At 74.3% G+C, this 55,583-nt stretch carries 49 protein-coding genes, 1 tRNA gene and 3 pseudogenes (1 of these 53 running past the window's edge); 27 read left to right on the top strand and 26 right to left on the bottom strand.

Annotation, left to right across the window (positions count from 1 at the left end):
- Positions 1 to 80: 80 nt before the first annotated feature.
- Positions 81 to 773, bottom strand: coding sequence for a glycoside hydrolase family 11 protein (locus tag KBZ10_RS14800; RefSeq protein ID WP_210988097.1), 693 nt, complete (start codon positions 771 to 773; stop codon positions 81 to 83).
- Positions 774 to 1,767: 994 nt separating this feature from the next.
- Between KBZ10_RS14800 and KBZ10_RS14805 the strand changes: the two genes are divergently transcribed.
- The gene (locus tag KBZ10_RS14805; protein WP_307847436.1) at positions 1,768 to 3,288 is read left to right on the top strand and encodes a carboxylesterase/lipase family protein; all 1,521 of its coding nucleotides are present in this window, start codon (positions 1,768 to 1,770) and stop codon (positions 3,286 to 3,288) included.
- A gap of 272 nt (positions 3,289 to 3,560) precedes the next feature.
- On the opposite strand, the gene KBZ10_RS14810 is transcribed toward KBZ10_RS14805, so the two are convergent.
- From KBZ10_RS14810 to KBZ10_RS14820, 3 genes are all read right to left on the bottom strand, one after another.
- On the bottom strand, positions 3,561 to 4,415 hold the full coding sequence (locus tag KBZ10_RS14810; protein WP_210988099.1) for an SAM-dependent methyltransferase: 855 nt from the start codon (positions 4,413 to 4,415) through the stop codon (positions 3,561 to 3,563).
- A 289-nt stretch (positions 4,416 to 4,704) separates the two neighbouring features.
- On the bottom strand, positions 4,705 to 5,997 hold the full coding sequence (locus tag KBZ10_RS14815; RefSeq protein WP_210988100.1) for a copper amine oxidase: 1,293 nt from the start codon (positions 5,995 to 5,997) through the stop codon (positions 4,705 to 4,707).
- Between the two features lie 88 nt (positions 5,998 to 6,085).
- A complete protein-coding gene (locus KBZ10_RS14820) occupies positions 6,086 to 6,913 on the bottom strand; it encodes a Tat pathway signal sequence domain protein (RefSeq protein ID WP_210988101.1) in 828 nt (275 codons plus the stop codon).
- A 332-nt stretch (positions 6,914 to 7,245) separates the two neighbouring features.
- Between KBZ10_RS14820 and KBZ10_RS14825 the strand changes: the two genes are divergently transcribed.
- On the top strand, positions 7,246 to 7,716 hold the full coding sequence (locus KBZ10_RS14825) for a hypothetical protein (RefSeq protein ID WP_210988102.1): 471 nt from the start codon (positions 7,246 to 7,248) through the stop codon (positions 7,714 to 7,716).
- Positions 7,717 to 7,842: 126 nt separating this feature from the next.
- On the opposite strand, the gene KBZ10_RS14830 is transcribed toward KBZ10_RS14825, so the two are convergent.
- The gene (locus KBZ10_RS14830; protein WP_210988103.1) at positions 7,843 to 8,349 is read right to left on the bottom strand and encodes a general stress protein; all 507 of its coding nucleotides are present in this window, start codon (positions 8,347 to 8,349) and stop codon (positions 7,843 to 7,845) included.
- 257 nt (positions 8,350 to 8,606) lie between these two features.
- Between KBZ10_RS14830 and KBZ10_RS14835 the strand changes: the two genes are divergently transcribed.
- Positions 8,607 to 9,482, top strand: coding sequence for a hypothetical protein (locus tag KBZ10_RS14835; protein WP_247702402.1), 876 nt, complete (start codon positions 8,607 to 8,609; stop codon positions 9,480 to 9,482).
- 178 nt (positions 9,483 to 9,660) lie between these two features.
- On the opposite strand, the gene KBZ10_RS14840 is transcribed toward KBZ10_RS14835, so the two are convergent.
- A complete protein-coding gene (locus KBZ10_RS14840) occupies positions 9,661 to 10,581 on the bottom strand; it encodes a universal stress protein (RefSeq protein ID WP_210988104.1) in 921 nt (306 codons plus the stop codon).
- 249 nt (positions 10,582 to 10,830) lie between these two features.
- Here KBZ10_RS14840 and KBZ10_RS14845 point away from each other — a divergent pair, with 249 nt between their 5' ends.
- Both KBZ10_RS14845 and KBZ10_RS14850 read left to right on the top strand, forming a co-directional pair.
- The gene (locus tag KBZ10_RS14845) at positions 10,831 to 11,313 is read left to right on the top strand and encodes a hypothetical protein (protein WP_210988105.1); all 483 of its coding nucleotides are present in this window, start codon (positions 10,831 to 10,833) and stop codon (positions 11,311 to 11,313) included.
- A 128-nt stretch (positions 11,314 to 11,441) separates the two neighbouring features.
- A pseudogene (locus KBZ10_RS14850) lies at positions 11,442 to 11,798 on the top strand (DUF302 domain-containing protein); the annotation flags it as partial.
- Between the two features lie 57 nt (positions 11,799 to 11,855).
- Here the strand turns inward: KBZ10_RS14850 and KBZ10_RS14855 are convergent.
- The gene (locus tag KBZ10_RS14855) at positions 11,856 to 12,122 is read right to left on the bottom strand and encodes a metal-sensitive transcriptional regulator (RefSeq protein WP_210988106.1); all 267 of its coding nucleotides are present in this window, start codon (positions 12,120 to 12,122) and stop codon (positions 11,856 to 11,858) included.
- 420 nt (positions 12,123 to 12,542) lie between these two features.
- Between KBZ10_RS14855 and KBZ10_RS14860 the strand changes: the two genes are divergently transcribed.
- The 3 genes from KBZ10_RS14860 to KBZ10_RS14870 all read left to right on the top strand — a co-directional run bounded on the left by KBZ10_RS14860 (position 12,543) and on the right by KBZ10_RS14870 (position 15,370).
- A complete protein-coding gene (locus KBZ10_RS14860; RefSeq protein WP_210988107.1) occupies positions 12,543 to 13,901 on the top strand; it encodes an MBL fold metallo-hydrolase in 1,359 nt (452 codons plus the stop codon).
- 133 nt (positions 13,902 to 14,034) lie between these two features.
- Positions 14,035 to 14,397: a rhodanese-like domain-containing protein gene (locus KBZ10_RS14865; RefSeq protein ID WP_210988108.1), complete on the top strand. Its 363-nt coding sequence runs from the start codon at positions 14,035 to 14,037 to the stop codon at positions 14,395 to 14,397.
- 409 nt (positions 14,398 to 14,806) lie between these two features.
- Positions 14,807 to 15,370 carry a rhodanese-like domain-containing protein gene (locus tag KBZ10_RS14870; protein WP_210988109.1) on the top strand — a complete coding sequence of 188 codons (564 nt, stop codon included), beginning with the start codon at positions 14,807 to 14,809 and terminating at the stop codon, positions 15,368 to 15,370.
- 119 nt (positions 15,371 to 15,489) lie between these two features.
- On the opposite strand, the gene KBZ10_RS14875 is transcribed toward KBZ10_RS14870, so the two are convergent.
- The 4 genes and pseudogenes from KBZ10_RS14875 to KBZ10_RS14890 form a co-directional block, all read right to left on the bottom strand.
- On the bottom strand, positions 15,490 to 16,950 hold the full coding sequence (locus KBZ10_RS14875) for a GH1 family beta-glucosidase (RefSeq protein ID WP_210988110.1): 1,461 nt from the start codon (positions 16,948 to 16,950) through the stop codon (positions 15,490 to 15,492).
- A 112-nt stretch (positions 16,951 to 17,062) separates the two neighbouring features.
- Entirely contained in the window at positions 17,063 to 17,986 is a 924-nt protein-coding gene (locus tag KBZ10_RS14880) for a carbohydrate ABC transporter permease (RefSeq protein ID WP_210988111.1), read from the bottom strand.
- Between the two features lie 124 nt (positions 17,987 to 18,110).
- Positions 18,111 to 19,109: pseudogene (locus tag KBZ10_RS14885) on the bottom strand (carbohydrate ABC transporter permease); the annotation flags it as partial.
- Positions 19,110 to 19,198: 89 nt separating this feature from the next.
- On the bottom strand, positions 19,199 to 20,503 hold the full coding sequence (locus KBZ10_RS14890; protein WP_210988113.1) for an ABC transporter substrate-binding protein: 1,305 nt from the start codon (positions 20,501 to 20,503) through the stop codon (positions 19,199 to 19,201).
- 289 nt (positions 20,504 to 20,792) lie between these two features.
- Here KBZ10_RS14890 and KBZ10_RS14895 point away from each other — a divergent pair, with 289 nt between their 5' ends.
- The 7 genes and pseudogenes from KBZ10_RS14895 to KBZ10_RS14925 all read left to right on the top strand — a co-directional run bounded on the left by KBZ10_RS14895 (position 20,793) and on the right by KBZ10_RS14925 (position 27,990).
- Complete coding sequence (locus tag KBZ10_RS14895) at positions 20,793 to 21,809, top strand: LacI family DNA-binding transcriptional regulator (RefSeq protein ID WP_210988114.1); 1,017 nt, start codon at positions 20,793 to 20,795, stop codon at positions 21,807 to 21,809.
- Positions 21,810 to 21,901: 92 nt separating this feature from the next.
- Positions 21,902 to 22,309 (top strand): annotated as a pseudogene (locus KBZ10_RS30570) (SSI family serine proteinase inhibitor); the annotation flags it as partial.
- Positions 22,310 to 22,455: 146 nt separating this feature from the next.
- Positions 22,456 to 22,677 (top strand): hypothetical protein, encoded by a 222-nt coding sequence (locus tag KBZ10_RS14905; RefSeq protein WP_210988115.1) that lies wholly within the window; start codon positions 22,456 to 22,458, stop codon positions 22,675 to 22,677.
- A 505-nt stretch (positions 22,678 to 23,182) separates the two neighbouring features.
- Positions 23,183 to 23,986: a VOC family protein gene (locus tag KBZ10_RS14910; RefSeq protein ID WP_210988116.1), complete on the top strand. Its 804-nt coding sequence runs from the start codon at positions 23,183 to 23,185 to the stop codon at positions 23,984 to 23,986.
- A 144-nt stretch (positions 23,987 to 24,130) separates the two neighbouring features.
- A complete protein-coding gene (locus KBZ10_RS14915; RefSeq protein WP_210988117.1) occupies positions 24,131 to 25,567 on the top strand; it encodes a nodulation protein NfeD in 1,437 nt (478 codons plus the stop codon).
- A gap of 2 nt (positions 25,568 to 25,569) precedes the next feature.
- Positions 25,570 to 26,361: a slipin family protein gene (locus KBZ10_RS14920; protein WP_247702403.1), complete on the top strand. Its 792-nt coding sequence runs from the start codon at positions 25,570 to 25,572 to the stop codon at positions 26,359 to 26,361.
- A 135-nt stretch (positions 26,362 to 26,496) separates the two neighbouring features.
- Positions 26,497 to 27,990, top strand: a complete 1,494-nt coding sequence (locus tag KBZ10_RS14925) for a serine/threonine-protein kinase (protein WP_210988119.1) — start codon at positions 26,497 to 26,499, stop codon at positions 27,988 to 27,990.
- Positions 27,991 to 28,361: 371 nt separating this feature from the next.
- Here KBZ10_RS14925 and KBZ10_RS14930 read toward each other — a convergent pair whose 3' ends face one another.
- Positions 28,362 to 28,988 carry an acetoacetate decarboxylase family protein gene (locus KBZ10_RS14930; RefSeq protein ID WP_210988120.1) on the bottom strand — a complete coding sequence of 209 codons (627 nt, stop codon included), beginning with the start codon at positions 28,986 to 28,988 and terminating at the stop codon, positions 28,362 to 28,364.
- A gap of 281 nt (positions 28,989 to 29,269) precedes the next feature.
- On the opposite strand from KBZ10_RS14930, the gene KBZ10_RS14935 reads away from it, so the two are divergent.
- The gene (locus tag KBZ10_RS14935) at positions 29,270 to 29,527 is read left to right on the top strand and encodes a DUF5133 domain-containing protein (RefSeq protein ID WP_210988121.1); all 258 of its coding nucleotides are present in this window, start codon (positions 29,270 to 29,272) and stop codon (positions 29,525 to 29,527) included.
- 67 nt (positions 29,528 to 29,594) lie between these two features.
- Complete coding sequence (locus tag KBZ10_RS14940) at positions 29,595 to 30,164, top strand: DUF1360 domain-containing protein (protein ID WP_210988122.1); 570 nt, start codon at positions 29,595 to 29,597, stop codon at positions 30,162 to 30,164.
- Positions 30,165 to 30,282: 118 nt separating this feature from the next.
- Here KBZ10_RS14940 and KBZ10_RS14945 read toward each other — a convergent pair whose 3' ends face one another.
- Complete coding sequence (locus KBZ10_RS14945; protein WP_210988123.1) at positions 30,283 to 31,959, bottom strand: PP2C family protein-serine/threonine phosphatase; 1,677 nt, start codon at positions 31,957 to 31,959, stop codon at positions 30,283 to 30,285.
- A complete protein-coding gene (locus tag KBZ10_RS14950) occupies positions 31,956 to 32,528 on the bottom strand; it encodes a methanogen output domain 1-containing protein (protein WP_210988124.1) in 573 nt (190 codons plus the stop codon). The genes KBZ10_RS14945 and KBZ10_RS14950 overlap by 4 nt, the downstream gene beginning before the upstream one ends.
- A 399-nt stretch (positions 32,529 to 32,927) precedes the next feature.
- Between KBZ10_RS14950 and KBZ10_RS14955 the strand changes: the two genes are divergently transcribed.
- The 3 genes from KBZ10_RS14955 to KBZ10_RS14965 all read left to right on the top strand — a co-directional run bounded on the left by KBZ10_RS14955 (position 32,928) and on the right by KBZ10_RS14965 (position 34,619).
- Positions 32,928 to 33,860: a putative protein N(5)-glutamine methyltransferase gene (locus KBZ10_RS14955; protein WP_210988125.1), complete on the top strand. Its 933-nt coding sequence runs from the start codon at positions 32,928 to 32,930 to the stop codon at positions 33,858 to 33,860.
- A gap of 7 nt (positions 33,861 to 33,867) precedes the next feature.
- Positions 33,868 to 34,311: an SRPBCC family protein gene (locus KBZ10_RS14960; protein WP_210988126.1), complete on the top strand. Its 444-nt coding sequence runs from the start codon at positions 33,868 to 33,870 to the stop codon at positions 34,309 to 34,311.
- Positions 34,312 to 34,421: 110 nt separating this feature from the next.
- Positions 34,422 to 34,619, top strand: a complete 198-nt coding sequence (locus KBZ10_RS14965; RefSeq protein WP_210988127.1) for a DUF4236 domain-containing protein — start codon at positions 34,422 to 34,424, stop codon at positions 34,617 to 34,619.
- Between the two features lie 177 nt (positions 34,620 to 34,796).
- Here the strand turns inward: KBZ10_RS14965 and KBZ10_RS14970 are convergent, their stop codons facing one another.
- A complete protein-coding gene (locus KBZ10_RS14970; RefSeq protein WP_210988128.1) occupies positions 34,797 to 35,492 on the bottom strand; it encodes a DUF4230 domain-containing protein in 696 nt (231 codons plus the stop codon).
- Positions 35,493 to 36,099: 607 nt separating this feature from the next.
- On the opposite strand from KBZ10_RS14970, the gene KBZ10_RS14975 reads away from it, so the two are divergent.
- From KBZ10_RS14975 to KBZ10_RS14990, 4 genes are all read left to right on the top strand, one after another.
- Positions 36,100 to 37,026: a hydrolase gene (locus KBZ10_RS14975; RefSeq protein ID WP_247702405.1), complete on the top strand. Its 927-nt coding sequence runs from the start codon at positions 36,100 to 36,102 to the stop codon at positions 37,024 to 37,026.
- A 435-nt stretch (positions 37,027 to 37,461) separates the two neighbouring features.
- The gene (locus tag KBZ10_RS14980) at positions 37,462 to 38,505 is read left to right on the top strand and encodes a LacI family DNA-binding transcriptional regulator (protein ID WP_307847439.1); all 1,044 of its coding nucleotides are present in this window, start codon (positions 37,462 to 37,464) and stop codon (positions 38,503 to 38,505) included.
- Between the two features lie 335 nt (positions 38,506 to 38,840).
- Positions 38,841 to 39,119, top strand: a complete 279-nt coding sequence (locus KBZ10_RS14985; RefSeq protein ID WP_374223356.1) for a WhiB family transcriptional regulator — start codon at positions 38,841 to 38,843, stop codon at positions 39,117 to 39,119.
- Positions 39,120 to 39,222: 103 nt separating this feature from the next.
- Positions 39,223 to 39,296 (top strand) — tRNA-Met (locus KBZ10_RS14990).
- Positions 39,297 to 39,413: 117 nt separating this feature from the next.
- Here the strand turns inward: KBZ10_RS14990 and KBZ10_RS14995 are convergent.
- The gene (locus tag KBZ10_RS14995; RefSeq protein ID WP_210988130.1) at positions 39,414 to 40,385 is read right to left on the bottom strand and encodes an acyl-ACP desaturase; all 972 of its coding nucleotides are present in this window, start codon (positions 40,383 to 40,385) and stop codon (positions 39,414 to 39,416) included.
- 267 nt (positions 40,386 to 40,652) lie between these two features.
- Positions 40,653 to 42,269: an ABC-F family ATP-binding cassette domain-containing protein gene (locus KBZ10_RS15000; RefSeq protein WP_210988131.1), complete on the bottom strand. Its 1,617-nt coding sequence runs from the start codon at positions 42,267 to 42,269 to the stop codon at positions 40,653 to 40,655.
- 356 nt (positions 42,270 to 42,625) lie between these two features.
- Here KBZ10_RS15000 and KBZ10_RS15005 point away from each other — a divergent pair, with 356 nt between their 5' ends.
- Positions 42,626 to 43,387, top strand: a complete 762-nt coding sequence (locus KBZ10_RS15005) for a GPP34 family phosphoprotein (RefSeq protein ID WP_307847440.1) — start codon at positions 42,626 to 42,628, stop codon at positions 43,385 to 43,387.
- Between the two features lie 112 nt (positions 43,388 to 43,499).
- Here the strand turns inward: KBZ10_RS15005 and KBZ10_RS15010 are convergent, their stop codons facing one another.
- Positions 43,500 to 43,913: an SsgA family sporulation/cell division regulator gene (locus tag KBZ10_RS15010; RefSeq protein WP_210988132.1), complete on the bottom strand. Its 414-nt coding sequence runs from the start codon at positions 43,911 to 43,913 to the stop codon at positions 43,500 to 43,502.
- Positions 43,914 to 44,127: 214 nt separating this feature from the next.
- Between KBZ10_RS15010 and KBZ10_RS15015 the strand changes: the two genes are divergently transcribed.
- On the top strand, positions 44,128 to 45,204 hold the full coding sequence (locus KBZ10_RS15015) for an iron-containing redox enzyme family protein (protein ID WP_210988133.1): 1,077 nt from the start codon (positions 44,128 to 44,130) through the stop codon (positions 45,202 to 45,204).
- Between the two features lie 543 nt (positions 45,205 to 45,747).
- On the opposite strand, the gene KBZ10_RS15020 is transcribed toward KBZ10_RS15015, so the two are convergent.
- From KBZ10_RS15020 to KBZ10_RS15055, 8 genes are all read right to left on the bottom strand, one after another.
- Complete coding sequence (locus tag KBZ10_RS15020) at positions 45,748 to 46,392, bottom strand: response regulator transcription factor (protein WP_210988134.1); 645 nt, start codon at positions 46,390 to 46,392, stop codon at positions 45,748 to 45,750.
- Positions 46,383 to 48,218 (bottom strand): ATP-binding protein, encoded by a 1,836-nt coding sequence (locus tag KBZ10_RS15025; RefSeq protein WP_307847442.1) that lies wholly within the window; start codon positions 48,216 to 48,218, stop codon positions 46,383 to 46,385. Before KBZ10_RS15025 ends, KBZ10_RS15020 begins: the two co-directional genes overlap by 10 nt.
- A 324-nt stretch (positions 48,219 to 48,542) precedes the next feature.
- Positions 48,543 to 49,772 carry a serine hydrolase gene (locus KBZ10_RS15030; protein WP_210988135.1) on the bottom strand — a complete coding sequence of 410 codons (1,230 nt, stop codon included), beginning with the start codon at positions 49,770 to 49,772 and terminating at the stop codon, positions 48,543 to 48,545.
- Entirely contained in the window at positions 49,769 to 50,767 is a 999-nt protein-coding gene (locus tag KBZ10_RS15035; RefSeq protein ID WP_210988136.1) for an oligopeptide/dipeptide ABC transporter ATP-binding protein, read from the bottom strand. The genes KBZ10_RS15030 and KBZ10_RS15035 overlap by 4 nt, the downstream gene beginning before the upstream one ends.
- Positions 50,764 to 51,750, bottom strand: a complete 987-nt coding sequence (locus tag KBZ10_RS15040) for an ABC transporter ATP-binding protein (RefSeq protein WP_210988137.1) — start codon at positions 51,748 to 51,750, stop codon at positions 50,764 to 50,766. Before KBZ10_RS15040 ends, KBZ10_RS15035 begins: the two co-directional genes overlap by 4 nt.
- Positions 51,747 to 52,649, bottom strand: a complete 903-nt coding sequence (locus KBZ10_RS15045) for an ABC transporter permease (RefSeq protein ID WP_210988138.1) — start codon at positions 52,647 to 52,649, stop codon at positions 51,747 to 51,749. Before KBZ10_RS15045 ends, KBZ10_RS15040 begins: the two co-directional genes overlap by 4 nt.
- Positions 52,646 to 53,662 carry an ABC transporter permease gene (locus tag KBZ10_RS15050; RefSeq protein ID WP_210988139.1) on the bottom strand — a complete coding sequence of 339 codons (1,017 nt, stop codon included), beginning with the start codon at positions 53,660 to 53,662 and terminating at the stop codon, positions 52,646 to 52,648. Before KBZ10_RS15050 ends, KBZ10_RS15045 begins: the two co-directional genes overlap by 4 nt.
- Before the next feature lie 68 nt (positions 53,663 to 53,730).
- On the bottom strand, positions 53,731 to 55,329 hold the full coding sequence (locus KBZ10_RS15055) for an ABC transporter substrate-binding protein (RefSeq protein WP_210988140.1): 1,599 nt from the start codon (positions 55,327 to 55,329) through the stop codon (positions 53,731 to 53,733).
- A gap of 159 nt (positions 55,330 to 55,488) precedes the next feature.
- Between KBZ10_RS15055 and KBZ10_RS15060 the strand changes: the two genes are divergently transcribed.
- A protein-coding gene (locus tag KBZ10_RS15060) for a LysR family transcriptional regulator (RefSeq protein WP_210988141.1) crosses the window boundary here: on the top strand, positions 55,489 to 55,583 show its 5' end (the start). The gene runs 790 nt beyond the window's last position; only the first 95 of its 885 coding nucleotides appear in the window; the start codon lies at positions 55,489 to 55,491; the stop codon falls past the right edge of the window.

Below are 55,583 nucleotides of genomic sequence, written 5' to 3' on the forward strand. Positions count from 1 at the left end.
CTGGGGGGGGGGGGGGGGGGGGCCGCCGCGCCACGGGTGCGGTACGCGGGATGCTGTCCGGGGTCGGTCCGCCCCGGCGGTCAGTTCACGGTGATGTTGGAGTTGCCGCTGCTCTGGTAGCCCTCGGTCGCCATGATCATGTAGTAGCTGAAGTTGCCCAGCTGCATCCCGGCGCGGGACCAGGCGTCGAAGTGGTTGCCGGTGGTGATGGTGCCGCCGGTCTTCTTCTGCTGCCGGACGCTCCAGTACTGGTCGAAGGTCTTGGTGCCCTCCACGGAGGGGGCGTTGTACCGGGTCGTCTTGTAGATGTCGTAGGTGCCGCCGTCGCTGCTGACGGTGCCCCGGTGCTCACCGGTGGGCCGGTAGGTACCCCAGTTGTCGACGATGTAGTACTCGACGAGGGGGTTCGAGGTCCAGCCGTACAGGCACAGGTAGCCGTTGCCGGAGGGGTTGAAGCTGCCCGAGTACGACACCGTGCGGCGGCTGCCGTTGCTCCAGCCCTTGCCGCAGACGAAGTTGCCGGTGTTGCGCCACTGGACGCTGTAGTTGCCGCCGCCGCCCAGGGTCATGGAGACCGTGTTGTTGGCGTCGGTCCAGAACGAGTAGTAGTACCCGTTGTGGTTGCCGGTCTGATTGGTCGTGATGGTCTGGCTGGCGCGGGCGTGGGCGGTGCCGGGCAGCAGCAGTCCGGACCCGGCCAGCGCCAGGGCACCGGTGCCGCCGATGAAGCCCCTGCGGCTGAGCTTGCGGGCGGGGGTGTCGTCCTTGTGCATGATTCCTCCTGGTGGGGGCTGGCGGAGGCCAGGCAAGGTGATACGGCCCGGTGAGCCTGTCGGCGGCCGGGGTGGCGCCGGCCGCGCGCGCCGGGGTCGGACGGTGCGCGCGGGCGCGACCGGTCGTCCTGCGGCCGGGGACCGGAGGCGGGGGTCGCGCGGGTGAGCCGGTCGACAGGGTTGGGGTCCGTCGATGCCGATAGTGTTGGGCCGACCTGTCGGGTTGTCAACAGTTTCCGGAAGCATTGCGGAAACGCTGCTCTGGTAAGGGGCCGGCTCGGGAAGGCATCATAGCTGGTCAACGCCGTGATATCCGGGTGAACGGTGGAGTCCAGGAATCTGACTATGGGTCATCGGGCGCACCCTGGGGTCCGTTTATCGAAAATTTTCGGAAACATTCCGGACGGGGTGGGGTGCGCACGGGACGTGTCCACCGGGAGGGGCGGGGCTCACTGGTCAACGCCGGCTTCCCGGCGGGAACCCGGTGCCGCTGCACCCCGGGTCCCGGCCGGCCGCTGCTCTGCCCGTCCGGACCAACCCGTCGAGCCGCCCGGCGCGGTACGTGAAGGATCTGACGGCGCGTGATGATATTTGCGTTTAGTTCTATTGGTCCCAGTCCTCAGGGAGACCGCTGCCGTCCGGGCCCGGCCCCAGGGCGGCGAGGATTCCGGTGAGCACGCCGCGCGGCCGGTTGATCATCCGTACCCGGTCGGCGACCAGGCCCGCGCAGTGGGCGATCAGCAGCGCGGGGCCGGTCGCGCATGGGCGGGCACGTCGATCAGGACGGATGACGGACGGTCGCGGTGATGACGTCCACGGCGGACGGCACCTCGGCTGGGGCCGACCACCTTGGGAAGGGAGATTGCTCGTCATGAGACTCACCGAGAGACGCGTCGGCCCGGGGGGATGCCCTCCCGTGCGCAGTCACCGGCCCCGCCGCCCTATGGCGGTGCGGTCGGGACTCGCGGCCCTCGCGGCTCTCCTCATCACGCTTGTGCTCACGCCCACCGCGGTGGCCTGCCCGCCAACGGTGACGGTCGAGCAGGGGCGTCTCCAGGGCATCCAGCGGCACGGAGTGGCCGAGTTCCTCGGCATTCCCTACGCGGCCCCGCCGACCGGCCCGCTGCGATGGCGGCCTCCGCAGCCGGCTTCACCATGGCCGGGCACACTGCAGGCCACGGAACCCGGCCCACGGTGCCCCCAGACCCGGACACCGCTGGCCCCGCCTGATACGTCCACGGAAGACTGCCTGTTCCTCAACGTCTACAAGCCCGCCACGCACGCGGCGAATCTGCCGGTGATGGTGTGGATCCACGGTGGCTACTTCCTCCAGGGCTCGGGCGGGGACTACGACGCCGGCGCACTGGCCGGGAAGGGCAAGGCCATCGTGGTGACGATCAACTATCGGCTCGGCGCCCTGGGCTCCCTGGCGTTGCCGTCCCTGTCGGAGGAAGCGCCCGACCATGCTTCCGGTCAGTACGGCCTGATGGACCAACAGGCGGCCCTGCGCTGGGTACGCGCCAACATCACGGCCTTCGGAGGCAATCCCCGCAACGTCACCCTCTTCGGCGAGTCGACCGGCGGCATCAGTGTCTGCGACCATGTCGCGTCGCCGACCGCCGCAGGACTGTTCCACCGCGCCATCGCGCAGAGCAACTGCAACATCGACCAGCCGGACCAGGACACGGCCAAGAAGACCGGCACCAGGCTCGCTCGCATGCTCGGCTGCCACGACCCGGACACGGCAGCGGACTGCCTGCGGCGCCGGCCGGTGGCGCGGATTCTCCGCGCAACGTACGCCCTCTACTCCCCCGTCGGCTGGCACCCCGCCACCGGCGGAAAGGCCCTGCCGACGAGCGTGCTCCATGCCTTCTCCACCGGCCGGTACAACCGCGTGCCGGTCATCCACGGTACGAACCACGACGAGGGCAACTACTTCATCGCCCTGGAGAACAAGGGTGAACTGTCCCCCGAGAACTACCGGCGTCTCATCGTCAAGCACTTCGGACACGAGGTCGCCGCGCAGGTCGAAGCCCGGTACCCACTGTCCGACCACCCTCGCCCGCGGACGCTCCGGGCACTGGGCGCCGCTCTGACGGACGCGGCCTTCGCCTGTCCGGCCCATGAAGCGAACACGGCACTTGCCCGGCGGACGCCGACGTACGCCTACGAGTTCAGCGATCCCAGCCCCGTCGCCTACGACCCCGACGCCGGGCCCGGCACCGGGCACGCCGCGGAGATTCCCTACGTCTTCCGGGTGCCCGCGGACGCGTGGAAACAGGCGTCCGCAGATCAGCGAGCGCTGTCGGACACGATGATCGCCTACTGGACCCGGTTCGCCGCCACCGGTGATCCCAACACACCGGGCGCCCCGCCGTGGCCCCGATACGACCTCATGCAGGAACTCAGGCCCGGGAACATCGCGCCCATCTCAGCCACCGCCTTCGCCCGCGACCACCAATGCCGCTTCTGGCTGCCCCTGCGCCACTCCGGGCAGGTGAGGATCTTCTTCTAGCGTTCCGCAGCCGCGACCGGACGAGATCCTCGCCGCCGGCGGGCCTCCGGTACGAAGGCCGCCGGGTCCGCTCGGAACCGGCCCGGGCACCGGGGGCCCGTCGCCGTACGGAGCTGAAGGCCGGCGGGCGCGGCCGCGCCCGCCGGCGGTGAGGTCGCCGTCGTCGTGCGCCGCGACGGCAGGCGGCCGCAGGCGGCCGGTCACGCACAGGTCCGGTGGTGCGGACCCCGTCCGCACCACCGGACGACGCTCCGTCAGTCCGGCCCGAACCGCTAGCGCTTGACGGCCACTCCGGCCCAGAGGCTGACCGCGGCGTCGGTCAGCTCGCCCAGCCTGACCAGCTCCTCCGTCTCCTCGTCCGGGTGCCAGCGGTGCGGCACCTCCAGACCCGGCTCCGCCAGCTCCAGCCCGGCGAAGAACCGCTCCACCTCCGCCTTGCTGCGCACCTGGGCGTTGCCGCCGTCGGCCTTGTAGACGTTGATGGCCTGCTCCCACTCCTCCGGTGCGAAGTCCGGTGTGCACTGGGAGAAGACGAGATACGAGCCGGGGACCAGCGGCTCCAGCAGGTGCTTGATGATGCCGTGCGGGTCCTGGTCGTCCGTGATGTAGTGGAAGAGGCCGACCAGGCTCAGCGCGACCGGCTGCTCCAGGTCCAGGGTCTCGCGGAGTTCGGCCGACGCGAGGATCGACCCCGGGTCGGTGATGTCCGCCTCGACATAGGCGGTGCGGCCCTCGGGGGTGCTGGTGAGCAGGCCACGGGCGTGCGTGAGCACGATCGGGTCGTTGTCGGCGTAGACGACGCGGGACTCCGGCGCCACGGCCTGCACGACCTCGTGCAGATTGGGGCTGGTGGGTATGCCGGTGCCGATGTCGAGGAACTGACGGATGCCGCGTTCGGCGAGGTAGCGGGCCGCGCGGTGCATGAAGGAGCGGTTGGTCCGGGCCGCGGTGCGGAAGCCGGGGAACGCCTGGAGCAGCTTCTCGGCGACCTCCCGGTCCGGCGGGTAGTGGGTCTTGCCGCCCAGGAAGTAGTCGTAGATGCGTGCGCTGTGATGGCGGTCCAGTCCCAGGTCACGGCCCGTGCCCTCGGGCCGGGTCTGTCCGCCGGGTGGGATGTTGCCGCCCATGTGCGCCCCTTCAATCAGGTGATCGATCGTGTTCGGAATCGTAGCCCGTCCGGACCCGCGGCTCGTCGTTTCCGTTCACTCAACCACCTTGGCCGATAACCGGGTTGACCGGCCAGACCCGGGGAGCCGCTGTCCGGCGGGACGCGCGGGGACGTTCGAGGACGGACGGGACGAGCCGGGGCGAACGGGCGCGGGAGGGCCCCGGGCCCGCCGGAAGGGGGATTTCCGGTGGGTCCGGGGCGGCCGGTGCGGCCGGACGCCGCCGGCCGGGGCGCGGCGGCCCCGGGGGTCAGTGCGGGGCGCCGTTGTGGCCGGCGAAGTCCGGCGGGGTGAGCGGGCTCATCGCCGTCACGTCACGCGGCACGATCTGGAAGCCCTGCCAGTGGACGGGCATCGGGGCCTGGTCCTCGTCCCGCGCGTGGTGGTGGAAGCCGACGTTGACCCAGGTGATGGGGTGCTTCAGGGTCTCGCCGTTGACCCACTTGTCCACGCTCCTGCCCGGACAGGACCGGTTGTGGCTGGCGAACTGCTCGCAGGAGTCGTATTGCGTAAAGAAGACGTCCTTCTTGGTGTATGCGCGCCCGGGGTACTTGTTGCTGTGGCCGAGCACCAGCTCGTAGCTGCGCGGGTGGTTGTCCTTGTTCTTCCCGGCGGTACTGACGACGCGCCACCAGCGCTGGGACGCCGCGTTGCCCGCGCGTTCCTTCGTGACCGTGGTGCGCTTGGTCCTGGTGCGCGGGGTCTCGCCGGTCACCGGGGTCGTGGTGGAGTCGAACTGCTCCACCTTGGCCTTCGGGGAGCCGTCGAGGCCGAAGTTGAGCCGCCAGAAGACGTTGTGGCTGTGGCTCAGCGCCCGGTCGCGGTTGTTCTTGCCGAGCGGCATGCCGTAGCCGTCCGCCGCGTCGTAGTCGCCGGGGGACAGCTCGCCGGTCGCGCCGACCCGGGTGGAGATGGTGCCGTCGTCGGAGAAGCGCCACTCGGTGATGTACTCGTAGTAGGCGACCTTGTTGACGGTGTAGACGAGCAGGTCCGTGCCCTGGGCCGTGGACACGCTGCTGCCGTCGTCGGACGCCAGCCGGTAGGCGTGGCCCCGGGCGCGGGTGGTGACGCACACGCCGTTGACGGCGGGCTGGCCGGGCAGCCCGACCTTCTTCAGGGTGCCGCCCGGGCACTCCTTGGTGCCGAGATCCGCGACGCCCGCGCCGAAGGAGTAGCCGGTCAGGTCGTCGTACTCGGCCCGGCCGTCGTCGTAGGGGACGTGGATCTGGGCGAGCTTCGCCGTGGTGAGCACGGGGATCGGCCGCGGCTCGCCCTTCGGCTGGTAGGTGATCTTGTCCAGGACCAGTCCGGCCGTGGTGGTGTAGTGCCAGCACATCCGCCAGGTGGTGCCGCCCGTGAGCTTCTTCTCGACCCTGTAGGCGTCACTGCAGGGCGCCGCCCGCGGCGCGGAGGGGGCCTGCGGGGCGGTGCCGGCGGCGTTCGCCACCGGGCCGGCGGCGGCCGCGGCCCCGCCCACGAGGGCCGTCAGGGCGAGGGCCGCCCGGACGCGCTTCCGGGCAGGCCGGGTTCGTCGTGTCGACATGCGTGATGACTGCTTTCTGGTATGCCGGGGCTGGTCGGGCACCCGGCGGGTTGGGTTCGGTGCGGCGGGTGAGCCGCCGGGAGGGCGGTCAGCCGAGGCGGCTGACGGTGCCGGCGCTGAGGTCGATCACCAGATGCCGGACGTCGATCCACGGACCGCCCATGACCTTCGTGAAGAGCCGGACGCAGCGGTGTTCCCCGCAGGCGCGCACTCCGGCGGCACCCGCGTTCTCCTCGTCCACCCGGTAGATCATCGCGGTGGCGGAGAGCTGCTCCGGCTCGGTGAGCGCCCTGCCGGTGGCCGCCTTGTAGTCCTGCTTCAGCCCCGCGCCGAGCGGGTCGCCCAGCAGCAGCCTGACGGCCTCGGCCGCCTCCGCGCGGGTGGGCGGCGGCTGCTCGCCCTCACGGGTCTCCGTCTTCTCGACCTTCCCCGTCGACAGGTTGACCGTCCTCAGCACGAGCCGGTCGTCCCTGTAGTCGTAGAACGACACCTCGGCGCGGCGCGGCGGGGCCGCGTCGTCCACCTCCGACGGCCTCAGCTCGGCGAGGTCCGTGCTGAGGATCTCCGGGCCCCGGCCGCCCTCCACGTCCTCACTCCCCGAGCGGAGCCCCGGCGTGACGGCCAGGCGCTCCACTCGCTTCAGCTCATCCGGCGTCAGCCCGTCCCGGCCCACGCCCCGCGCGCCCGCGGGCGCCTCCTCCCCGGCCACGCCCGCCGGCTGCCGGCCGGCCGTGTCCCCCGCCCGGTCGCCGCTCTCCCCGCCGGGCCTCTCCTCCGCGCCGGCGGCGGTCCTCTCGCCGTCGGAGGCCCCCGCGCTGCCCGGCAGGGTCACGGCGACCGCGATCGCCGTACCGCTCACCGCGATGGCCGCACCCGCCAACAGCTTCCCCACCGGGCGGTGCATCAACGTCCCCACGCGTACTCCCCATCCCCGTCAGTCTTCGCGTCGCGCTCGGGTGCGCGATCGACGGGGAGGACGCCGTGCGCCCGACGGAGGTTCAGTTTCCTTGCCCTGACGCGTAGTTCACCGGCACCGGCACCGGCACCGGCACCGGCACCGGCACCGGCACCGGCACCGGCACCGGCAGTGGCGGCCGGAGCCCGGGCCGGGGGCCCTGAGCGGCGGGTCCGGGCGCACCACGGGTCGGGCTTCCGGAGGCGGCGCGCCCTGCCGCGCCGGGCGGGCGCGCCGACGCCGGCCGGTGACGGGGCGGTTTGCCGCCGCCCGCCGGGGACACCCGCAGCGCCATGACGAGCGGACTGCTGAGAGGCGCCCTGGCGGGCGCCGCCGGAACCACCGCCCTGAACGCCGCCACCTACGGGGACATGGCCCTGCGGGCCCGCCCCGGCAGCACCGTGCCGGAACGCGGCGTCGACGAACTCGCGAAGAGGACCGGCCGTCCGGTTCCCGGTGAGGGAGAGGATCGGGAACACCGGCTCTCCGGGCTGGGCGCCCTCTCGGGAATCGCGGTCGGCATCGGCACCGGTGCCGCGCTCGGCGCGCTGCGCCGGGCCGGGCTGCGGCCCCCGTTGTGGCTGGGCGGGGCCGTCGCCGCGGTGCTGGCGATGGCGGCCACCGACCTGCCGATGGCCCGGCTCGGTGTGACCTCTGATCCCCGCTCGTGGCCGGCGCCGGACTGGGTGAGCGATCTCATCCCGCACCTCGCCTACGGATACGTCACCACCGCGGCCCTGGAGGCGCTGGATCCCGGCCGCTGAGAGCCCCCGGGGGACGGTGTGCGTGGACCGGGGCCGCACTCCGGGGAAGGCCGCGGCGAGAGCCGTTCCCCCGCCGCCAGGAGCCGGCGGCGGGGGAACGCGAAGCGGTCGGCGGAGGGGCGGAGGTCAGCGGACGACGGTGTGTCCGGCGCCGGTCAGCCCCGCCTCCTGGAGGATGGTCCGGGCCTCGTCGGCCTTGCCGCCCCGCACGACGACGTCGTAGCGGGAGGCCACCAGCCGCTGGGTGGACGCGAAGTCGCGGCGTCCGCCCGTCGCGGCGTGCCCGACGAAACCGAAGACGGCACCCCAGGCCGCGCCGATGAGGACACCGCCCAGGATCAGCCCGAGCCACACCGGCCCGGTGGTGAAGAGCCCCACGAGCAGCCCGATGAGCAGGCCGAACCAGGCGCCGCCCGCCGCTCCCGCGGCCGCCGCGCGTCCCTTGGTGAGACGGCCGGTGACGTGCTCGACCAGGCGCAGCCCCGAGCCGACGATGTCGATGTGCTCGACGGGGAACCTCTCGTCGGAGAGCCGGTCGACCGCGGCCTGGGCCTCCTCGTAGGCGTCGTAGCTCGCCACCGTGTTCCACGCGGCGCTGATCTGGTCCAGCGGCCGCGTACCGGTCTCGGACATCACGACCCCCTTTCGGTACAGAAGTGATGACATGCTCCGGGTGCCCGGAGGACGGGGGACTACGCACCTGCCCGGCCGGTGTGCGCCGCCTCCGGTCCCGGGCCCGGGGCGTTCCGGGCCCCCGACGCCGGGCGCCCGGATGGCGGGACGGCACGCGGCGTGGGCGCCGCGGTGCGGCCGCGGGGGCCCGGCCCGGCGCGCGGGGCACCGCGGAGGTATGTTGGCCGGCACCCGCACCACAGGAGAGCCGCCCCGCCATGCCGTCCGACCGCCCGCGCCTGCTCTATGTCACCGACCCCGCCTACCCCGCGCGCGGCCGCCGCTACGGCGACGAGGACCTCGCCCTCTCCGCCCGGCTCCGCGAGGACTTCACCGTCGCCCTGTGCCACCCGCTCGACGCGGCGGATCTCATGGCTGCCTTCGACGCCGTGCTCATCCGCAACAGCGGACCCGTCACCCACTACCAGGCCGCCTTCGACGCCTTCCGCGACCGGGCCCTCGCCGGGGGCGTGCGTGTCCAGCCGCCGCTGACCGGCCGGGGCGACATGGCGGGCAAGGGATACCTGGCGGAGCTGAGCGCCGCCGGATACCCGGTGATCCCGACCGCCGCCCGCCGTGAGGACCTGGCCGCGCTGCCGGAGGCGGAGGAGTACGCCGTCAAGCCACTGCGGGGAGCCGACTCGCACGGCCTCGTCTTCCTCCCCCCGGAGCGGCTGGACGGGATCCGGTTCGGGGACGTCCTGGTGCAGCCGCGGATCCGCTTCCGCTACGAGGTGTCCTTCTATTTCGTCGACCGCGTCTTCCAGTACGCCCTGTACGCGCCCGACCCGGGGGAGCGCTGGCGGCTGGAACGCTACGAGGCGAGCCCGGAGGACCTGGAGTTCGCCCGCCGCTTCGTGGAGTGGAACCCCGCGGACCACGGCGTCCAGCGGGTCGACGCCTGCCGCACCGCGGACGGGGGACTGCTCCTCGTCGAACTGGAGGACCTCAACCCGTATCTCTCCCTGGATGTCGTCGACGAGGACACCCGGGAGCGCTTCGTCGCCGCGCTCACGAGTTCACTGCGCCGGCTGGCCGCCGAGGGCCCGGAGGAGCCGGCGCGGCCCGCCGGCCCGGGCGGGCCCGCCGCGTAGCCGCGACGCGGGCCCCTTCCCGCCGCCGGTCCGGAGCGTACGAGCCGTACGAGCCGTACGAGCCGTACGAGCCGTACGAGCCTACGAGCCGTACGAGCCGCGCCGGGGGCGTCCGGCCGTTCTCCCGCCGCCGGTGCCGGCCCGGCCGTCACGGCCCCGGCCACGCCCCGCCCGCCGGTCAGCCTCCGCCCGCGGCCCGGACCGGTACGACGGCCACCGGGCAGGCGGCGGTGTGCAGCACCTCCGCACTCACCGACCCCAGCAGGGCCCGCCGCACCCCGGTGCGGCCGTGGGAGCCGACGACGACCAGTTCCGCCCCGTGGGAGGCCTCCGTCAGCGCGGTGGCGGGCCGGCCGGCGACATGGCGCGTGGTGACCGCGACGTTGGGGTATTCGTGCCGCCATGCCGTGGCCAGGTCCTCCAGGTCCTCCGGGGCGTTCTCCGTCCGGGCGTCGGCCCCCCGGTCCGGCACGGCCGGTCCGGCGGGCTCCACGGCGGCCGGCCGCGTCCGGGAGCCCGCCGTCAGCAGGGTCAGCTCCGCCTCCCGCAGCGCGGCCTCCTCGAAGGCGAACCGCAGCGGCTCGGCCGGCAGGTCGCCGGTGTCCACGCCGACGACCACCCGGTGCGCGGGGTGGGCCGTGGTCCGGCCCGGCCGCACGACGATCACCGGGCACTCCGCGTGCGTCGCGACCTGCCAGCTCACCGATCCCAGCGGCAGCCGGGGGAAGCCACCCGTGCCCCGGTGCCCGACGACCACCAGCGACACCCGCGCGGAGCGCTCGACGAGGGCCGCGGCCGGGCGCCCGGCGTACGGCTCCGCCACCACGTTCAGCCCCGGGTGCTCCGTGTGCGCCTGCGCGGTGAACGGCGCCAGCACCGCCGCGGCCTGCGCCTGCGGGGCGGAGACCTCCCGGTAGACCTCGCTCGCGCCGGCCGGCAGCGGCCACTCCAGGGCGTGCAGGATGTGCAGGGGCAGGCCCCGGCGCACGGCCTCGGCGGCCGCGTGCCGCACCACGATCTGCTGGTCGTGCGCGTCGTCGACGCCGACGAGGACCGGGCCCGGTCCGCCGCTCCCGGGCGTCGGATCCTGCTCCACCATGGCGGCTCCTTCGCGAACGGGCGGCACGGCCGTGCGCCGCGGCCCGGCGGACGGACCCCGTACCGGTATCCCGGCCCCGGTCCCGTAAACGCCGGACCGCCCTCCCGGACCGCCCTCCCGGACCGCCCTCCCGGACCGCCCTCCCGGACCGCCCTCCCGGGCGGCGGTCCGGGAGGCTTCCGGGCCGTTCCCCGCTCCGGTGGTGCGATCATGGCCGGGCCCTGTTCCCCGTCCCGCGGGAGATGACCGATGGTCCAGCGCCCCCTGGCCGTGTTCGACCTGGACGGCACCCTCGCCGATGTCCGGCACCGGCTCCACCACGTCGAGGGCCGCCCCCGGGACTGGGACGCCTTCTTCGCCGCCGCCGGTGAGGACCGGCCGCTGCCGCAGGGCGTCGGGATGGCGCTGGCGAGTGCGGAGGAGTGCGAGGTGGTGTACGTCACCGGGCGTCCGGAGAGCTGCCGGGCCGACACCCTGGACTGGCTGGCGCGGCACGGGCTGCCGCTGGGCGAACTGCGGATGCGCGGCCCGCGCGACCGCCGCCCCGCCCGGGTCACCAAACCGGAACTGCTGCGGCGGCTGGCCGCGCGCCGCGCGGTGGCGTTCGTGGTCGACGACGACCCGCAGGTCTGCGACGCCTATGAGCGGGACGGCTTCCGGGTGGTACGGGCCCGCTGGATGGCGGCGCAGCCGGTGCTGGAGGAGGTCCAGGAGCGGGAGGGCCGCACCTGAGGTCCCCCGCCGTCGTGCGCCGGGGGCGGACCGCCGTGACGTCCGGGACGCGGGCCGGGGTATGCCCGCCCGGGTACCGGGAAGGCCTCTGACCGTCCCCCGAACATCGCACGACCGAGGAGAAGAGCATGGAGTACGCCCGCACCGTCACCCTTGACCTCCCCTACGACGAGGCCGTTCCCCGGGTGAAGGAGGCCTTCGCCGAGCAGGGGTTCGGCACGCTCACCGAGATCGACGTCCGCGCGACGCTGAAGAACAAGATCGGCGAGGACATCGAGGACTACGTCATCCTGGGCGCCTGCAATCCGCACCTCGCCCACCGGGCCCTGGGCATCGAGCGGGAGATCGGCCTGCTGCTGCCCTGCAACGTCGTGGTACGTGCCGCGGAGGACGGGAGGACCCTCGTCCAGGCCCTGGACCCGGCCGTCATGGTCACCGTGCCGGGCAAGGCGGGGATGGAGCCGGTGGCGGAGGAGGCCGGCCGGTTCCGCTGTGTGCGCGAGGCCCGTACGCCGCCCCCGTACGCCGCCCGCCGTGGCGGGTCAGGCCAGAGCGAGGAAGAGCTTCTCCAGTTCCTGCTCGCTCATCGGGGGCGCGTCCTCGTCGGCCGTCGCCATGCACTGCCGCATGCCGCTGGCCACGATCTTGAATCCGGCCCGGTCCAGCGCGCGGGACACGGCGGCGAGCTGGGTCACGACATCCTTGCAGTCACGCCCGGCCTCGATCATGGCGATCACGCCCGCCAGCTGTCCCTGGGCCCGGCGCAGACGGTTGAGCACCGCGCCGACAGCTTCCTCGTCCACCTGCATTCGGACGCCTCCTTCATACCGGTCGTTCATGGTACCCGGGCAGGTAGTGCGCCCGGGCCTGCTGTCCGGTTGCCGGACGGCGGCACCCGGGCGGGGCGGGGGAGGGGAGAGGGCCGGGCGGGCTTTCCGCCGCCGGTCCCGATGGCGTACCGTGGCCGCCCCGCATACCCCATTGGGTATGGGGAACGCGCTGTGGTGCCGGAACATTCCCCGGACCCCCGCGCGCGGTGCCGAGGGTGTGCGAGGGTCCGGGGCCCGCCCCCGGTGTCGCGGGGCGGCGGGCCGCCGCCCACCCCGGCCGGGGGCCTCCGGCGGGGTCCGTCCGCGTCCCGGGAAATACGGGCCGGGGTATAGGGTGTTGCCCAGACATACCCCCCCAGGTATGCAATGCCCCCACAGTTGAGGCAACAGGAGGAGCGCATGTACTTCGTCGAGACTCTGGCCCTGGAAGGACTGGGTAACCGCAGCTACCTGGCCGGCGGGCGGACCGCCGCGGTGGCCGTGGACCCGCCCCGCGACATCGACCAGGTTCTCGCCGCGGCCACCCGCCGCGGAGTGCGCATCACCCACGTCGTGGAGACCCACATCCACAACGACTACGTGACCGGCGGCCTGCAGCTGGCCCGGCTCACCGGAGCCCGCTACCTGGTGCCCGCCGGCGCGAACGTCTCGTTCTCCCGCGTCCCCGTCGCCGACGGCGACACCGCGGAGCTGGAGGAGGGCGTCGCCGTACGGGCGGTCGCCACCCCCGGCCACACCCCGCACCACACCTCCTACGTCCTGGAGGACGGCGGAGTGCCGGTGGCCGCGTTCACCGGCGGCTCCCTGCTGATCGGCACCGTCGGCCGCCCCGACCTCGTCGAGCCCCGGCTGACCGAGGAACTGGCCCGCGCGCAGCACGCCTCCGCGCACCGGCTGGCGGAGCTGCCCGACGAGGTGAAGGTCCTGCCCACCCACGGGTTCGGCAGCTTCTGCTCCTCCTCGCAGGCCGAGGGCGAGTCCACCACCATCGGCCGCGAGAAGACCGGCAACGACGCCCTGACCAAGGACGTCGACACCTTCGTCGCCGACATGCTCGCCGGCCTGGACGCCGTCCCCGCCTACTACACGCACATGGGCCCGGCCAACGCCGAGGGCCCCGGCCCGATCGACCTGACCGAGCCCCGCCGGGCCGACGCCGCCGAGATCGCGGCACGGCTGGCCGCCGGTGAGTGGGTCGTGGACCTGCGCAACCGCGTCGCCTTCGCCGAGGGCCACGTCGCCGGCGCGTTCAACTTCGAGCTCGAAGGCCAGCTGGCCACCTACCTGGCCTGGATGATCCCGTGGGGCAAGCCGGTGACCCTGCTCGCCGAGACGCCGGAGCAGATCACCGCCGCCCAGCGCGAGCTGGTCCGGGTCGGCATCGACCGCCCGGCGGCCGCCGCCACCGGCACCCCCGAGGAGTGGGCGGAGAGCCCGGAGGCGCTGCGCTCCTACCGCCGCTCCGACTTCGCCACGCTCGCCAAGGAGATCGGGCGCGGCACGGAACCGGTCGTCCTGGACGTCCGGCGCGACTCCGAGCGCGCGGGCGCCCGCGTCCGCGGCTCCGTGCACATCCCCATCCACGAGCTGCACGGCCGGCTCGGGGAGATCCCGGAGGGCACGGTGTGGGTGCACTGCGCCGGCGGTATGCGCGCGGGGATCGCGGCGTCGATGCTGGACGCCATGGGCCGCGAGGTCGTGGCCGTGGACGACGGCTTCGACAACGCGCGGGAAGAGGGCCTGGTCGAGAACGGCTGACCCCTCCTCCCCACCGACCGGTGGCCCGCGACCGGCCGAGGACCCGGCCGCGGGCCACCACCTCACCCCTTTGCCCCCACATGTTGTTCTGTTGTGTTGTTTCCGCCGCCCGCGTAGTCATCCGGAGATTCCCATGAGCCTTCCGCACCGCCCCCGTACCCCCGAGATCACCGTGGCCGAGGCCGACGAGCGCGCCCGCAAGAGCAGCGCCGTGCTGCTCGACGTCCGGGAGACCGCCGAGTTCGCCGCCGGGCACGCCCCCGACGCCGTCTTCCTGCCGCTGAGCGCGCTGGCGGCCGGGGCGGACCTCCCGGCCGAGGCGAAGGGCCGCCCGGTCCTGGCCCTCTGCCGCTCGGGCAACCGCTCCCGCCAGGCGACCGAAATCCTGAACGGGCGGGGCATCGCCACCGTCAACGTCGCGGGCGGCATGCGCGCCTGGGAGCAGGCGGGACTGCCGGTCCGCACCACCGGAGGAGCCCCGGGCCAGGTCGTCTGACCGGCCCTCCTGCCCGCCCCGTAAAGATCGCCCCGGCCGCCCGGCCGGGGCGATCGCGCTGCCGGGAAGCGGTGCGGGACGGCGCGGCCGTACGGCTTGGGCACGCGGGCGACGCGGCGCGCCCGTGCGGGAAACGGAGAGGAGCCGGAGGGGAGCCGGAGGGCAGGACAGGCGTACGGGACACACGATGATGCCCCTGCGGGTATGGTGTGGGCCCGCCGGTCCCTCCCCGTGCCGTCCTCCGGACGGCCGGGAGACCGCCGCGCGCCCAAGCCGTACCCTGGCCGACCGGGTACGTGCCCTGCCCGGCCCCCGACCGGCGGTGCCGGACGGCCGCTCACGGCCGGACCGGCAGGCACCCCCAGCAGGCCCTTGACCCGCACGCGTTACGAGTAAGGACCCGGAACCCATGAACTCGGCTCTGACCCCGCAGCAGCTGCACCCCCGCCTGGACCACCTCACCGTCATAGACGTGCGCAGTCCCGGCGAGTACGCCGCCGGCCACATCCCCGGCGCCCTCAACATCCCGCTCGACCAGCTCCAGCGCGCCCTCCCCGACCTGCGGGCCGCCGCCGAGCGCGGCGAGCTCGCCGTGGTCTGCGCCTCCGGCTCCCGCTCGCAGAAGGCGTGCGAGGAGCTCACCGCCGCCGGCGTCCCCGCCGCCACCCTCCTCGGCGGTACCAACGCCTGGGCGGAGCACGGGCATCCGCTGAACCAGCCCGAGGAGGGCCGCCGGACCTGGGCGATGGACCGGCAGGTCCGGCTGACCGCCGGCTCCCTCGTGCTGCTGGGCCTCGTCCTCGGCCTCTTCTTCCCCATGGCGCTGTGGCTCTCGGCCTTCATCGCCGGCGGGCTGGTGTTCTCCGCCCTCACCAACACCTGCGGCATGGCGGTCATGCTGAGCAAGCTGCCCCACAACCGGCCCCGCGGCGGCGCGGACCTGGACTCCACGCTGGCGGAGCTCCGCGGCTGACGGCGCGGGACGGCGCCGCCCCGGGCGCGCACCCACCGCCGGAGGGCGGGCGGGGCGCGGGGCGGCGCCGCGTCCGGGACCGGCCCGGCCCCGTGACCCCGGCCGGCCCCGGTGGTCCGTCAGCCCTGCCCGTCCGGGGCCGGCGGCAGGGTGTTGCCCCGCGCCACCCCGGCGTACCAGCGGGCACTGGACTTCGGTGTGCGCGTGCCGGTCGGGTAGTCCACGTACACCGCGCCGAACCGCTTGCTGTAGCCGTAGCCCCACTCGAAGTTGTCGAGCAGTGACCAGAGGAAGTAGCCGCGGACGTCCACGCCGGCCTCGATCGCCCGGTGCACGGCGTCGAGATGGCCGTGCAGATACGCGATCCGGCCCGGGTCGCGCACCTCGCCGTCCGGGCCCGCGTAGTCGTCGAAGGCAGCGCCGTTCTCCGTGATCACCAACGGCAGCCCGGGGGCGTCGTCCCGGACCCGGAGCAGCAGGTCGTACAGCCCGCTCGGGTCGACGGCCCAGCCCATGGCGGTGGTGTCGCCCGGCGGCAGATGGAAGGCCACCCGGTCGCCGCCGGGCCAGGGGCTGTGCGGGCTGTCGCCGTGCCCGTCCGAGCGGTGGGCCCCGGCCCCGTCGGAGGCCGAAACAAGGGTGGGCGTGTAGTAGTTGACGCCCAGGAAGTCCAGCGGCTGCCGGATCTCGGCCGTGTCGCCGTCCCGGACGAAGGACCAGTCCGTGAGATGAGCGGTGTCGGCCAGGGTGTCGGCCGGGTACGCGCCGTTCAGCACGGGGCCGGTGAACACCCGGTTGGCGACGCCGTCGATCCGGCGGACGGCGTCCGCGTCCGCGGCGCTGTCCGTCAGCGGCCGCACCTGGTGCAGATTGAGGGTGACGGAGACCTTCGTGCCGGCGGGCGTCCCGGCGCGCAGCGCCTGGACGGCCAGCCCGTGGCCGAGGTTGAGGTGGTGTGCCGCGCGCAGCGCCGCCACCTGGTCGGTGCGGCCCGGGGCGTGCACCCCGGAGCCGTAGCCCAGGAAGGCGCTGCACCAGGGCTCGTTGAGCGTGGTCCAGGTGCGCACCCGGTCGCCGAGCGCCTCGGCGGCCAGAGCGGCGTACTCGGCGAAGCGGTGGGAGGTCTCCCGCTGCGGCCAGCCGCCCGCGTCCTCCAACTCCTGCGGGAGATCCCAGTGGTACAGGGTGGCGACCGGCTGGATGCCCTTCTCCAGCAGCTCGTCGGCGAGCCGGCGGTAGAAGTCCAGGCCCTTCTGCAGGGCCGGGCCGCGCCCGGTGGGCTGGACCCGCGGCCAGGAGACGGAGAACCGGTAGGCGCCCACTCCGAGACCCGCCATGAGCGCGACGTCCTCGCGCCAGCGGTGGTAGTGCCCGGTGGCGATGTCACCGGTGTCGCCGTTGCGGACCTTTCCGGGTGTACGGGAGAAGGTGTCCCAGATGGAGGGGGTGCGGCCGTCCAGGTCGGCGGCGCCCTCGATCTGGTAGGCGGCGGTCGCCGTGCCCCAGAGGAAGCCGGGCGGGAAGACGCGGCCGCCGGCGGACTCCGCGGCGGAGGCGGCGGTACGGGGTGCTGAGGACACGAGGGGTCCTTCCACGGTGCGGTGGTACGGAGGGGGAGGGGGAGGAAGACGAGGGGCCGCCCGGTCGGGACCGGGCGGGCGGCGGGGGAGGAAGGGGGAGCGGCGGCGGCCGTCAGCCCTTGACCGCGCCCTGCATGATCCCGCCGACGATCTGGCGGCCGAAGACGACGAACATGAGCAGCAGCGGCAGGGTGCCGAGCAGCGCGCCGGCCATGATGACCGACTGGTCCCGTACATAGCCCGCACTGAGCTGGGTCAGGGCGACCGGGATCGTGGGGTTGCTCATGTCCAGGGCGATGAACGGCCAGAAGAAGTCGTTCCAGGCGTGCACGAACGTGATCATGAAGATGACGGCCATCGCCGGACGGGCCACCGGCAGCACGATGCTCCAGAAGATCCGCAGCGAGTGCGCGCCGTCGACCCGGCCGGCCTCGATGAGCTCGTCCGGCAGCGCCTCGGCGAGGTACTGCCGCATGAAGAACACCCCGACCGCGCTGACCAGCGTCGGGAAGATGACGGCGGGCAGCTTCTGCCCCCAGCCCAGCTCGCTCATCATCATGAACAGCGGGACGACACCCAGTTGGGGCGGGACCATCATCGTGCCGATGACGAGCGTCATCAGGACGGTGCGGCCCCTGAAGCGCAGCTTGGCGAAGGCGAACCCGGCCAGGGTGGCGAAGAGCACCGTGGACAGGGCGATCGTCCCGGCCACGATGGTGCTGTTGACCAGGGCCTGCCCCATCGCGGCGTCCTCCCAGGCCGCCGCCAGGTTCGTGAAGAGGTTCGGGCCCGGCAGGAAGGGCGGCGGGGTCTGGCTGACCCGGGTGTTGTCCGTCGAGGCCGCCACCATCGTCCAGTACAGCGGGAAGACGGAGAGCAGGGCGGCCAGGATCAGCAGGGCGTAGGCGACCGGGCCCGCGTGGTGCTGGCGGCCCGCCCGGGGGCGCAGCCGCAGCCGGTTGCGGGCCGGGAACGGCGCGGAATCCGGCCGGGTCCTGCGGGACTCGGCCCGGCCGGGGACGGTTTCGGTGGTCATGGCGGTTACCGCTCCCTGGTCAGGACGAGGACGAGGACGAGGACAAGGACGACGAGGACGGGGAGGGGGAGGAGGAAGCAGGCGGGGCCGGCGAGGGCCGGGCCGGAGCCCGCCGGGCCGCCATCAGGCGCTTGACCAGGCGCTGCGCCGCGAAGACCAGGATGAGCAGCAGGAACATGGTCCAGGCGACCGTGGCCGCCCGCCCCATCTGGTAGTTCTTCCAGCCCTCCTCGTACAGCAGCAGTCCGAGGGTCTGGTACTGGTTGTTCACGCCGCCCGTGATGCCGTTCGGGCCCTGGCCGAAGATCAGCGGTTCGCCGAAGAGCTGGGTGGAACCGATGGTGGACAGCACGATGGTGAAGACGATCGTCGGCCGGATGCCGGGGATGGTCACCGTGCGGAACTGCTGCCAGCGCGAGGCGCCGTCGATGGCCGCGGCCTCGTACCGGTCCTTGGGGATGGCCTGCATCGCGGCCAGGTACAGCAGGGCGTTGTAGCCGGTCCACCGCCAGATGACGATGGAGGAGATGGCGAACTGGGCGGGCCACTTCTGGCTCTCCCAGTCGACGTTGTCGAAGCCGAAGAGGCTCAGAAACCAGTTGATCATGCCGAAGTCGCGCTCGAAGAGCATGGTGAAGACGAGCGCGGCGGCGCCGACGGAGGTCGCGTACGGGGTGAGGGCCGCGACACGGAAGAAGGCCGAGCCGCGCATCCGGTAGTTCAGCAGGTGGGCCAGGCCCAGGGCCATCAGCAGTTGCGGGACCGCCGAGATCACGCCGATGGTGACGGTGTTGGCGACCGCGTTCCAGAACCGCTCGTCCCGCAGGAGCTCCGTGTAGTTCTGCAGCCCCTGCCACACCATCACGTCCATGGTGGCGAGTTCCACGTCGTGGAGGGAGATCCAGGACGTGTAGAGCAGCGGGTAGAAGCTGAAGGCGGCGAAGATCACGAAGAACGGGGCGATGAACGTGTACGGCGCCGCCCGTACGTCCAGCCGGTGGAAGAGGGTGCGCCGGCGCTGCCGGGTCTCTCCGGAGGCGGCGCCGGAGCCGGGCCCTCCGGGGGCGCCGGCCGGGGCGTCCTGCGGCCCGTCGGCCGGGGGTACCGAGGTGGAGGTGGCCACGGAGGCTTCCTTCCGTCACGTCGTGGGCGGGGCGGGCGGACCCGGTGGCCGCCGCCGCGGGCGGGCGGCCACCGGGCGTCGCGGGAGGGTCAGCCGACGGCCTTCTCGACGCGCTCGTTGGTGGTCTTCCGCGCCTCCGCGGGGCTCTTGCCCTGCTCGATCAGCTGGAGGCCCTGGGAGAAGATGTCCTTGATGGTGCCGTCCTTGCGGCCCAGGACCTGCTCCTCGGGGATGTCCTTGGCGGCGGCGCCGAAGATCTCACCGATCGGCGCGTCGTTGAAGTACTCCGACTTCGCCCCGGAGACCGCCGGGTCCTGCAGCGCCTCCTCGGAGGACGGGAAGTTGCCCAGCTCCTGGAAGAGGTACGCCTGCTGCTCCGGCGCGGTCAGCCAGGCGACCAGCTTCTTGGCCTCCTCCTTCACCGGGCTCTTCTCCATGACGCCGAGGAAGGAGCCGCCCCAGTTGGCGCCCTTCGGCGCCCTGGCCACGTCCCACTTGCCCTTGTTCTCCGGGCCGGCCTTCTCGCTGATATGGGCGAGCATCCAGGCCGGGCAGACGGTGGTGGCGAAGGTGCTGTTCGCCAGGCCCGGGTCCCAGCCGGGCTGGAACTGCCGCAGCTTGGCGGTGAGTCCGGCCGTCGCGGTCTCGGAGGCCAGCTCCCATGCCTCCTGGACGGCGGGGTTCGTCTGGTGGATCAGCTCGCCGTTCTTGTCGTAGAACTGCTCCGAGTTGCCGTAGATCATGGCGTTGAAGAGGCCCGAGGCGCTGTCCAGATAGGCGGCCTTGTCACCCTTGAGGCCCTTCTTGAACTTCTTGCCGGTTTCGACGTACTCGGACCAGTCCTTCTCCCAGAGCTTGGACACCTCCTCGCGGTCGCCCGGCAGCCCGGCCTTCTCGAAGAGGTCCCGGCGGTAGCAGACGGCCATCGGGCCGATGTCCGTGCCCAGGCCGATGATCTTGTCCTTGGGGGTGGTGACCTGGCTGAGCTTCCAGGGGAGGAAGTGGTCGATGCCCTGCACGTCCGACAGGTCCGCGAACTTGTCGGCCTGGGTGTCGACGAGTTCCTTGGCCCGGCCGATCTCTATGCCCTGGATGTCCTTCAGCCCGCTCCCGGCCGCGAGACGGGTCTGCAGGGCCGTGTAGTACGTCTGCTCGTCGCCGGCCACGTCGGCCTCGACGACGATGCCCGGGTTCTCCTTCATGTAGCGCTTCAGGAGTTCGGTCTCCTTGAAGCCCATGACGCCGAACAGCCCCATAGTGATCTTCGTCTTGCCGTCGGCCGTCTTCCCGCTTTCGCCGTCCCCGCCCCCGCAGCCCGCGACGAGCGCGAGGGAGAGGGCGGCCGATACGGCGGCTACGACTCTTGTACCAACTGCCTTGCGGACACTGCCCATGACGTCCTCCTCGTGGTGGCGCCGGAGCGCCGGGGCCTGGCTCTGTGAGGCTGTCCCACCGCGCGCTGGGCTAGGGTGGGATCGTTCCCATCGCCGGGTGGGAACGATCCCACCGGGGTTGCTGATGACTGTGTGACCGAAAGCGGATGGCGTCAAGAAGAGAAGTCGTCTCCGTTACGAGAACGTGTCCGAGTCCCCGGCGGCCGGGCGGCGGGCGGTCCGCCGTCTGGCACAATGCGCTGCTAGGCGCCGTACGCGGCGCCGTGCAGGAGAGGAGAGACGGGAGCCCATGGGCGCCAGTCAACGGCCAACTATTAAAACCGTGGCCGCGCGAGCCGGTGTCGGCCGCACCACGGTCTCCCGCGTCCTCAACGGTTCGCCCCTGGTCAGTGACGCGGCCAAGGCCGCCGTCGAGGCCGCGATCAGCGAACTCAACTACGTCCCCAACTCGGTGGCCCGGAGCCTCGTCACCAGCCGGGCCGACTCCATCGCCCTGGTGATCCCCGAGTCCGAGAGCCGCCTCGGCTCCGAACCGTACTTCTCCGCCGTCATCCGCGGCGTGAGCACCGGACTCGCCGAGAGCCAGATCCAGTTGCTTCTCATTCTGGTCCGCGACCAGCGGGAACTGGACCAGTTCACCCGCTTCCTGGCCGCCCGGCGCGTGGACGGGGTGCTGCTCGTCTCCGTCCACCGCGACGACCCGCTGCCCGGCCTGCTGGAGGAGATGGGCCTGCCGACCGTCCTCGCCGGCCGCCGGTCGCCGGACGAGGCCCTGCCGCACGTCCACTCCGACAACCTCGGCGGTGCCGCCGAGGCGGTGCGCCATCTGCTGGAGCGGGGACGCACCAGGATCGCCACCATCAGCGGCCCCCTCGACATGGACGTCGGCCACAGCCGGCTGCAGGGCTGGCGCGACGAATTGCGGCGCGGCGGCCTGGAGCCCGACGAGAGCATGGCCGAGCACGCCGACTTCACCGAGGAGGGCGGCCGCGCCGCGGTCCGCGCCCTGCTGGAGAGACACCCCGGCCTGGACGCGGTCTTCGCCGCCTCGGACGTGATGGCGGCCGGCGCCCTGGCCGAACTGCGCAAGCAGGGACGGCGGGTCCCGCAGGACGTGGCGGTGGTCGGCTTCGACGACTCGATCATCGCCCGCCACACCGACCCGCCGCTGACCACGGTCCGCCAGCCCGTGGAGGAACTGGGCCGCAGGATAACGGAGTTGCTGCTCAAGGAGATCGAGGAGCCGGGGAGCGCGGAGCACTCCCTCGTCCTGCCCACGTCGCTCGTCGTCCGCGACTCCAGCTGATCCCGCGTGCCGCCCCGGGCGGCCCGGACCGGGGGGCTCGCCGCCGTCCGCCCGGTCCGTCCCGCCGGAGGCATGTCCTCCCCTCGCCCGCGTTGCCGGCCTCGCCGCGTCACGTCCCGGCACGTCGCGCCAAGGAGGAGCACACATGCGGAGAAAGCGCGTCTCCGGCTTGGCCGCGGGTCGTCAGCGCGGCCCTCGCCCTCACCCTGCCGGTCCTCCCGGCGGGCCCGGCCGCGGCCGCCTCACCGGCCGCCGCGGCGGGGTCCTCGCCGACCCTCACGATCGTCCCGGACCAGCCGTCCGGGACGGACCCGCGCAGCACCGTCACCCCGGAGTGCGACCCGCCCGGCGGCACGCACCCCGATCCCAAGGAAGCGTGCGCGGTGCCGGCCGCGGCGGGCGGGTACGTCGAGCGGATCGAACCCGGCTCCGGTGGCTGCCCGGGACTCTGGGCGCCGGTGACCGTCCACGCCGACGGCCACTGGGGCGCCCGCCGGGTCACCTTCGAGGAGCTCCAACCGCGGCTGCGCGGCCGCCGCCACCGCGGGCGTCTTCCGCTTCTGACCGCGCCCCGGCCGCACCGTGAGCGCACGGTCCTGGGCCGCGCACCTCCCGCCCGGGGCCCCGACGGCGCATACTGGGGGCAATGTCAAAGTCAGCCGGATACCGGCGCCACCTGCCCTCCAGCCCCTTCAACACCCCGGTCGTGCCGCCGCCCGAGCAGTTCGCGGTCGGAAACCGGGTCACTCACGACGAGCACGGCCTCGGCCGGGTCATCGGCGTCGAGGACGAAACCGCGGTCCTGGTGGACTTCGGCGGCCTTCGCGCACGCGTCAAGAGTCCCTTCAGCAAGATGACCAAGCTCTGAGGCGCCGGCCGCCCGTCGTCCCGGCCGCGGGCCGGCTCGGCGGGCGCGCCGGCCACCTCGCGGGGCCGTCGGCACGGCCCGGGCCCCGCCCCGGGCCCCGTACCGGCGGTCCCGGACGGCGGCGCCCGGGACCGGGCAGCCGTCCCCCACCGGCGCCCGAGAGGCGCCGTCCGGCCGATCCGGCCGTCCTTCCCCTGAACCGGAGACCTCCCATCCACCACACGACCTCGCTCTTCTCCGCCGTCGAAGCGGAGCGGACCACCACGCCGGAGGCCCCCGGGCCCCCGGCCACGAACCCCTTCCTGACCCCCGTCTTCGACGAGACGATCCGCGGAGCGGAGGACGACGTCGAGGACGCCGCGGGCCGGTAGGCGCGCGGCGCCCCGCCCGGGCGCACGCCGTTCCCCGCCGGAGCCGGCCGGGGGACGGCCGCCGGGCGGCTGTCGGTGGCCGGTGGCAGGCTGATGTCCACGGACAGGACGGACGGCCCGCCGAAAGGAACCCCGTGATCACCACCGACTTCGTCACCGGCTCTCCCTTCTGGATCGATCTCGGCACCCCCGATGTCGAGGCCACGGCCGCCTTCTACGGCGCGGTCCTCGACTGGGAGTTCCGGCCCACCGGCCCCGAAGCCGGGGGCTACGGCCTGTTCCGCCGCGACGGCAGGGTGGTGGCCGCGGCCGGCCGGCTCACCGAGGAGGGCGCCCGCCCCGCCTGGACGGTCTACTTCCTCACCCCGGACGCGGAGGCCGCGGCCCAGACCGTGGAGCAGGCCGGCGGCTCGGTGCGGGTGCCCCCGTCCGACATGGGCGGTGAGGGCCGGATGGCCCAGCTCACCGACCCGCTCGGGGGGCAGTTCGCCGTCTGGCAGCCCGGGTCGGAGACGGGCCTGGAATCGGTGGACGCGCCGGGGGCCCTGTGCTGGGTCGAGCTGTACACCACCGACGCGACCGCCGCGCAGGAGTTCTACCGCGGTCTCCTCGGCTGGGAGACGCAGGACATGGACATGCCCGGCGGCGGAGGCGGCAGCTACACCCTCGTCGCCCCCGGCGGCCTGGGCCAGGAGCGGATGCACGGCGGCATCATGGAGCTCCCGGCGGAGCAGCTGAAGCCGACCGGCGGACGCCCCTACTGGCACCCGGTGTTCGCGGTCGAGGACTGCGACGCCACGGTCGCCCGGGTCGGCGAGCACGGCGGCACGGTGCCCATGGGGCCGGAGACCGCCGAGGGCGTCGGCCGGATGGCCGTGTGCGCCGACCCGTTCGGGGCGGACTTCGTGGTGCTCACCCCCTCCCCTTCCGGCAACTGACGCCCGGAACGGGCACATTGCCGGTTGGGGTCCGGAGAACGGGGCACCCCGCTCACAGTGTCCGCGTCCGGTCCCGCCGCGCTCCGGGAGGGCGGCGCCCCGGGGACGGTCACGGCAGCACGAGGCCCCTCTCAGGAGACGTTCATGGCGCGGGCAGCAGAACAGTTCCCCGGCCGGTCCGGCTCGTGCGGCCGGCCCCGCAGGCGGGGCCGGCCGGCCGGCCCCGGCCCCCGCCCCGGCCGTGTGCTGCCGTCGCCCGCCCGGCTGTGCGCCCGGGCCCTCCTCGTGACCCTGGCGGGATTCCTGGCCCTGCCGGCGGCGGGTGCCGCGCCGGCGGAGGAGCGGACGGTGCTGGCGACCCGGGTCGACGGCACCATCACCCCGGTCGTGGAGAGCCATCTCGACGACGGGTTGCGCCGGGCGGAGGAGGAGGGCCACCCCGCCCTGCTGGTCGAACTCGACACCCCGGGCGGGCTGCTGGAGTCCACCCGGGGCATCGTGCGGGGCTTCCTCAACGCGGAGGTCCCCGTCATCGTCCACGTCTCGCCCTCCGGGGCCCGCGCCGCCTCGGCGGGCGCCTACATCACGATGGCCGCCCACGTCGCGGCCATGGCCCCGGGGACCCACATCGGCGCGGGCACCCCCGTCGGCGGCCAGGGCGAGGAGGCGAGCGAGAAGGTCGTCAACGACTCCGCCGCCTTCGCCGTGTCGATCGCCGAGCAGCGCGGCCGCGACACCGGCTTCGCCGAGGACATGGTGCGCGAGGGGACCTCCGTCTCCGACCGCACGGCGCTCCGGGAGAACGTGGTGGACCTGGTGGAGCCCTCCCGCCGCGCGGTGCTGGACGCGGCCGACGGCCGCCGGGTCCGGGTGGGCCCGGAGGGCGGCGGCCGCGAGGTGGTGCTGCGGACGGCCGGGGCCCGCGTCGTGGAGTACGACCTGGGCTTCTTCGGAGAGCTGCGGCAGCTGCTGGCCAGCCCCGAACTGGCGTATCTCTTCCTGTCCATCGGCACGCTGGCCGTCATCTACGAACTCGCCAGTCCCGGAATGGGCTTCGGCGGGGTCATCGGGGCCATCGCGCTGCTTCTCGGTTTCACCGCGCTGAGCGTCCTCCCGTTCGACGTCGCCGGGCTGTTCCTGATTCTCCTGGCCGCCGCGCTGTTCGCCGGTGAGGTGTTCACGCCCGGGGTCGGGGTGTTCGCGGCGAGCGGGACCATCGCCCTGGTGTTCGCCGGGATCTTCCTCTTCCGGGGGGAGACGGAGGTCGACCCGGCCGTGTTGTGGCCCACCGCCCTCGTGGTGGGAGCCGGCTCGCTCATCGCCGGGCGCCTGGCCTGGCGGGCCCGCCGCGGCCCGCCCACCACCGGCGGGGAGGCCCTCCTCGGGCGCGAGGCGGTGGTGCGCCGCACCGAGGGCGACCGCGGCCGGGTGCTGCTCGACGGCGCGTGGTGGGACGTCCGCGGCCGGGACGCGCCCCTGGCGGAGGGGCAGCGCGTCCGGGTCGTGGACCGGCAGGACCTCGTACTCGTCGTCGAACAGGCCGGCTCCGGCGTGGAGCGGCCTCCCCGAGAGAAGGAATGACCATGAACGGAGCACTGGTCGGCATCCTCGCCGCCGTGGCAGTCCTGCTTCTGCTGGCGATGGCCGCCATCAAGATCGTCCCGGAGTACGAGCGCGGAGTGGTGTTCCGCCTCGGGCGCATCATCGGGGCCAAGGGGCCGGGACTGTTCGTCATCATCCCCGTGGTGGACCGGATGGTCCGGGTCTCCCTGCGCACGGTGACCATGGACATCCCGCCGCAGGACATCATCACCAAGGACAACGTCACCGTCCGGGTCAACGCCGTGACGTACTTCAACGTCGTCGACCCCAACCGGTCCGTGGTGGCCATCGAGGACCACATCAAGGGCACCTCGCAGATCGCCCAGACCACCCTGCGGAGCATCCTCGGCCAGGTGGACCTGGACGAGCTGCTGATCAACCGCGACGAGATCAACCAGCGGCTCCAGCGCATCATCGACGACGTGACCAACCCCTGGGGCGTCAAGGTCACCCTCGTGGAGGTCAAGGACGTCGAACTGCCCCAGCCCATGCGGCGCGCCATGGCGCGCCAGGCGGAGGCCGAGCGGGACCGGCGCGCCAAGGTCATCCACGCCAAGGGCGAGTTCGAGGCCGCGCAGACGCTGTCGGACGCCGCGGAGCGGCTGGAGGAGCACCCGGCGGCCATGCAGCTGCGGATCCTCTCCACCATGGCCGAGGTCACCGATGAGCGGAGCTCCACCCTCATCTTCCCGCTGCCGATGGAGCTCCTCCGGCTGGTGGACACCCTCGGGAAGGGCGGCCGGCAGCCCGGCCCCCACGTCGAACGGGCGTGACCGGCGGCGCTCCGGTGAGGGGATCCGGTTCGGGCGGATGGGGCCGGTCTTGCCGGGTAGACGCGGCGACAGCGTGTGATGTCCGTGTTGTCGTCAAGTGCCGCCCCGCCGTTCCGAGGGGTGTGGGGAGTACGCATGTGGGACTGCCAGTCACCGCCGCCGTCGCTGACCTCCGCCGGGCCGGTCGCCGGACGGTACCGCCTGGACGGGCTCCTCGGATCGGGAGGCGTCGCGGACGTGTACGCGGGGGTGGACCTCCGCCTCGGCCGGCCGGTGGCCGTCAAAATCTTCCGGCCCGGTACGGAGCCGGAGATGGAGGAACGCTTCGCCCAGGAGGCCCTCCTGCTGGCCCGGCTGCGCCACCCGGGACTGGTCACCGTGTACGACACCGGCCGGCACGAGGGGCGGGCCCATCTCGTCATGCAGCTGGTGGAGGGGCCGACCCTGCGCGACCGGGCGACCGCGCCCCTGCCGCTGCCGGAGGTCACCGGGCTCGGCGCCGCCCTGTCGGACGCCCTGGCCCATGTGCACGATGCGGGGATCGTGCACCGGGACGTGAAGCCCGCCAACATCCTGCTGGACACCGGGGGCGCTCCGTACCTGACCGACTTCGGCATCTCGCAGCTGGTCGGCAGCACCGCGCACACCGCCGCCGGCGCGCTGGTCGGCACCGCCGCCTACATGGCGCCCGAGCAGGTGACGGGCGAGGGGGCGGGGCCGCCCGCGGACGTCTACGCCCTCGGTCTGGTCCTGCTGGAGTGCCTCAAAGGCCGTCTGGAGTACCACGGCGCCCCCCTGGAGGCGGCCATCGCCCGCCTGCACCGCGCCCCGGTCCTCCCGGGCTTCCTGCCCGGCGACGTGGCCGCCCTCCTCCGGGCGATGACGGCCCTCGACCCGGCCGCCCGCCCCACCTCCCACGACTGCCGCACCGCGCTGGCCGCCCTGGGCGGCGACGGGGCGGCCGTCCCGTTCCCCCAGGGCCCGCACGGACACCCGGCCGGCGGCTTCTCGGACGGTGCCGTCCCGGGCGTCCCGGGCGTCCCGGCTGCCGCGGAACGGGGACCGGGGCCGTCCGCCGGAAGGCCGCCCGGCGGTGACACCCTGCCGGGGGTCCCCCCGCAGCCCGCGCGGGGACGACGCCTGCTGGCGGCCACGGGCACAGCGGTGCTCGCCGCCGTTCTCGGCACCGCGCTGACGGCTCCGGGGGACGCTTCCGGCAGCGGCGAGCGGGCCGTGTCCCCTCCGGGGGGTCCCCGCGCCGAACAGCCCGCGCCCGGGGCCCCGGGCGCGGTCGCGGAAGGCGGCGAGACCAGGGAGAGGCCGGGACGGGACGACGGCGCCCCCGCCCGGCAGGCGGACCACCGGCCGGCGCCGTCCCGAACCGCCGCCTCCGCGGCTGCCGGCCCCGCGCCCCGGCGGCTGCCCCGGGACCCGCGGGCCCGGCCCGCCGGGCCCCGCCCGGCGGCGGCCTCCACGGCGGGCCGGCCGGAGGCCCCCCGCCGGGCCCGCGGTGTCCCGGCGGCCGGGGGCGCCGGCACGACCGCGGCGGCGCCGGAGAGGGGCGCGAAGGCCAGGGGAGGGGGCGGGCTCGTGAAGGTCCTGGGCGGCGGGGGAGCGCACCGGCGCTGAGGGTCCCGTGCCGTTCCCGGGAACGGCACGGAAGCGTCAGCGCCCGTCGGCGGCCCGCCCGGCGCACGGCGCACCGGGCCCGCGCGGGCGGCTCCGGGGGAGGGGACCCGCGCCCGCCGTGCGTCTCCCCACCAAGGGCGCCCGGTGGCTCACGGGCCGCCCCACGGTCCGCGCGGCCGCCGCGACGGCAGGGCCGGCGCCTCCCGGTCCGGGGGGCCGGGGCGGGGAGCGCGCACCGGGCCCGCGGGTTCGCCGGCCGCCGTCGTGCGCTCCGGCCCGCGCCGCGAAGCCGCCGGGACGGCCGCCTGCCCGGCGGTGAACCGGCCGCGGAGACCCGGACCTCCTCCTGCCGTCTCCCCGCCGGTGCCCGCTCAGCAGCGCACCGGCCCGGGCACCGTCATCCGGAACGGGCGGAAGGCCAGGGAGGGCCGTGCGCGGTGCCGCCGCAGCGGCGGCAGCCGGTCCGACCACTCGGTGACGGTCAGGGATTCCCGGCGCGGCCTGCCGGTGAGCCGGCCGGTGACGAACAACCGCTCCCCGGGCGATCCCCCGAACCCGGGCAGCAGCATCGGCACCGGCGGCAGCGCGGACAGCGGCCCCCGGCCGGGCCGGAGGACGATCCGGGCCAGCGTGCCCCCGCCGTCGCGAACCCGGACGGAGTCCCCCGCCCAGACGAACTCGGCCGGTTCCTTGGGGAGGCCCCAGATGGCGCGCCCGCCCCGGACCGACGCGTCGTCGTCCACCCAGATCCGCTGGATCAGCAGCCCCGCGCGACGGCCCCGGCGGACCAGCGGGCCGATGGCCAACTCGTCGTATCGCAGGGTCCCTTCGCGGTACCGGACCAGGCCCACCGCGATCCGGTTCCGCGGCCCGAGCGGGCCGAGGTCGGGCGGCAGGTCCGGCTGCCGCCGGACGGGCAGCAGACCGAACCACATCTCGCCCCGGGACACCCAGGGGGCCGGCGGGTGGGAGGGAGGTCCTCCATCGGTGTCGGGCATCGCGCGCTCTCCTTCCGGTCCGGGGCTCTCCCGGGGCCTCTCCCGGGGCCTCTTCCGGTGCCTTTCCCGGGCCGCCCCGGGCCGCCCCGGGCCCGGTGACGCGTCCCCGGGCGCCGCGGGAGGCCCGGCGATCGGCACCCGTCCTCGCGTCCTGTTCCCCATCCTGTCCCCCCGGCGGCGCCCGGAACCGGCCCGTGCCGGACCCGTCCCCGTGTCGGCATATGTGGGGATGGGCGGGGCAGCCGATGCAGGGACCACCCCTCACCTGATGGAGGATCATCGTGCTGATGGCCCACCCCGATGTCCTGCGCGACCTCGTCGACCGCTACACGGCCCTGCAGGCCCTGGCGGGGAGCGGCCGGACGGGCCCGGAACTGCGCCGCCGCCTGGAGGACACCGTGTACACGCTCTGCGTGTCCACCGGCACCCGCACCGTCGACAGAGCCCTGGCCGAGGCGCGGCGGCGGCTGGCGTCCGTTCCCGGCGCGGCCGCCGGCCCGGTGCCGGACTCCCTCTCCGGCACCGTGTCCGCCGGCTGACCCGGCGGGCGGCGCGCACGGGCGCGGTGCGCCCGGCGCGATCCACTCGACACGTTACGGAGAACCCATGCCTCCCCCTCCCGGGCCACCGGGCCCGACCCCTCCCGAGCACGGGCAGCGGCACCGGGACGGACCGCCGCGGACCGCCGGCGGGCACGGCGGCGCCTACGCCCCGGACCGCGAGGTCCCGCTCGGCGGTTACGCGGCCCTCACCGCCGGTTTCGCCACCGGCCTGGGCTTCTTCGCCCTGGGCCTGCGGAAGTCCGGGCGCCGACTGCCCGAACGGGTGCCGCCCTGGGACCTGCTGGTCCTGGGCACGGCCGTCTACAAGACGTCCCGGCTGGTCAGCAAGAGCAAGGTCGCCGGGTTCGTCAGGGCGCCGTTCACCCGGCGCACGGAGGAACTGGGCGCCGGTGAGGTCATGGACGAACCGCACGGGCACGGCGCCCGGCGGGCCGTGGGAGACCTGCTCGCCTGCCCGTTCTGTCTCTCCGTCTGGGCCGCCGGCGCGCTGGTCTGCTCCTACGCGGCCGCCCCGCGGCCCACGCGGCTGCTGACGTCCGGCCTGACGGCCGTGGCCATCTCCGACTGGCTGCAGTACGCCTGGAGCTTCACCCGGGACCGGGTCGAGGGCTGAGGCGGCGCCCGGACGGCGGTGGACCCGCCCGGGGCACCACGGCCGGGGGCCGGGGCAAGGGGAACACCCCCGGGCCCCGGCCTCCGGCGGACCCGCCGTGCTTCCGGGCCGCGCCGTTTCACCCCCCGGCGCTGCTCCGCCCGTCGCCGCCGCCCCGCTCCTCCGGGCCGCTGACGCGCAGCGCCAGCAGCGCGCAGTCGTCGGGTTTGTCGGCGCTGGGCTGGTGGTGGAGGAAGACCTCGCACAGCTCGTCGGCGGACAGCCCGGCCGTGCGGCGGGCCAGTCCGGTCAGCCGGTCGAGGCCGGTGTCGAGGATCTCGCCGCGGCGCTCGACGAGGCCGTCGGTGAACAGCAGCAGGGTCTCCCCGGCGGTGATCCCCGTCTCGCTCTCCGTATAGGCCACGCCGTTGACCATGCCGAGCGGCGGCGCCAGCGCCCCGTCCAGATAACTGCTGCTGCCGTCGGCGTGGACGAGCAGCGGCGGCAGATGGCCCGCGCGCGCGTAGCGCACCGTGCCCGACGGCCGGTGCAGCACGAGATAGCAGGCGGTGGCCATACGGCCGGGGTGGTAGGCGCGCAGGAAATGGTCCAGCTCGGCGAGGACGGCGCCGGGCCGCCGCCCGTGGCGCAGCACGATGCCGCGGAGCGCGGCGCTGATCTGCCCCATGGCCGTGGCCTCGGAGAGCCCGTGGCCGGCGACGTCGCCGATCGTGAGCCCGATGTGGTCGTCGTCGAGGACATGGACGTCGTACCAGTCGCCGCCCACGTCGACGAGATCGCTTCCGGGGGCGTAGCGGCCGGCGACGTCCAGACCACCGATGACGGGCAGGACGGGCAGCAGGCTGCGCTGCAGCCGCTCGGCGAGGCGGTGTTCGTGCTCGTACAGGCCGGCCCGCCGGAGGGCCTGCGCGATCTGCTGGGCGATGGCCGTGACATGGGCTTGATCGGGTGGATGGTCGTCGTCGTGGTCGACGGTCAGCTCGCCCAGCGACAGCCCGTCCGCCTCCAGCGGCAACCGCAGGACGCGGCCGGGCGTTCCGGGGGCGTCGCCCCGGCCGCGGGCCGCCGCCCGGCCGGCCGCGGTGTCCGTCCCGGAGCCCTGCTCGGGGACGGCCGGGGTGCCGCCGTGGTCCAGGTCGGTCCAGCTGTCGCCGGCCGCCGAGCGGAGGCTGTCCGCCGGACCGAGGGACGGCACCAGCCGCTCCGAGTGCAGCGCCAGCCCGACCGAGCGGGCGCCGAGCGCGGCGGGAGCGGTGTCGTGCACGGCCCGGACGACGGCCGCCGGAGTGGCCGCGGCCGCCAGGGCCGCAGTGAGCCGGTACAGACGGTTCAGGCGGATGCGGCCCGTCTGCTCGGCGACGAGCAGATGCTCCCGCTCGGCCTCGGCCGCCCGACGGAAGGCCATCTCCTTGTTGAGCGCGAGCACCTGCTGGCTCAGCGCCACGAACTGGTCGGTGTGGTCGAGGCGCGTCAGATGCAGCTGGATCGCCGGCTCCGGGCCGGTCCACCAGGTGGCCCGGGCGCCGTGGCAGCGGAACGGGAGGGGCTCCCCGCACGAGTCCTTGATCTTCAAGGAGCCCGGCAGGGGGTCACCGCTGCGCAGCCAGTGCCCGATATGCCACCGCAGGCCGTCGGCGTTCCCGTCCGTGAGAACGAACAGGTCGGCGCCCGCCCGGAGTTCGGGCACCAGGCGCCGCGCGGCGGTGTTGACCGCCAGGACCCGCCCGCCGGCCGTGGCCAGCAGGACGGGGTGCGGCAGCAGCTTGGTGATCGCCCGGAAGAGATCCAGGCTCATCCAGTCACCGGACCCGGTGCCGGGATACGGCCGGTCAGGCCGGAGTCGTCGAAGTACTCCCGGCCGGCGGCGGACGGGTCCTCCTCGGGGTCCTCGGGCTGCGGCACGAGATGGACGACGACACGGCAGCCGGTGCTGCCCCGGGCGATCGTCTCCTCCAGGTCCACCCGGGCATAGCCGAGGTTGCGGGCCGCCACCGTGCCGAACATGTTGGACGTGAGCATGCACATGGACTCACGCCCCTTCACCTGCTCACCGAAGGGGCAACTGTGGCTCCCCAGGACGATCTTCTCCTCGTCCTGCTCGACGATGTGGAAGCCACCGCCGATGCGCTGCTTGAAGTCGACCATGACCTCGGCGACCTGCTCGCGGCTGAGCCGCTCCATCCCCAGGGCCCGCGTGTACGTGTCGTTGAGCTGGAGGCCGATGGACTGCCCCACCAGACTGATGTATCCGGACGCCTCCTGGAGGCCGATCACGGACTCCAGCGATGTGGCGAGCTCCCGCAGGAGCGTGCGCATGAACACATCACGCTCCACGCCGACCCCGGCTCCGGCGACCTGGTTCATGGGGGTCCTCCCAGCTGTTCGCACTGATGCCCGATCCTCGCACCACCGTGGAGGGAAGCCGGTCATAAGAGACGATACGGCACCGCACGCCCGGACCGGTCACACCCGAGCCCCGGCCCCTGCGTCACCTTCCCCCGATGCGTTCCGGCATGCCGGAACGGTGCTCACCGGCAGCGCGGCGGGACGCCGGACCGCCCGGCCGTGGAGGCCCATGTCCCCGGTCCGGCACGCATGTTGGGACGTACCCGCGGTGCGGTAGGGTGGCGCGTCCGAGCAGTGCACGACCGAGGAGGTGACACCCATTACCGCTGTCGCAGGCCGGGTGCTCTCCTCCCGTGGACGTACGGTTCGTCCGGGATAGGTGACCGGGAGGGCGCCCTTCGCTTCCGGAAGGTTCCCATGCCGCTTCACCCGTCGTCCGCCGTTTCCTCCGCCCGCCCCTCCCCGCTGCCCTCCCCGCCCGCCGGTACCCCGTGGCGTTCCGCGGCCACCGCCGCCGTCGTCGCCCGGCTGCGCGCCGCCGGCTGCGTCTTCGCCGAGGAGGAGGCGCGCCTGCTGATCTCCGCGGCGCCCGGCCCCGACCGGCTCACGGTCCTGGTGGACCGGCGCGCCGGCGGTCTGCCCCTCGAACACGTCCTCGGCTGGGCCGAGTTCTGCGGTATGCGCATCGCCGTGGAGCCCGGTGTCTTCGTTCCCCGCCGCCGCACGGAGTTCCTCGTCCGGCGTGCGGCGGCGCTCCGCCCGTCGGACGGCGACGCCGGCCCCGCCGCTCCGGCGCCGGTGGTCGTCGATCTGTGCTGCGGCTCGGGCGCCGTCGGCGCGGCCCTGGCGGAGGCGCTGGGGCGGGTGGAGCTGTACGCCGTCGACATCGACCCGGCCGCCGTGCGGTGCGCCCGCCGCAACCTCGCCCCCGCCGGAGGCCGGGTCTACGAGGGCGACCTCTACCGGCCGCTGCCCGGCCGGCTGCGCGGCCGGGTCGAGATCCTGGTGGCCAACACGCCCTATGTGCCCACCGGTGCGATCGGGCTGCTGCCGCCGGAGGCCCGCGACCACGAACCGCGCATCGCGCTCGACGGAGGCGCCGACGGGCTGGAGATCCAGCGGCGGGTGACCGCCGGCGCCGCCCGCTGGCTGGCGCCCGGCGGGCGCCTGCTGATCGAGACCGGCGAGCGGCAGGCGCCGGAGACCGCCTCGGCCTTCGCCGGCGCCGGCCTGATACCCCGCGTCGACCACTCCGAGGACCTGGACGCCACCGTCGTCACCGGCACCCGGCCTCCCCTCGGACCGGCCGGGCCGCGTCGCCCGGACCGGTCCGGGCACCGCCGCCTATAGTCGTCCGGTGGCGCTCTTCCGCATCACCCGCCGTACGCCGCTGCCCGCCGAGGAGGCCTGGCGGCGGGTCACCGACTGGGAGCGGCACGCGGACCACGTGCCGCTGACGCGCATCACGGTCAGCCCGCCGCCGCCCGCACCGACCCGCCGCGGCACCGTCGTCACGGCCCGCACCGGTGCCGGGCGGGCCGCGTTCGCGGACCCCATGGAGGTCGTTCTCTGGGAGCCGCCCGGGAACGGCCGCCCGGGCCGCTGCCGGTTGGAGAAACGCGGCCGCGTCGTGACGGGCTGGGCCGGGATCGAGGTCCGCGCCCGCGGCACCGGCTCGGAGGTGCTCTGGAGCGAGGAGCTGAGCATCACCGGGCTGCCGCGGCTCCTCGACCGCCCGGCGGCGCCGGCCGGCCGGCTGCTCTTCGGCCGTGTCCTCGCCCGGCTGCTGGCCGCCGGCTGACGTCCGCCCGTGCGGACGGCGGCTGCGCGCACCCTCCGGCGTTCCCGGGGCAGAAGAGAAACCGACCGGACCGCCGAGCCCTCGCCGGAGGGCAGTGAGGAGAAGGAACCGTGCCCGTCACCTTCCGGAAGAGTTTCCGCATCCTGCCCGGAGTGCGGCTGAACCTCAACCGCCGCTCCCTGTCGGTCACGTTCGGCTCGGGAAAGGGCCCCAGGCGGACGTACAGCACCACCGGACGCACCACCACCAGCCATGACCTGCCGGGCCCCTTCGGCTATCGCAGGACCACGGGGCGGGGCGGGCGCTGATCCGCGCGGCGCCCGCCCCGGCCAGGGCGGGCCGCGGAGGAGGAGGGCGCGGGGCCGGCGACCGGGAGGACCGCCTCGCCGGCCTCGCGCCGGGGGGCTCCGCGCCGGGGGGCTCCGTGGCGGGCAGGCCGCGGGAGGGCGGGCCGGAGCGGGGCGGCGGAGAGAACCGCTCGCAGGTCAGCCCCGTTCGCCGTACCGGACGGTGACCTTCTCGAAGCCGAGCGAGGTCAGCAGCCCGCGGAGCATCGCGGTGGTGTTCTTCTCGGCACGCTCCGCCAGCTCGCTCTCCTCGGCGGCCTCGGCGATGTGCCGCACCGCGAGCCGGTTGACGGCGCGTTCGTCGTTCGGGTTGTCGGAGAAGAGATCGCCGAGCCGGTTCAGCAGCCCGCGCTGCTTCGAGACGGCATGGGAACGGTCGGCGTCCAGGGCGGGCTTCCCCAGCCGCGCGTGGGGAAGCCGGAGGGTGGCCTCGGTGCGCTCCTCGTCGACGACGACGCTGCGCTCACCGAGGCTTCCGAGGTCCACGTACGCACTGACGCTGCCGGTACCGATGTAGAGCGTCCTGGTGCCGCGGATGGAGTCCGGCAGATACTTGGTGTCCTTCTCCAGATCGACGACGACCTGGAAGTTGCCGGAGGCGCCCTCGTAGCGGCTCATGTCCCGGATGGACTCCAGCAGGGCCGGACCGGACCGGTCGTGCGTCTCCTCCCCGAAGAGGCCGTCCAGGTCCGGGATGACGTCGGCCCTGACCGCGAGGGTGAACAGCAGCAGCAGCGCCGCGAGCCCGGCGGCCGCCCCGGCCCACCACGGGAAGCGGCGGGACCGGCCGGGCGGGGCCGGGGGAGCGGACTGGGTCTCGCTGGGTGCGACCACGATGAGCCTCCCGGGGACGCGGACTTGTTATGGACCTGACGCCCGTATGCCCGGGCGGCGCGGCACGCAGTCGTGGCGGGGCGCGCCCGGTGGGTGCACGGGAAGCATGGGCCGCCTCCTCTGCGCCCCCGTGGTCCGGCGTCCGGCATCCGTACCGCCGCAGGACGCCGGCTCGCACCCGTGTCGGCGTCCCGCCGGTCACCGCCCGGTCCGTCAACTCCTCGCTCAGCAGGGCCCATTGGTCCCGGTGGCCTTCCCCGTTCGGCACTGTTGCCGGGCCGGTGCGACCCGGCAGCCTGGTTCCGCGGCCTTGGGGGGCCGGCACGAGGGGGGAACGAGGGGGGTAGAAAAGGGGGGAGAGGGGCGGCCCGGCAGAGTGTCCCCGGGCCGTCCCCGTCGCGTCCGGACCGGCCGGGGCCACCCCGGCCGGGTCCCCGGGCCCGGCCGCCACACACCACACGGGCGCGTCGACGCCGGCGGCAATGCGTTCCTCCCGCGCGCCGCGGCGTCCAGCGGATCCGCGCGCGCCCGCCCCGCGGTGGATGCATCACCGCCCGTCGCGGTCCGTCCGCCGCCACCTCACTTTCCCCGAGGAGGGTCGGGACCCATGTCCTCACCTACGACGTCACCCGCGTCCTCGTCACCGCGCCCGCCGGCCTCCCCCCTGGCCCCGCCCGCGCCCCCGCCCGCGGGCATCGCGCCTCCGGGGAGCGCCGGCACCTCCCGCCGCCGGCAGGTCCTGGCCGCCTCGGCGGCCGTCCTGGCGCTCACCGCCGCCGGTGCCACGGGCAGCGCCTCCGCCGCGGGGCAGTCCGCCGCGGGGCAGTCCTCCGCGGCACGGCCCGCCGCGGCCTGCGACGCCTCCGGCTTCTGCGAGGACTTCGAATCGCAGACCGGTACGGCGCCCGCCGGCCGCTGGACCGCCGGCGCCGCCAACTGCACCGGCAGCGGCACCGCGACGGTGGACTCCGGCACCGCGCACACCGGGAGCAAGTCGCTCCGGATCGACGGCAGGGCCGGCTACTGCAACCACATCTTCGCCGCCACCCCGCTGACCGAGGTGGCGGGAAGCTCCGCGCTGCACGTCCGCTTCTGGGTGCGGCACACCACCGCGCTGCCCGCCGCCCATGTGACGTTCGCGGCCATGAAGGACGCCAACGACGGCGGCAAGGACCTCCGGATGGGCGGCCAGAACGGCGCCCTCCAGTGGAACCGCGAATCCGACGACGCGACCCTGCCGGAGCAGAGCCCGGTCGGGGTGTCCAAGAGCATGCCCCTGCCCGTGAACGAATGGACCTGCGTCGAGTACGGCATCGAGGGCTCCACCCTGGAGACCCGGGTGAACGGCTCGGTCGTCGAAGGGCTCGTCATCGACGGCACGCCCACCCACGACATCGACCGGCAGTGGCTGAACAAGCCGGGCTGGCGCCCCTCCCTCACCGACCTGCGGCTCGGCTGGGAGAGTTACGGCAACGGGGACGACACCCTCTGGTACGACGACATCGCCGTCGGCACCGCGCCGATCGGCTGCTGACCCCGAACAGCGGACGGAACCCCCGACGGTGCCGTCCGCGGTGCCCCCGGGCCCCGCGCCGCGCGCGGGTCCGGGCGGCCGCCGGGCCGGCGGAACCTTCCCTTCCCTGGCGGTCCTTCTGTTCCGTGGGTAGTCTGAAACCGCTTCCAGTGCGCTGCCGGCGAGGCGTCGCCCGCGGTCACCGGAATCGGACGGCGTCAGTGGGGGTGGGGGAGTGCTCAGCACGCAGCAGCCAACCGGCACGGCCTGCCGCGGCCGGCCGCGGGTTCGCGGTGGTTCCGCGCAACCCGCCCCCGCGCCGCGGCGGAGCCCCGCAATCCCGCACCGCGCGGCCCCCGCGGGCCGCCGGGCGCGCGCCGTCCGAGCAGCCGCCCTCAGCGCGGCCCCCCGCGCGCGGCGCGGGGGGCGGGAAACACTGCCACACGCGGAGAGCCGGTGACTGAATCAGCGGGGGCCCAGCCCCTGGGACGACCGGGCCCGAACGCGAGCCCCACGCTCGAACAGGTCGCGCGGGCCGCCGGGGTCTCCCGCGCCACGGCCTCCCGGGCGATCAACGGCCTGCCCTACGTCAGCGAGAAGGCCCGGGAGCAAGTGGCCCACGCGGTCGAGGTGCTGGGCTACCGCGCGAACCAGGTCGCCCGGTCGCTGGCCACCAGGAGAACCGGCTCCATCGCCCTGGTGATGTCCGAGCCCGGCAACTTCGTGCTCAGCGACCCCTTCTTCGCCCGGGTGCTGCGCGGTATCTACAGCGGCCTCTCCGGCAGCCAGCTCCAGCTGGTGCTGCTGATGACCAACGAGCAGGACGAGGACGGCTTCGCCCGCTACCTCTGCGGCGGTCACGTCGACGGCGCGCTCGTCGTCAGCCTGCACGGCGAGGACCCGCTGCCCAGCCTGCTGGTCGAAGCGGGCCTGCCCGTGGTCCTCGGCGGCCGGCCGCTGGTCCGGGTCGACGCCCCGTACGTCGACGTGGACAACTTCAACGGCGCCTGCCTGGCGGCCCGTCACCTCATCGACACCGGACGGACCAGGGTGGCCACCATCGCCGGCCCGGCCGACATGGCGGTCGGCATGGACCGGCTCAGCGGCTGGCGCCGCGGCATGGCCGGCACGGGCTTCCCGACCGACGCGGTCGCGCACGGCGATTTCACGGTCGAGGGCGGGGCGGCCGCGATGCGGCGGCTCCTGGAGTCCCATCCGGACCTCGACGCCGTCTTCGCGGCCTCGGACCTGATGGCCGTCGGCGCCCTGCAGGCGTTGCAGGCCGCGGGGCGGCGCATCCCGGAGGACGTCGCGGTCGTCGGCTTCGACAACCTCGACATCGCGGCCACCGCCTCCCCGCCGCTGACCACCGTCCGGCAGCCGATCGAGGAGTTCGGCCGCACCATGACCTGGCGGCTGCTCGCCCAGCTGTCCGGCGAGGCCGGCCTGCCGCCGTCGATCCTGCTGCAGACGGAACTGGTGCGCCGGGACTCGGCCTGACCCCTCGCGGCGCGGCGCGGCGCGTCCGGCCCGGGCGCGGGCCCGGCCGGGGCCGGCACCCGGTCCGGCACCCGGGGGGACGCGCCGGGCGGGCGCACCGGTGCGGCGCTCCGCGGCCCGGGCGGTAACCTCCCACCCGGACGCGCGAGGTGACGACCGGACGGGTGTGATGCGGGAGCGGCGCGCCGCGGTCCGCCCGGGTGCCCGCCGTGCGGCCGCAGTTCCGGCCGCGTGGCCCGGCCCCGGGGCCGTCCGTCGTGTGCCCCGCGTCGGCACGGCGGGGAAACGGGCGCGTTGACCTCTCGTTCAGCGAACGTTGATCCACCGGATGCAGCATGACCGGCATGCTGATCGATTTCATCGGGCCGGCGGAGCACGCTTCCGGCTGGCGGGAGCGCGCGCTGTGCGCGCAGACCGGGCCCGACTTCTTCTTTCCGGTTCCCGGCGGCTCCACCCGGGAGGCCAAGCAGGTCTGCCGGGCGTGCGAGGGACGCGTGGAGTGCCTGGAGTACGCCCTGGAGAACGACGAGCGGTTCGGCGTCTGGGGAGGTCTGTCCGAGAAGGAGCGGCGTCGGCTGCGCAGGGCGCGCAGAAGCGCGAGCGGCACGTCCTGACGTGACGGCCGCGGCCCGCACCGGCGGCAGGGGACGGGGCCGGCGCGGACCGCGGCACCGATTTTGCGCCCGGGCCGGTAACGCGTAGAGTCGGGTCCATCGACGCGGGGTGGAGCAGCTCGGTAGCTCGCTGGGCTCATAACCCAGAGGTCGCAGGTTCAAATCCTGTCCCCGCTACGGAACGCCGGGCCCGGTGCGCAAGCGCGCCGGGCCCGGCTTGTTGCCGTCAGGGTGGCCGCGGGTCACCGCTGCCGGGCCCCGGCCGGGGCCCGGGTCCGGCAGCGGCCGCCGCCGTCAGGAGGCCGCGCGGGCGGCGCGGCGGGCGAGCAGGGCCTCGCGGCGCTCGTCGAACTTCCTGGCCTGCGCGTCGAGGCCGCCCATGTAAAGGCCCAGCTCCTCCTGGGCCTTGAGCCCCTCGGGGCCGAGCCCGGAGATCTCCAGCACCTTCAGGAAGCGCAGCACCGGCTGGAGCACGTCGTCGTGGTGGATGCGGAGGTTGTAGATGCCGCCGATGGCCATCTGCGCGGCGGCCCGCTCGAACCCCGGCATTCCGTGGCCGGGCATCCGGAAGTTGACGACGACGTCGCGGACGGCCGCCATGGTCTGGTCCGGAGCCAGCTCGAACGCCTTGCCGAGCAGATTGCGGTAGAAGACCATGTGCAGGTTCTCGTCGGTGGCGATCCGGGAGAGCATGCGGTCGCAGACCGGGTCACCGGAGTGGTGGCCGGTGTTGCGGTGCGAGATCCGGGTGGCGAGCTCCTGGAAGGCGACGTACGCGACGGAGTGCAGCATGCTGTGCCGGTTGTCGGACTCGAACCCCTCCGACATGTGCGCCATGCGGAACTCCTCCAGCTGCACCGGGTCCACGGCCCGGGAGGTCAGCAGGTAGTCCCGCATCACGATGCCGTGCCGGCCCTCCTCCGCGGTCCAGCGGTGCACCCAGGTGCCCCAGGCGCCGTCGCGGCCGAAGAGGGAGGCGATCTCGTGGTGGTAGCTGGGGAGGTTGTCCTCGGTGAGCAGGTTGACCACGAGGGCGATCCGGCCGATGTCGCTGACCTTGGACTGCTCCGGGGCCCAGGCCTCGCCGCCCAGCGGGCCGTCGAAGTTGCGGCCGTCGCTCCACGGCACGTACTCGTGCGGCATCCAGTCCTTGGCGGCCTTGAGGTGCCGGTTGAGTTCGTCCTCGACGACCTCCTCCAGCGCGTACAGCAGCTTGGCGTCGCTCCACCCCTCGGAGCCGGCGAGGGAGGCGGGGGTCTGGGTCACAACGAGCTCCTGGAAACGTGCGGATCACCTACGGCTCCGTAGGTTACGAGACCGTAGGTTAAGCACTGGGGAGCGCCCGGGACCAGGGGGGTGGGGCTAATCACGAGGTACCTCCCGCAATGTCGGGTGCGGGCCGGGCCGGGGCGGGCACCGGACGCTCCGGGCCCGGATGCCTCCCGGAAGCCCGGAAGCCCGGAAGCCCGGAAGCCCGGAAGCCCGGCGGCCCGGAAGCCCGGAAGCCCGGCGGCCCCGGCACCCCCCTTCCGCTCACACGTCCTCCGGCGCCACCTCCGCCAGTTCGCCGTCCAGCCGGAGCCAGCGGGTGATGCCCAGCCCCCGCAGGAACGGCAGGTCGTGAGCGGCCACGATCAGCGCCCCCTCGTACGACTCCAGCGCCGCCGTGAGCTGCTCGACGCCGGACAGGTCGAGGTTGTTGGCCGGCTCGTCCAGCAGCAGCAACTGGGGCGCGGGCTCGGCCAGCATCAGCGCCGCCAGCGTGGCCCGGAAGCGCTCTCCGCCGGAGAGGGTGCCGGCCGGCTGGTCGGCGCGGGCACCGCGGAAGAGGAAGCGTGCGAGCCGGGCCCGGATCCGGTTGCCGGTGGCCGAGGGGGCGTACCGGGCGACGTTCTCGGCGACGCTCAGCCGGTCGTCGAGCAGATCCAGCCGCTGGGGCAGATACCTCGACTGCACCTCGGCCCGCACCTCGCCGGCCAGCGGCTCCAGCTCGCCCGCGATCGTCCGCAGCAGTGTGGACTTGCCGGCGCCGTTCCTTCCGGTCAGGGCGATCCGCTCGGGACCGCGCACGGTGAACTCCGGTACCCGCGCGCCGTAGCGGAGCCGCACCTCCCGCAGGGCCAGCACGGTGCGGCCCGGCGGGACGGCGGTGTGCGGCAGGTCGACGCGGATCTCGGCGTCGTCCCGCACGGCGCCGGCGGCCTCCTCCAGCCGCTCCCGCGCGCTCTCCAGCCGCGCCGTGTGGGTGCCGCGGTGCTTGGCGGCGGAGACCTGCTGCGCGCGCTTGCGGGTGTTCATGACGATCCTGGGCTCGCGCTTGTTCTCGTACATCGTGCGGCCGTAGCGGACCCGGCGCGCCAGCTTCTCCTGAGCCTCCGCCAGCTCCCGTTTCTGCCGCCTGACCTCGGCCTCCGCGGCGCGCACCGACCGCCGGGCCGCCTCCTGTCCGGTCGCCAGCGCCTCCCGGTAGGCGGAGAAGCCACCGCCGTACCAGTGGACCCCGCCGTCGCGCAGATCACCGATCCGGTCCACCAGCTCCAGCAGTTCGCGGTCGTGGCCGGCGATGATCAGCACGCCCCGCCAGGAGGCCACGGCCTCGTACAGCCGGTGGCGGGCGGCCAGGTCGAGGTGGTTGGTCGGCTCGTCGAGCAGCAGGACCCCGGGCCGCCGCAGCAGCAGGGCCGCCAGCCGCAGCAGCACCGACTCCCCGCCGGAGAGCTCCCCCACGGTACGGTCCAGGCCGATGTGGCCCAGGCCGAGCTGGTCCAGAGTGGCCAGCGCCCGCTCCTCGATGTCCCAGTCGTCGCCGACGGCGGCGAAGTGCTCCTCGCCCGGGTCGCCGGCCTCGATGGCGCGCAGGGCCGCCCGGGGGACGGCGATGCCGAGCGCCTCGTCGGCGCGCAGCGCGGTGTCGAGCGTGAGGTTCTGCGGCAGGTAGCCGGTCTCGCCGGCGACCCGCACCGTGCCGGCGGTGGGCGTCAGTTCACCGGCGATCAGGCGGATCAGGGTGGACTTGCCGGAGCCGTTGAGCCCGACGATGCCGGTGCGGCCGGGTCCCACGGCCAGATCGAGGCCGTCCAGGACGACGGTGCCGTCCGGCCAGGTGAAGGAGAGGTCGGAGCAGGTGACGGAGAGATCGGACGGTGCCATGCGGGCCTCCTGGGGCGCCGTGGTGCGCGGGGTGCGCGGGGTGCGGGGCATCGGGAGGAGACACCGGGAATGCCGCGGCGGAAGAGGGGCACCAGAGAACAACCGGAGAAGAAGCCCCGGTCGGGACGGACGGCTCGGTGCCGAGGTCGCACAACGGCCCACGCCGGGGCCGGCCTTCCGGCCGGGGCGTGGCACACGGTGTCCCATGACCTCAGACGAGCAACGCCTTCTCCATCCACCGACGACAGGGCCGGTTGCCACCGTAGGGATGCGGCCGGGCGCAGGCAACGGCATTTCCGCCCGTGCGGCCGGGGTGCTCGCCGCCGCACCGGCCGCCCGATCCACAGGAGGCCGATGTGACCCCGGTGACCCGCGGTCCCCGTTCCGCTCGCTCGCTCGCCGCCCGGCTCTGCCTGCTCGCCCGGGACCCGGGCGCCGTCCGTCCCGGGGGCGGCGGCCCGGGCGTCGCGGGCGGCCCGGGCGGGCGGGCGGCGGGACCGCCGGCGCCGCTGGTGCGGGCCGGGGCCCTGACGGAACTCGCCCGGCGCGGGCTGCTCACCGACGACGGCGGAGCCGTCACACCGGACCTCGACGCCCGGACGGGGGACCCGGCACTCGACGACCTGCTGGAGCTGATCACCGAGTCCCCGCCGCACGGCTGGCGGGACTGGGTCACCCGGCACGCCGGGACCACTCTGGACGCCGTCCAGTCCGGGCTCGCGGACGAGGGCGTCCTGCGCGTGGTGTCCCGGCGGTGGCTCGGTCTGCTGCCGCCCAGGGACTACGCCCTGGTGGACGAGGACGCGGCGCGGGCGCTCGGAGCCCGGGCGTGGCAGGTGCTGCACGGCCGGGAACCGGTCGCGCGGGTGGCGCCGGAGGACGCGGCGCTGGCCGTCCTGGCCGCGGCGGCCGGGCTGAGGGGCGTGGCGTCCGCGGAGGACGGGGCCGCCCGGGGGCGGCGGACCGGTGAACTGGCGCGGCGCGCGGGCCAGTGCGGCCCGGCCGGAGGGCCGGCCGCGGTGGGGCCCGTCCGGGCTGTCGCGGAGGTGCGGGCCGGGCTCGCCGCGGCCGTCTCCGCCCCGGCGGAGACGCCGGTGGCGTCGGCCGCGGGCGGCTGACGGGCCGGCCGTTCGCGTGCCCGGGTGGCGTCCGGCCGTGCCGGCGCCGCCCGGCCACGTCCCCCGTGGCCGCGCCCGTCGTGCCGGGGCCGTATGCCGCTCTGCGGCGCGGTCAGGCCTCCCGCAGCAGCGCCGCCAGGTCGCCGTCGAGGTCGAGGTGGAGTTCTTCGCGGCCGAACGGGACCAGGGCGTACGTCTGCTCCAGGAAGCGCCGTACGTCGGCGCTGTCCATCCGGACCAGCGCCGTCCCGGCGGCGGCGTGGAACTCCAGCACCGTCACCAGCGGCCCGAACGGCCGCACGTGCACATCCCCGTCCCCGACCGGCTCCAGCAGCCCGGCGGCCAGCAGGTCCCGGGAGAAGACCCAGGTCACGTCCGCGCCGGCGAGGGACGCGCGCGGCGGGAAACAGGCACGGACGGCGAGCGGATCGTCGCGCCGGTAGCGCAGCGCCGCGGGAACGTCCATCACCCGCCCGTCGGACGTGATGAGGCCGGCCTGGACGGCTCGGTCGATGACAGGGGACAACTCCTGCCTCCTGAGAGGTGTTCGGAACAAGGCTGACACTCTCTATGACGATCCGGCGCCCCTCTCCGTGTGCGGATCGGCAACGTGACATCTGTCACTCCGCCGCCTCGCACGCCGTGCCGCGCATGACCGCAGCGGCGGAGGGAACCCGGCTCACCCGGGTGTGTCCACGGGGACGGACGGTCACCGGGACGAGGACGAGGAGGCCCCGAACATGGCGACCGGAGCGACGACGACCGCTGCCACCACCGGCCGCACCGGTGCCGGGAACACCGCGGCCCCGGCGGGCGGACCGGAGCTGCCCGCGCCGCGCGGCGACCTGTCGGCGGCCGTGGCCGCCCTGCTCACCGGCGGCCCCCGGGACCTGCCCGGCGCACCGGCCGTCACCGCGGCCGACCCGTACGGCGACGACCTCCAGCTCGCCCTGTACCTCGCCTACGAGCTGCACTACCGGGGGTTCGCCGGGGTCGCCGGCCACTGGGAGTGGGACCCGGACCTGCTCCGCCTCCGGCGGGCCCTGGAGGAGCGCTTCCTGACCGCCCTGCGCGCGGACACGCCCCGCCCGGAGAGCGCCGCCGCGGCCCTGGATGCCCTGCTGGCCGAACCCGTGGACGGGGACGGCGTCAGCCGCCGCCTCCAGGACTCGGGGGAGCTCTGGCAGTTGCGCGAATACACCGCGCAGCGCTCGCTCTACCACCTCAAGGAGGCCGACCCGCACGCCTGGGTCATCCCGCGCCTGCAGGGCCGGGCGAAAGCCGCCATGGCCGCCGTCGAGTTCGACGAGTTCGGCGGGGGACGTGCCGAACGGGTGCACGCCCGGCTCTTCGCCGAGCTGATGACCGACCTGGGCCTCGACCCCGCCTACGGCCGCTACCTGGACGTCACTCCCGCGCCGATGCTCGCCGTGGTCAACCAGATGTCCCTGTTCGGCCTCCACCGGGCGCTGCGCGGAGCGCTGGTGGGCCACTTCGCCGCCGTCGAGATCACCTCCTCGCCCGGTTCCCGCCGGCTGGCCACGGCACTCGAACGGGCGGGCGCCGGCCCGGCCGCCGTGCACTTCTACGCCGAGCACGTCGAGGCGGACGCGGTGCACGAGCAGATCGTGCGCCGGGACGTCGTCGGCGGCCTGCTGGAGCAGGAACCCGGCCTGGACGCGGACGTGGGCTTCGGGGCCGCCTCGACGGAGTTCCTGGAGGACCGGCTCGGCGGCCATCTGCTGGCGGCCTGGGGAGAGGGCCGCACCTCCCTGCGGAAGCCGCTCCCCGCGCCGCCCGTGCCGGCGCCCGCCTGAGCGTCCGCGCGCCCGGCCGGCGCCCCGCCCGGCCGGGGGCCGGCCAACCGGCGGGCCACGGCCGGACCCTGCGGCGGAAGCGGAAGCGGAAGCGGAAGCGGAAGCGGAAGCGGCAGCGGCGGCGGAGCCGGGGCGGACCGGCGGGGGCGGAGAGGAGGGGCGGCGCACCGGTCCGCCCGGCGAGGACGGAAGGGGCACGCCGCTCCGCCGGGCAGGACGGAAGGGGCATGCCGGAGACCGGTCGCCGGGTCCCCCGTCGTCCCGGGCCCGCTTCTCAGGGTCTGCCCTGAGGCGCGGCCGGCCGGGGTCTCGTAGATTCGTCCTCGCCGTTCACGAACCGGTTCCGCGGCGCGGACCGGGTGCCGTGCCGGCGGGTACGCCGGGGTCACGGGGACCGGCGTGACCGCGCGGGCACGCCCCGCCGCCGCTGCCGGAAGCGACGGCCGGTGCCGGGGCGGGGGCCGGCACCGGCCGGTCGCCCCGCCTCGCGGGCGGCGCGGTCCGGGCGTCCGGGTCCGCCGCCGGGGAGGGAGGGGGAGGAGGTCACTGCCGCAGATAGGCCAGTACGGCCAGGACCCGGCGGTGGTCCGTCTGGCTCGGCTCCAGCCGGAGCTTGGTGAAGACGTTGCGCACATGTGTCTCGACCGTCTTCGCCCCCACGCCGAGGCTCTGCGTGATGGCCTCGTTCGAACGGCCCTCGGCCATGAGGGCCAGCACCTCCCGTTCGCGGCCGGTGAGGTCGTCCAGGCCGCCGCCCACCCGCCGCCGCCGGAACAGCCGTTCGACCACCAGCGGGTCCATGACCGACTCGCCGCGCGCCACCCGCCCCAGGGCGTCGGTCAGCCGGCCGATGTCGGCGACGCGGTCCTTGAGGAGATAGCCGAAGCCCTTCGGGTTCCGTGCCAGCGCGTCGAGGGCCGGGCCGGTCTCGATGTACTGGGAGAGGACCAGCACGCCCGTGCCGGGATGGCGTTCGCGGATCTCGCGGGCCGCGCGCAGCCCCTCGTCCGTGTGGGTCGGCGGCATCCGGATGTCCACGACCACCGCGTGCGGCCGCTGCGCGGCGACGAGCGGCAGGAGGTCCTCGGCGTCTCCCGCCAGGCCCGTCACGGTGAGACCCGCTTCGCCGAGGAGGCGGGCCAGGCCCTCCCTCAGGATCACCGAGTCCTCGGCGATGATCACGCGCATGGCAGCTCCGCCCGTATCCGGGTCCCGCTCCCCGCGGGACTGTCGACGCGCAGCGTCCCGCCCACGGCCGCCAGCCGGTCCGCCAGGCCCCGCAGACCGCTGCCGCCCCCGGGATCGGCTCCGCCGACCCCGTCGTCCGTCACCTCCACCACCAGACGCCCGGCGGCGGACTCCACGGTCACCCCGACCGCCCGCGCCCGCGCGTGCTTGGCGGCGTTGGACAGCGCCTCGCAGACGGTGAAGTACGCGGTCGACTCGGCCAGCGGCGGAAAGCGTCCCGGTGTCACCGAGACCACCACCGGGACGGCCGACTCCTCGGCGAGCCCCGTCACCGCCGCGCCGAGCCCCTCGCGGACCAGCACGGCCGGGTGGATGCCGCGGGCGATGCCCCGCAGATCGTCCAGCGCCTTGCGCAGGGTCCGGTCGGCCTCGGCCACCGTGCCGCGCAGCCCGGCGCCGTCACCGCCGCGCGCCAGGCCGGCGTCCACCTGGCGCAGCGCCATCAGGGCGAACACCAGCCGGGTCTGCGCCCCGTCGTGCAGATCGCGCTCCAGCCGCCGCCGCTCCCGGTCGGCGGACTCGATGAGCCGGGTGTGGGCGGCCCTGGCCTCCTCGGCGCGCCGGGTGACCTCGGCGCGCAGCCTGGTGTTCTCCAGGCAGAGCCGCACGGAGGCGGCCACCGCCGCCAGCAGCCCCGGATCCTCCCGGAGCGCGGCGTCGTGGACGAGCACGGCCAGCGGCTCGCCGCGGCCCTCGACGACCGTGGCCGCCCGCCCGGAGTCCGGGCCGGGCACGCGCACCGGGCGCCCGTCCGGGCCGGTGTACGCGCCGGCGGGGGCCCCGGCTCCCGCGGCCGGGGCCGTGCCGGCGCCCGTACCGTCCGTCCACAGTCCGATCCGCAGTGACGGGTCCCCCAGCACCCGCGCCACCGCGTCCTGCAGTCCGCGCGGCGTGGGATCGGCGCCGACCTGGATGACGAGATGGCCGACGGCCGCGCGCCGCAGCCGCATCCGCAGCAGACCGGCGAGGAAGGCGGCCGGTACGGACACCTGGCTGAGATCCGACAGCAGCACGACCGCTCCCGCGCCCACGAGCCCGCCCGACGGGAGGGCGTACAGCGCCTCCCAGAACACGAAGGCGATGGCGACCAGGACCGAGATCCAGACGGGCAGCAGGACGCGGCGGCGCGCCGGGGCGCTCGCGCGCCAGCGGCGCACCAGCGTGGCGACGCAGACCAGCGTGATCACCACACCGGCCCAGCGGTACCCGAGGTCGACGGCCGTGAACACCCCCGGAGGGGCGCCCGTGAACAGCGCGTTGGGGCCGCAGCCGGCGCACGACAGATACGAGGCGCCGGGGTGCACGGCCGGATCGAAGACGGCGGCGCGCAGCAGACCGCCCACGGCGACCAGGCCGTAACCGGAGACCACCACCCACCGGGCCAGGCGCGTGGTCAGCCGGCCGTCGGGAAAGGCGAGCAGCAGATGGGCCAGGACGGCCATGTTGAGCGCCTCGAACCAGGCACCGACGGCGAACAGCGCCGGCACGCCGCTCCCCTGGAGGTTGCCGATGAACCAGGTCACTCCCTCGGCCAGCATGAGCCGCCCGGTGGGGTTGGCCGGACGGCGCCACCACGCGACGAGGCCCGCCGCCGCGAAGGACCAGCCCACGGCGAGGTCCCGCGCCACATCGGTGCCCGTGGCGCCGGAACGGGCGTAGGCCCAGCCGCCCACCGCGCCGGCCGCCAGGGAGAGCCCCGCGTACAGCAGCAGCCGTCTCCGCGGCGCATCCCGGCCCGGTGCGGCAGGGCCCCTCCCACGGAACACCGCGACTCTCCTCTCCCCGGCGCCCGCCCCCTCACTGCCCGCCGCCGGGCCGGGCACGGGACGTCCCGGCCGGGGTCCGCGGAGGCGGCCAGGGGGAGGACGCGCGCGGCAGCGCCGGGTGACGGGAAGACGCAAACACGAACGCCGATCCGCCCTGGAGCGGAGGCTTTCCCGGCAGCCGAGCGCGCCGGGCCGCTCGGAAGCGTACCGGGGGCTTCCGGTCCGGCGCCGGGAAGGTGCCGGGAAGGCGCCGGGGAGGTGCCGGGGAGGTGCCGGGGCCGGACAGGACGGCGGGTGCCGGAGCGGCGGTACCGGTCCGCCGGCTCAGGGCGACGCGCAGATCCGGCGGAAGACGCGGGCGTGTGCCCGCGACCAGTCGCCGGTCGTCGCGACCGGGAGGCTGGAGAACTTCACCACCACGATGCCGGCCGCCGGATCGATCCACAGGTACTGGCCGTAGATGCCGGTCGCGTAGACGCTGCCGTGGTCGTCCCCGGTCACCCACCAGTGATTGCGGTAGGAGCCGCGGGGGTGGATGCCCTGGAAGACGGTGCCCCGGGCGGCCCGGCGATCACCCCCGGCGGCCGTGGCGGCCAGCCACCCGGCCGGGACCACCGGGCGGCCGCCCACGAGCCCGTGGTCCAGGACGAGCCTGCCGACCGCGGCGAGGTCCCTCGCGGTCGTCGCCATACCGCCGTTGGCGAAGGCGAAGCCCGCGGGATCCACGGTCATCTGCGCGTCGTCCGCCACCGGCAGGTGCTGCCACAGCCGCCGGGAGAGCAGGTCGGCGTAGCGGATTCCCGTCACCCGTTCCGCCACCCAGGCGAGGACGTCGGTGGCCGCCGAACAGTACTGGAAGCGCTCCCCGTGCCGGCCGGAGGCCCGCAGGGAGGACAGCAGCTCGAAGGCGTTCTCCGGGTCGCCGGCCAGCCTCGGCCGCCAGCCCGCCAGACGGTCCTGCAGCCGCACGTGGGAGGCGGGGTCGTGGTAGTCCTCGCTGTACTCCACCGCGACGGTCATGTCGAGGATCTGCTGAAGCGTCGCGGTGCCGAAGGCCGACCCGGTGAGCTCCGGTACGTAGCCGGCCGCCGGCTCAGCGGGATCGAGCAGTCCGTCGCCGGCCAGTTGACCGATGAGCAGCCCGCACAGCGACTTGGAAACCGACATCAGCAGATGTCTGCGGCGCGGGTCCATGGCGCCCCGGTAGCTCTCGTAGCGGACTCCGGACCGGTCGCTGACCACGAACGCGTCCGCGAACGACGCGGCGAGGAAGTCCTCGAGGGGCACCTCGGTGCCGCCGAAGGGCACCGGAAGCCGGCCGAGGCCGGAGTCCCCGGCCGCCCCGGGAACCGTCTCCGGGAGAGCCGCGGGACCGGCCCGGCGGACGGTCGCGGTCGGCACGATCTCCTCCGCGTGGGCGAAGGCCCACCGGCTGAACGGCGCGTCCTGCCAGTTGTCCAGCGTGATGGGCCACGGACGGCCGCCGTCCACACGGACCCGGCCGTCGCCGGACGGGTGGTCCACCGCGGGCCCGGTGTCCTTGGTGCTGGTCACGCTGAACTCCTCTTCGTGAGCGAACTCGGCTCCGCGGCCAAGTGGCAGGCGATGTCGCGGCCCGCGGCGGGCCGCAGCAGGGGTGCGGTGGTGGCGCAGGCGTCCCGGGGGTCCGTGCGCGCCGCCCCGCACCGCGGGCGGAAGGCGCAGCCGTCACCGGACGCGGCCGGATCGCCGGCGGCCGGCTCCGGGGGACCGGCGGCGAGCAGCCGTTCGCGGCCCTGTCCGGGAATGGCGTCCAGCAGGGTGCGGGTGTACGGGTGGGCGGGCGCGCCGAGGACCTCGCGGGCCGGGCCGTGCTCGACGAGGCGCCCCCGGTACATGACGCCGACGGTGTCGCTCATGTGGCGGACCACATCGAGGTCGTGGGAGATCAGCAGGTAGGTCAGGCCGTGCTCCCGCTTCAGCTCCAGCAGCAGGTTGAGGATCTGGGCCTGCACCGAGACGTCCAGCGCGGACGTCGGCTCGTCGAGGACGAGCAGCCGGGGCCGGGTCGCCAGGGCGCGGGCGATACCGACCCGCTGGCACTGGCCGCCGGAGAGTTCGTGCGGCAGCCGGCCCGCGTGGCCGCTGCCGAGTCCCACCTGGTCCAGCAGTCCGGCGACGCGCCGCTCGATCTCCGGGCGGGGCAGGCCGTGCAGCCGGAGGGGCTCCGCGATGCTCGCCGCGGCGGTGCGCCGGGGGTTGAGCGCGGCCACCGGATTCTGGAAGACCATGGCCGCGCTGCGCCGCAGGGCGCGCAGTGTGCCGCCCCGCGCCCCGCCGACGTCGACGCCGCCGAGGACGGAGCCGCCCGAGGTGGGCCGGATCAGTCCGAGGGCGGCCCTGGCCAGGGTGCTCTTGCCGGAGCCGGACTCGCCGACCAGGCCGAAGACGGTTTTCTCGGCCACGGTCAGGCTGACGTCCCGCACGGCGTGGGTGACCTGCCGTCCGCGGGCGCCGCGTACGGCGAAGTCGACGGTGAGGCCGCGCAGTTCGAGCAGTGCCGGGGTCACGGGGCCGTCTCCGTGAGTGCTGTCGTCTCCGCGAAGCATGCGACCTCCTGGTGGGTTCCCACGGCGGTGAGCCGCGGTTCCGTGTGCCGGCAGGCGTCCATGACCACCGGGCAGCGGGCGGCGAAGGCACAGCCGGGCAGGGCCGCCGGGTCGTTCGGCACGGTTCCGGGAATGGCGGTCAGCGGCCGTCCCGGGGCGCCCCGGCCCGGCAGCGCACCGATCAGGCCCCGGGTGTAGGGGTGCTTCGGGGCGCTCAGCACCTCGGTCGTCCTGCCCCGCTCGACGACCCGGCCGGCGTACATCACGGCGGTCGTGTCGCAGACGTCGGCGACCACGCCGAGATTGTGGGTGATCAGAAGGACGGTGAATCCCAGCTCCGCCTGGAGTTCCAGGACGAGCCGCAGGATCTGCCGGGCGACCGTCACGTCGAGCGCGGTGGTCGGCTCGTCGAGGATGAGCAGGCGGGGGCCGCTGATCAGCGCCATGGCGATCATGGCCCGCTGCAGCATGCCTCCGGACAGCTCGTGCGGGTAGGCGGCGGCGACCCGGCGCGGGTCCGGCAGCCCCACCCGGCCCAGGTGGTCGAGGGCCAGTGCCCCGGCCCGGCGGCGGTCCGCGCCCAGGTGCCTGCGGGCGACCATCCCGAGCTGGTGGCCGATGGTGAACAGGGGGTTGAGGGCCGTTCCCGGGTTCTGGAAGACCAGCGAGATGGAGCCACCGCGCAGGGCGGCGCGCTCGTGCGGGGGCAGGGTGGTGAGTTCGCGGCCGTCGAAGCGGATGCTGCCGGTGAGCGTGGCCCGGTCGGGCAGCAGCCCGAGGACTGCCCGGCCGGTGAGCGTCTTGCCGCATCCGGTCTCACCGACGATGCCGAGGGTCTCCCCGGCCGCCGCTTCGAGGCTCACGCCCCGCACCGGCTGGCTCGGCGGCATGCCGGGCCGCGGGAAGGCCACGGTGAGGTCCGTCACTTCCAGCAGTGTGCTCATGTGCGTACCGACTTGGGGTCGAGGAGGTCCCGGAGGGAGTCTCCGAGCAGGTTGAAGCCGAGCACCGTCACGAAGATGGCCAGGCCCGGGAAGGTGGATATCCACCACTGGTCGAAGATCGTGCCGCGCCCCGCGGCGACCATCAGCCCCCAGTCGGGACTGGGCTGCTGGGCGCCGAGCCCGAGGAAGGCGAGGGAGCCCGCGGCGAGGATGACCGACCCGAGATCGACGGTGATCTGCACCAGGATCGGGCCGGCGCAGTTGCGGACGACATGGCGGCGGAGGATGGTCCGGACCGGTACGCCCATGGAGCGTGCGGCCTCGACGAACGGCCGGTCGCGCAGCGAGCGGGCCTCCGCGCGTACCAGCCGGGCGTACCACGGCCACCAGACGACGGCGAGCGCGATGCCGGCGTTGAGCAGGCCGGGGCCCAGCAGGGCCACGGTGACCATGGCCAGCAGCAGAGGGGGGAAGGACTGGAAGAGTTCGGTGATCCGGGAGATCACCTGGTCCGCCCAGCCGCCGCGGTAGCCGGCCAGGGCGCCGAGCGGCACCCCGATCAGGGCCGCGGCCAGGACGACGGCGAGTGAGACCAGCAGGGCGGGCTGGGCCCCGAAGACGATCCGGGAGAGGATGTCACGGCCGAGCTCGTCCGTGCCGAACAGGTGGGCGGAGCCGGGTGCGAGGTTGCGGGCCGCGACGTTCGCCGTGCCGCGTCCTTCCTCCGGGTACGGGGCGACGAGCGGGCCGATGAGGGAGAGCAGCACCAGCCCCGTGACCAGCAGTACTCCCGCGGCGCCGAAGAGGTCGCGGCGGGCCAGGCGGAGCAGTCTGCGCCCGGTCCCGGGCGGAGCGGCGGAAGCGGCGGCCGGAGAGGCGGTGCCGGGGACGGTCCTCATGACGGCCTCACTCTGGGGTCGATCTTCGCCTGGAGGAGGTCCACGGCGGCGTTGGTGCCGAGGTAGCCGACGGCCCCCAGCAGCGTGATGGCCATGATCGCCGGGTAGTCGACGGCCAGCATGGCCTCGGTGGCGAACTGGCCGATACCCGGCCAGTTGAAGACGATCTCCACGAAGAACGTCCCGGTGAGCGAGTAGGCGGTCGCCATGCCCAGCACCGTCAGCGCCGGTGAGGCGGCGTTACGCAGGGCCAGGGACCAGACCACGGTCGACTCCCGCAGGCCGAACGCCCGGGCGGCGGTGACGTGGTCCTGTGCGAGCACCTCGATCATCGCTCCGCGGGTCATCCGGGCCACCAGGCCCAGCGGGTAGGCGGCCAGGGTGACGGCCGGGAGGACGAGGTGGGCCAGGCCGTCACCGAGGGCTGTCCAGTTGCCGGTGAGCAGGCTGTCCAGCAGCGGCAGACCGGTGACGGCACGGACCGGGTCGGTGAACTTCAGCGTGTTGCTGAAGGCTCCGGTGGCGGGCAGCAGGTGCAGCCGGTCGACGAAGAGCAGCTGCAGCAGAAGGCCGAGCCAGAAAGCCGGCACGGAGACGCCGCCGATGGACAGCAGCCGCACCAGGCCGTCGACGCGGCCGCCCGGCCGCCGGGCGGCGATCACACCGAGGACGGTGCCGGCCACCGCGGCGACGAGCATGGCCGTGAAGATCAGCTCCAGGGTGGACGGCAGCCGGGAGGCGATCTCGTCGAGCACCGGACGCTTGGTCGCCAGTGAGTTACCCCAGTCGCCGCGCACCAGCGAGGTGAGGTACTTCCAGTACTGCACCGGAAGTGGCTCGTCCAGTCCGAGGTCGGCGCGGAGGCGGGCGGCCTGGGCCGCGGTCGCCTTGGGGCCGATGTAGGCCAGGGCCGGGTCGCTGGGAAGCACCCGCGCCAGGACGAAGGTCACCATGGTGAGGCTGAGCAGGACCGTCCCCGAGGAGGCCGCCAGCCGGGTGAGGTGTCGGAGCATGTCCGGTTCTCCACTCGTTCTCTCGGTGGGTGCTCCGGCGGCGGGCCGCCGCCGGAGCACGGTCCGGTTCACGCACCGGCGGACTTCATCGGGCGGAAGAACACCGTGAAGGGGTAGTTCTCGTTGAAGGCGAAGCCCTTGACCTTCTTGGGCACGACGTAGACGGCCTTGGCGTCGTAGAGGGACAGTCCCGGTGCCTGGTCGTACAGGATGTCCATGGCCTCCCCGTAGACCTTCCCGGCCTTGGCCGGGTCGGTTCCGGTCAGGGTGCCGGCCTTGTCGACCAGCCGGTCGTACTTCGCGTTCTTCCAGTAGCTCAGGTTGAAGAACGGCTTCTCGCTGCTGTGGTAGAGCGAGTACAGGTTGTCCGAACCGGCGTCGCTGTAGGTGGGCCAGTAGTAGAGGACGAAGATGTCCTGGGCCTTGGCGGGGTCGGCCTTGGCTGTCGCCCACTGCTGGTTGAACAGCTTCGAGGTGACGTTCACCGTCACGCCGACCTTGGCGTAGGCGTCCTTGATCAGCGGAACGAACCGCGCCTCGGCCTGGTTCTCGGAGGCATAGGTCAGGTCGAGGGTGAAGCCGCCCCCGGGATGGCCGGCCTCGGCCAGCAGCTTCCTGGCCTTCTCCAGATCCTGGGTGTACGCCGGCGCGGCGGGGTCGTGGGGGAAGAGGCCCGTGGGGACCGGCCCGTGCGCGGGGGTGCCGTATCCCTGGGCGCCGACGGCGATGATGTCGTCGTAGGGCGTCGCGTACGACAGGGCCCGGCGGACCTTGGGGTTGTCCAGTGGCTTGCGGGTGGTGTTGAAGAAGGCCACGAAATTGAACGGCGAGGGGTAGTCGAGCACCGAGTAGTCGGGGTTCTCGGAGTACTTCTTCACGTTCTGCAGGGGGAACGAGGTGGTGAAGTCGACCTCGCCGGAGGTCAGCATCTGCTGCGCCGTGACGGCGTCCGGGGTGATCTGCACGTCCACCGTCTTGTACGACGGCTGGTGCGCGCGGTCCCAGTGCCCGGCGTAGCGGTCGAGCACCACTTCCTTGCCGGGGGTGTACGAGGAGATCCGGTAGGGCCCCGTGCCTCCGTCGAGGCCCTTCTTCTCGTAGTAGCCCTTGCTCTTCGCGGCCGCGGCCAGGGCTTTGGGGGAGACGATCCAGGCGCCGTAGGTCGAGGAGACGATCCGCTCCATGGGGGCCGCGTAACCGAGACGCATGACCACGGTCGAGGGATCCGGTGTGTCGATCGAGTCGAGTGGTGCCCAGATGAAGGAGGCGCCGCCGTCCTTCTTGGCGGCCAGGATGCTCTTCTTGACCGCGGCGGCGTCCACCTTCCCACCGTCGTGGAAGGTGACTCCCTTGCGGATGGTGAAGGTCCAGGTCTTGGCGTCCGCCGACGTGCGCCACGATTCGGCTATCGCCGGGGTGTACTCCTCGGCGGACCCGGCGGGGTTCTTCCACAGCAGCGGCTCGTAGACGTTGCCCAGGTACATCGCTTCGGTGGAGAACGACTTGACGGGGTCCAGGGTGGTGACGGCGGCCGACGACGACACGGTGAGCACGCTGCCGGCCTGCCCGGCCGATGCGGTGCAACCGCTCAGGGCCAGGGCCGCGGCCGCGGTCAGGGCCGCGGCCGGCAGGCCGGGGCGTCGGGTGGGGAAGCGTCTGGGATGCACGGGGGCACCTCCGGGAGAATGACTGCCGGACGGGGGAGAGGGGGGAGAACTGCGAGAGGTGGAGATCCGGCCGCAGAGGCGGCGTTTCGGACAGTGTTGACCTGCGGTGTATAACTTGCAAATACTTGTCCCCCGTAGTCCCCATGCCTGGGAGGCATAGTGGAGCTGCGCGTCCTGGAGTACTTCCTCTCGGTCGTCGACCTCGGTTCCGTCACCGCCGCCTCCCAGGAGGTGCACGTCACCCAGCCCTCCCT

Origin of the sequence: Streptomyces sp. F63, from assembly GCF_018070345.1 — a bacterium.
Taxonomy (GTDB): Bacteria; Actinomycetota; Actinomycetes; order Streptomycetales; family Streptomycetaceae; genus Streptomyces.

What these genes read in the sequence shown, in the direction of transcription:
- KBZ10_RS14800 (WP_210988097.1), bottom strand. Translation starts at nt 773, where the DNA reads ATGCACAAGGACGACACCCCCGCCCGCAAGCTCAGCCGCAGGGGCTTC.
- KBZ10_RS14810 (WP_210988099.1), bottom strand. Translation starts at nt 4,415, where the DNA reads ATGGGCGGCAACATCCCACCCGGCGGACAGACCCGGCCCGAGGGCACG.
- KBZ10_RS14815 (WP_210988100.1), bottom strand. Translation starts at nt 5,997, where the DNA reads ATGTCGACACGACGAACCCGGCCTGCCCGGAAGCGCGTCCGGGCGGCC.
- KBZ10_RS14825 (WP_210988102.1), top strand. Translation starts at nt 7,246, where the DNA reads ATGACGAGCGGACTGCTGAGAGGCGCCCTGGCGGGCGCCGCCGGAACC.
- KBZ10_RS14830 (WP_210988103.1), bottom strand. Translation starts at nt 8,349, where the DNA reads ATGTCCGAGACCGGTACGCGGCCGCTGGACCAGATCAGCGCCGCGTGG.
- KBZ10_RS14835 (WP_247702402.1), top strand. Translation starts at nt 8,607, where the DNA reads ATGCCGTCCGACCGCCCGCGCCTGCTCTATGTCACCGACCCCGCCTAC.
- KBZ10_RS14840 (WP_210988104.1), bottom strand. Translation starts at nt 10,581, where the DNA reads ATGGTGGAGCAGGATCCGACGCCCGGGAGCGGCGGACCGGGCCCGGTC.
- KBZ10_RS14845 (WP_210988105.1), top strand. Translation starts at nt 10,831, where the DNA reads ATGGTCCAGCGCCCCCTGGCCGTGTTCGACCTGGACGGCACCCTCGCC.
- KBZ10_RS14855 (WP_210988106.1), bottom strand. Translation starts at nt 12,122, where the DNA reads ATGCAGGTGGACGAGGAAGCTGTCGGCGCGGTGCTCAACCGTCTGCGC.
- KBZ10_RS14860 (WP_210988107.1), top strand. Translation starts at nt 12,543, where the DNA reads ATGTACTTCGTCGAGACTCTGGCCCTGGAAGGACTGGGTAACCGCAGC.
- KBZ10_RS14865 (WP_210988108.1), top strand. Translation starts at nt 14,035, where the DNA reads ATGAGCCTTCCGCACCGCCCCCGTACCCCCGAGATCACCGTGGCCGAG.
- KBZ10_RS14870 (WP_210988109.1), top strand. Translation starts at nt 14,807, where the DNA reads ATGAACTCGGCTCTGACCCCGCAGCAGCTGCACCCCCGCCTGGACCAC.
- KBZ10_RS14880 (WP_210988111.1), bottom strand. Translation starts at nt 17,986, where the DNA reads ATGACCACCGAAACCGTCCCCGGCCGGGCCGAGTCCCGCAGGACCCGG.
- KBZ10_RS14890 (WP_210988113.1), bottom strand. Translation starts at nt 20,503, where the DNA reads ATGGGCAGTGTCCGCAAGGCAGTTGGTACAAGAGTCGTAGCCGCCGTA.
- KBZ10_RS14895 (WP_210988114.1), top strand. Translation starts at nt 20,793, where the DNA reads ATGGGCGCCAGTCAACGGCCAACTATTAAAACCGTGGCCGCGCGAGCC.
- KBZ10_RS14905 (WP_210988115.1), top strand. Translation starts at nt 22,456, where the DNA reads ATGTCAAAGTCAGCCGGATACCGGCGCCACCTGCCCTCCAGCCCCTTC.
- KBZ10_RS14915 (WP_210988117.1), top strand. Translation starts at nt 24,131, where the DNA reads ATGGCGCGGGCAGCAGAACAGTTCCCCGGCCGGTCCGGCTCGTGCGGC.
- KBZ10_RS14920 (WP_247702403.1), top strand. Translation starts at nt 25,570, where the DNA reads ATGAACGGAGCACTGGTCGGCATCCTCGCCGCCGTGGCAGTCCTGCTT.
- KBZ10_RS14925 (WP_210988119.1), top strand. Translation starts at nt 26,497, where the DNA reads ATGTGGGACTGCCAGTCACCGCCGCCGTCGCTGACCTCCGCCGGGCCG.
- KBZ10_RS14930 (WP_210988120.1), bottom strand. Translation starts at nt 28,988, where the DNA reads ATGCCCGACACCGATGGAGGACCTCCCTCCCACCCGCCGGCCCCCTGG.
- KBZ10_RS14940 (WP_210988122.1), top strand. Translation starts at nt 29,595, where the DNA reads ATGCCTCCCCCTCCCGGGCCACCGGGCCCGACCCCTCCCGAGCACGGG.
- KBZ10_RS14945 (WP_210988123.1), bottom strand. Translation starts at nt 31,959, where the DNA reads ATGAGCCTGGATCTCTTCCGGGCGATCACCAAGCTGCTGCCGCACCCC.
- KBZ10_RS14950 (WP_210988124.1), bottom strand. Translation starts at nt 32,528, where the DNA reads ATGAACCAGGTCGCCGGAGCCGGGGTCGGCGTGGAGCGTGATGTGTTC.
- KBZ10_RS14955 (WP_210988125.1), top strand. Translation starts at nt 32,928, where the DNA reads ATGCCGCTTCACCCGTCGTCCGCCGTTTCCTCCGCCCGCCCCTCCCCG.
- KBZ10_RS14975 (WP_247702405.1), top strand. Translation starts at nt 36,100, where the DNA reads ATGTCCTCACCTACGACGTCACCCGCGTCCTCGTCACCGCGCCCGCCG.
- KBZ10_RS14985 (WP_374223356.1), top strand. Translation starts at nt 38,841, where the DNA reads ATGACCGGCATGCTGATCGATTTCATCGGGCCGGCGGAGCACGCTTCC.
- KBZ10_RS15000 (WP_210988131.1), bottom strand. Translation starts at nt 42,269, where the DNA reads ATGGCACCGTCCGATCTCTCCGTCACCTGCTCCGACCTCTCCTTCACC.
- KBZ10_RS15015 (WP_210988133.1), top strand. Translation starts at nt 44,128, where the DNA reads ATGGCGACCGGAGCGACGACGACCGCTGCCACCACCGGCCGCACCGGT.
- KBZ10_RS15020 (WP_210988134.1), bottom strand. Translation starts at nt 46,392, where the DNA reads ATGCGCGTGATCATCGCCGAGGACTCGGTGATCCTGAGGGAGGGCCTG.
- KBZ10_RS15040 (WP_210988137.1), bottom strand. Translation starts at nt 51,750, where the DNA reads ATGAGCACACTGCTGGAAGTGACGGACCTCACCGTGGCCTTCCCGCGG.
- KBZ10_RS15045 (WP_210988138.1), bottom strand. Translation starts at nt 52,649, where the DNA reads ATGAGGACCGTCCCCGGCACCGCCTCTCCGGCCGCCGCTTCCGCCGCT.
- KBZ10_RS15050 (WP_210988139.1), bottom strand. Translation starts at nt 53,662, where the DNA reads ATGCTCCGACACCTCACCCGGCTGGCGGCCTCCTCGGGGACGGTCCTG.